Origin of the sequence: Acinetobacter genomosp. 33YU, assembly GCF_001990725.1 — a bacterium.
GTDB lineage: Bacteria > Pseudomonadota > Gammaproteobacteria > Pseudomonadales > Moraxellaceae > Acinetobacter > Acinetobacter seifertii.
Map to the genome: position 1 here is coordinate 288,358 of NZ_LFZQ01000005.1, position 55,406 is coordinate 343,763.

Consider the following 55,406-nt stretch of genomic DNA (forward strand, 5'->3'; position numbering starts at 1 on the left):
CTTTGCATGCTGACTGTATTTTATTAATCGTTGCTTGTTTATCTGACCAGCAACTCGAAGAAATGTCAAAAACTGCGTTTGAACATCAACTAGATGTATTGGTTGAAGTTCATGACGAAGAAGAAATGGAACGCGCGTTAAAGCTTTCTGAACAATGTTTATTAGGTGTGAATAACCGTAATTTAAAAACGTTTGATGTAGATTTAAATACGTCTATCCGATTGAAAAAATTACTTCCAGCCTCACGTTTATTAATTACTGAAAGCGGTATTGCGACGCCAGACGATGTGCATATGATGCAAGAGCATGATATTCACAGCTTCTTGGTCGGCGAAAGTTTTATGAAACAACCACGTCCAGATCAAGCTTTTACTGCTCTTTTTGGACAACCTCAAACGGTTTAATGAAGATATATGAGTAATAAAGATTCATCGCTTTCTAAAGAGCAACAAAAATTATTGAAGCAATTTAAAAAGCAAATCTCCAATCCTCATTCAAGCAAAATCGCAAATCAGCCTGAGACTAAAAAATCTCAGGCTGAGCCTGAAGAATTGGGAGATACACATTTGTTTCAACAAGCTGTTGCAGGTGTTAAACGCATCAACAATAGTAATGTGGCTAATGTCAAACCACCTCGTGCCAAAAAAGTCGATGCACAAACACTAGCTAAACGTGCAGCTGCCGAAGGTGGCCGTGATACCGAACATGCTGAATTGTCAGACACTCAAGCTGCTTTAAATCCAGTCGCAAGCCAAGCTTCATTAAGCTATCGCATTGCAACACTTCAACATAAGGTGTTTGAAGACTTAAAAGCAGGCAAGATGCGTTGGTTTGAAGCTGTAGATCTACACGGCTGTACCATTGAACAAGCGCGTGACGCAGTTTTACAAATTATCCAGATGGCAAAAGATGAAAATCAAAATGTCATTAAAATTGTACATGGTAAAGGCCCCGAAGCGGTCTTAAAAACCTATGTCAACGGATGGTTACGCCAACATCGTGATGTTTTAGCCTTTGTAAGTGCTCCAGAAAATCAAGGTGGCACAGGTGCCGTTCTCGTGCTGCTTAAACGCGCAGAAAAAAATCCAAAGTTCGAACAAAAAAAATGATCCTTTGGGATCATTTTTTTACATCAAACACCTGCAATAATTGAGCAACTACTGCAATGGCAATCATTGCAGGTTGTTTCGATGAAATTCCTTCTACCCCGATCGGGCAAACCAAACGTTGTAATGTTTCTGGGGTGTAACCACGTACTTGCATACGCTTTTCAAAAATAGCTCTTTTACTTTTTGAACCAATCATTCCGACATAAGCAAATGGTTTCGCCGTAGGTTTTAAGGCTGTAAAACACAATTGCAAATCTAGTTGATGATCGTGCGTTAAAATTAAAATTGCCCCCGAACGATCAAATTGCTCGATCTCCGCGTCTAAAGTATCAGTCGTTATACATTGCACCTGTTGCAGTAAATCGGATGGAAAAATATCATCACGCTGATCAATCCATTTCACCCGAACTCCAATAGGCAATAAACAACGAACAATTGCTTCACCCACATGCCCTGCTCCACAAATCAGCACTTGCATAGCATAAGGTTTTATCTGCTGGCTAAATTGCCATACTTCACTGCTGCCAGAATGAAACTCGAAACTTGGTTGTTGTTCTATATCCATAGTCTGCCAAGTGGACACATATTGATGTGAGACTTTACGCCCTATACGCTGACCAGCTCGCCATGCTTGTAAAATCGCAGATAAATCCGATGTGATCGCACTGGGTAATATTTTTTCAAACAATAACCACATCACCCCGCCACAACACTGTCCCAACCGAGCACTGAGGTTAAAGCGTTCAATACGCATCACTGAAGTTTCCATTTCACTTAACATTGCTTTAGCAATATCAATAGCCTGAAACTCTAGATGCCCGCCACCGATCGTATCTGACTGCTGCCATTGCTGTTGCAAATTAAACCGCAATAACATGGTTGCACCAACTTCTCGTGGTGTTGAACCATCAGCGCGAACTACTGTGACCAATACCATAGGCAGAGCATCGACTTGCCACGCCACAAAATCAGTCCACCATTGTAAATGTTGCATAATCTTCTACATTTTAGCTTGTGGTCGGTCAGCCAAAGCTTGTCCGCGTCCAATCGCAATCGCGCGTAAAATTTCTTCGGCAGTTGCTGGAGCATTGAGTACGAGCGGTGCATTTTCTGGAATAGCCGCCTGTACTGCCTGACGAATTGCAGAGAACACTGATAATGCCAACATGAATGGAGGTTCGCCTACCGCTTTAGAGCGATAGATGGTGTCTGCCTGATTTTGGTTATCAAACAGTTTGACATTAAAAATATGAGGAATGTCTACACTGGTCGGGATTTTATAAGTTGAAGGCGCATGGGTAAACAAACGGCCTATGTGTGGCCCCTGCGGCTGCCAATACAACTCTTCTGTCGTGAGCCATCCCATCCCTTGTACAAAACCACCTTCAATTTGCCCAATATCAATTGCTGGGTTAATTGACTGCCCGACATCATGCAAAATATCGGCACGTAACACTTTCATTTCCCCAGTTAGCGTATCTATTGCGACCTCACTGACCGCTGCCCCATAAGCATAATAGAAAAATGGACGCCCTAAATGGTTGACCTGATCGTAGTGAATTTCTGGTGTTTTATAAAAACCGCTGTCCCATAGTTGTACACGTGCCATGTATGCCCGTTGAACTAAATCTGGAAATGTCCATGAGTGACTATTCGCTGTTGTGACTATACTATCTTCAAACTGGACTTGATGAGCAGCACTTTGACTTATTTCGGCTGCAAGTTTTGCCAGACGCTCACGAATTTTAATACAGGCATTTTGAACAGCTTTACCGTTTAGATCTGCGCCACTCGATGCAGCAGTTGCCGAAGTATTTGGCACCCGAGAAGTATCAGTTGCAATTAAGCGAATGCTATCGATTGGTAAACCCAACTCATGCGCAGCAACCTGCCGTACTTTGGTATATAGCCCCTGTCCCATTTCTGTACCGCCATGGGTGATAGAAACAGTACCATCCATATACACGTAGACCAGTGCACCCGCCTGATTGTAATGCACGGCGTTAAACGAAATACCAAACATTAAGGGTGTTAACGCAATACCACGCTTAATGATGTCATTGTTCTCGTTAAAGGTATGAATGCTCTGTTTGCGTTTCGCATAATCGCTACTTTGCAATAATTCGGCTACCAATTTTGGCGCAACATTATCACGGACTTCTGCCCCATAGTGCATACGGTCACGTCCAGCACCGGGCTGTTCGGCAAAGAAATTGCGCTGACGAATTTCAACTGGGTCACAACCTAAATAACGAGCAATATCATCAATAATATTTTCAATGACAAACATACCTTGTGGCCCACCAAAACCACGATATGCCGTATTAGAAACAGTATTGGTTTTACAACGCAAGTTACGTAGCTCAACTGCATTTAAGTAATAGGCATTACCAATATGGCAAATTGCTCGTTCATTTACTGGTCCAGAAAGATCAGCCGAAAAACCGCAGTTTGAAGCCAGTTGCACCTTTAGGCCTTGCAGAACACCACTGTCATCAAAGGCTACAGACCACTCATAAGCAAAACCGTGACGTTTACCTGTAGCGCTCATATCATCATCACGATCTAAGCGTAATTTACACGGACGGCCTGTTTTTTGTGCTGCCAAAGATGCAATGCATGCCCACTGCGCCGACTGCGACTCTTTACCACCAAAACCACCACCCATACGACGGCTTTCCACACTCACCTGATGCATATTCATGCCTAATGCATGACAAATCAGTAGCTGCATTTCGGTTGGATGTTGTGTCGAACAATAGACTTTTAAGCTCTGATTTTCTTGGGGAATCGCATAGGAAATTTGACCTTCTAAATAAAAATGCTCTTGCCCACCCAGCTCAATAGCACCTGAAAGATGATGTGCTGCATTTTGAAATGCCTGTTCAACTTCACCATGGCTAAAGTCAACAGGCGGCAACACCCACGATTCTTTTTGAATCGCATCTTGAATCGTTAAAATCGGAGTTTCGGGCAGATATTCAATTTTTGCTAAGCGAACTGCCTGACGGGCTTGCTGATAACTGTCAGCAACAACCACAAACAAGGCTTGTCCATAAAATTCGACCTGATCTTCGGCAAAAATTGGGTCATCTTTTACAATGGGTCCCCAATTATTTTCAACATCAATATCCTTTGCCGAAAAAACTGCATGCACACCATCGGCCTGACGTACTGCATCTAAATCAAGCTTACTAATTTTGCCTTTTGCACAACTTGAAAATCCGACAGCTAGGTGCATGGTATTTTCAAGCTCAGGTAAATCATCAATATATGTTGCCTGCCCCGTTACATGTAAATGGGCACTCTCGTGTGGAATCGAATCGCCAGCTTTAGCTGATTTTTTAGAAATGCTTAAGTTAATGGTTTGATTCATGTCAGATCTCCACCATAGCAATCAAGTCATTCACACGAGTTAGTGTTTGAGACAGGACTTTTTCTACATAAAAACGCTGTAAACAGTTTTTCGCGACGTGTAAACGATATGCTGCGCTAGCACGTCCATCATCTAAAGGCTGATAGTCTTGCGACAATACTTCTTGTGCCTGAACGATCAATTCTGATGTAAGTTGTTGGCCTTCCAATATGGCTTCTGCATACTTTGCACGTTTGGGAATAGCAGCCATGCCACCAAAAGCAATTTTCACATTGTGAGCGACACAATGATTATCTAGCTCACATGAAATAGCCGCACATACCGCAGAAATATCTTGCTCAAAACGTTTAGCAATTTTATAGCTGGCAAATTTAAAACGTGGCTGCCCTTCACAAAGTGGAATAACAATCGACTCTACAAACTCACCAAGTTGTAATGCTGTTTTTTGATAATCTAAATAAAAGTCTTCCAAGGCAATTTCACGAGCCTGTTCACCTAAGCGCAAAATTAAGCGTGTACCTAGCGTAATTAATGCTGGCATTGAGTCGCCAATAGGCGAACCATTGGCAATATTTCCACCTAAAGTTCCAGCATTTTTAATAGGCATGGAAGCAAAACGGCGCTGTAATTCTTGAAAGTCAGGATAAAACTCTGAAATTTTGATGAGTGCATCACTCAAACTGACATTTGCCCCAATCGTTAAAGTATGGTCTGTGATTACTATCTTTTTAAGTTCTTCAACCTGACCGATATAAAGCATATCTCCTAAATTACGGCCTTGTTTTGTGACCCACAAACCAACATCTGTACTACCTGCAACAATACGGGCTTGCGGCAACTGTGAACGTATAGCAGCAAAATCCCGCAAAGTTTTGGGTGCAAAAAATTGCTGAACATGATGATTTAAATGCAATGCTGGTAATGCTTGAATGTCTTTTAATACATGAATTACTTTTTGACGTTCTAATTGAACACGCGGATAGTCATATGCTTTTTTTGCTGCATCTAAAATAGGTCGATAACCCGTACAGCGGCACAAATTTCCAGAAAGATAATCACTGATTTTATCTTTGCTTGGTGGCTGTTGTTCATTTTCGTACATTGACCATAGCGACATGATAAAACCGGGCGTGCAAAAACCACATTGTGAGCCATGCATATCCACCATTGCCTGTTGTACAGGATGCAATGTCCCAGCTTGTGTAGGTAATAAATTATGAAGATCTTCTACTGTAAATAAAGCTTTACCATCTAAAGTCGCTAAAAACTGAATACAGGCATTTACGCTCCGTAATTGCAGGTTGTCATTGACTAACTCACCAATCACTACTGTACATGCACCACAATCGCCCTCAGCACAGCCCTCTTTTGTACCAGTCTGCCGAGTCTTACCAGTTTGGGTATATTCTCGGAGAAATTGTAAGACCGTCATGGTGGGTAATACATTTTCTACTTGTTGCTGACTGCCACGAAAAAAAAAGGTAATTGGACGTTCTGACATTTTTTATCCTTATGCTCTATAGTACGGCATATTTGCAAATATGATGCCATGAGGCGATCATTTATAACTTAACTGTATTAGTCGCACATTTCATGTTCAAATACTTGACTATTAACGATAAAAAACATGAAATTTATTCACCATTTATCCAACGCGTACCGAACAGGATAAATATAGTGCGACGAGTTATGAACATCAGGTCATGTTTCTGATACAATGCCGAGCTTGTCTAATAGAGTAAATTTATACGCCTTATGTCAATGCAGCAATCGTACGCAAACATTCTGACTGCCGTCGGTGAAGACCTTAATCGTCCCGGCCTTAAAGATACGCCTGTGCGTGCGGCTAAAGCTTTTTCATATTTAACTTCTGGCTATAGTAAAACTTTAGAAGAAGTCACCAATAATGCTGTTTTCCCATCAGATAACCATGAAATGGTATTGGTGAAAAATATTGAATTTTATTCGCTTTGCGAACATCACCTCCTTCCATTCTATGGCCGTGTTCATGTTGCCTATTTACCAGAAGGCAAAGTTCTTGGCTTATCTAAATTTGCACGTATTACCGAGATGTTTGCTCGTCGTTTGCAAATTCAGGAAAATCTAACTCAGCAAATTGCTGAAGCTGTGGCTGAAGTGACTGGTGCTCGCGGTGTTGCTGTCGTAATTGACTCTGCACATATGTGTATGATGATGCGCGGTGTAGGTAAACAGGAATCTACAACTCGTACAGTTTCTTTTGTCGGAGATTTTAAAACTGACAAAGAAGCACGCCGTGAATTCTTAAGTGCAGTACCAGAAAGCTACTAATCTGGTAGCTACTGCAAAAAAGCCCGACTCAGTTGGGCTTTTTTATATTTAGATAAAGCACTTACTCTATAAAACATAACAGTTAAATTAGGTGATTTTTGTTATAAAAGTACACATCTTTAATTTTAAATAATTTATGAGTTAATCATGCGATTTAACAAAATTTCTTGCTTACTTTTATCCCCTCTTTTTATTTTTAATACCTCAATTTATGCAGGGAATACACCAAAAGAGCAAGAAATTAAGAAACTGGTTGATCAAAATTTTAAACCGTTATTAGAAAAATATAATGTGCCGGGTATGGCGGTAGGTATTATTCAAAATAATAAAAAATATGAAATGTATTATGGCCTTCAATCTGTTCAAGATAAAAAAGCTGTAAATAGCAGTACCATTTTTGAGCTAGGTTCTGTCAGTAAACTATTTACCGCTACAGCAGGTGCTTATGCTAAAAATAAGGGAAAAATCTCTTTTGAAGATAAGCCAAGTAAATACTGGAAAGAGCTAAAAAACACTCCGATTGATCAGGTCAATTTACTTCAACTTGCTACTTATACCAGTGGTAATCTTGCCCTACAGTTTCCAGATGAAGTACAAACAGACCAACAAGTTTTAACTTTTTTCAAAGGCTGGAAGCCTAAAAATCCAATTGGTGAATATAGACAATATTCCAACCCAAGTATTGGCCTATTTGGAAAAGTTGTAAGCTTGTCAATGAATCAGCCTTTTAGTCAGGTTTTAGAAAAAACCATTTTTCCAGACCTTGGCTTAAAACATAGTTATGTCAATGTACCTAAAACTCAAATGCAACATTATGCATTTGGCTATAACCAACAAAATCAGCCGATTCGAGTCAACCCTGGTCCCTTAGATGGTCCAGCTTACGGCGTTAAATCGACCTTACCGGATATGCTGAGTTTCGTTAAGGCCAACCTAAATCCACAAAAATATCCGGCAGATATTCAACGTGCAATTAATGATACACATCAAGGTTTCTATCAAGTAGGTACCATGTATCAGGCGCTTGGTTGGGAAGAGTTTTCTTACCCTGCAACCTTACAAACTTTATTAGACAGTAATTCTGACCAGATTGTGATGAAGCCTAATAAAGTCACTGCTATTTCTAAAGAACCTTCAGTTAAAATGTTTCACAAAACTGGTTCAACCAATGGCTTCGGAACATACGTCGTATTTATTCCTAAAGAAAATATTGGTTTAGTCATGTTAACCAATAAACGTATTCCAAACGAAGAACGTATTAAGGCGGCTTATGCTGTGCTAAATGCGATAAAAAAATAATCATCTTTAGCTAAAACAAAAAAAGAGAAATAGATGAAATCTATTTCTCTTTTTTTATGAATATACGATTTAAAAGAACCAGACATATCCTAAGCTTGATTTCATCCAGTCCAAATGATTTTGCTTTTCATAATCCCAATTCAGGCGAATAGCATTATTGCTATTAATGGCATATTGCCACTGGGTATTTAAGCGTAAGTTCCATTGGTTTTGGTCTTCCCAATAGGGTAATTCAACTTGTATCACTGAGTTAAAGTTTTCAAACCACTGGTTAATACAGCCTATAGTTGGCCCCATTCCTACACGCCAACCTTTATCTAAATTTGAACCTGCTTGAACATAAGCTTGGACTTGTCCATAGCACACATGTTTACGGTCATAGTCCGCAACACTATAGCCAACTTGGGTATTAAAACTCGCTACACCATGCTGTTTTTCATCACTATAAACGCCGTCATGAACCGCTTCTTGACGCCAGCCTAAGTTAAATCCCCAAGTGAGAGGTGTTTTGAATGGTTGAATCGGGTTATAGGAGTTCACTTCAAGTAGATCAAGACGTTCTAGCTTTAAATGATCATCTCTCCACTGGGCATTACCATTTAAAAATAATAATTGAGTACCGGCACGATACCCTCCTTGAGGGTCAATCAAGTCATGGTAAGCCTGTCTATGCCCAATCTCAATAAACTTATCACCTTGTACTTCGCCCAATTTTAGCGAAACATTACGTGCATTATGGCCTTGTGTAGGTTCAGTAGAGGGCCGTTTAGGTTCTTGACGTTGTTTATCTAAATCAATCTGACTTCTTAAAGCCAAAAGCTGCCTTAGCTGTGGTTGAGCAAAACTTTCTTCAACTTTTCGACTAATGAATTGTAGATATAAATCATCGTAAGCCATCTCAAGAATTTTGGCCTGATCTGTCTGACTATACGACTTAAGTATTTCGGAGGACTCTTTAGTTGGAATCATGGCTACCTGATGAGCAACTTTTGCCAAAGACGCGCCATGCTGATGAGCTTGAGCTAATAATTGAGTCTCTAAAGCTGGTCGATACACAGGAGGATTCGTAAGCCCTTGCTGCTGCATCGCTTTAATCGTTTCCATTGGAATAGAAGCGTAATTAAACTTTTCTTGTAAGTTAGACTCAGGTTTGACCAAATCAACCAATCCCAATAAACGATAGGCGCAGTTGTCACTCACAAAATAATAAGGGAAGCTCACATGTTGCATTTCCCAAATATGAGACACTAAAAAACGTGTTTCTTCAGGAGATAGATTTAACTCATATTCCCATAAATCACGGCTTTCAAAATCACCATACTCTTTTACCTTACGATAATAAGGCATTAGTGAATATTCACCCGGATACTGCCCTGTTAAGCCTTTCCAAGCATATGACCAGTTGTCATTGCCTGCGACAGTGGCTGCATAATTTACAGCGTAAGAAACGAGGTTTAACTGTTTTTGATCTTTAGGGTCTAAGCGTAATAAGGTATGTCCAAACATTGAGCTTGGATTGCCCATAAAATCTGTAGCGTAAATTAGCGTCGCTTTATAAGGTTTAATCTGGCCTATCCAGTTTTCAAACTCTGAGCATTTTACTTGCGGTAATTCATTTTCTTGAATGCCTAATTGCTTTATAAGCCATTGACTACGTGCAGGAAACTTACAACGAATTGATTGATTGTCTGGAGCTGGCGCAAATAATGCTGTGATATCTGCTTTCTGTTCTTCTTTTAAATTATTTTTCCCATTTGGTGCCATAAAATAACCAGAGTAACTCACTTCACTCTTCTGGTTTTTATTGGCATACATCAGACGTTGCCATGTGATGTCTTGATCTAAATTTTTTTGTTCTGCAATAGACCAGTAGTTTTGAATAGATGGATTTATTTCTGCTGAATACGCAATATTAACTGCCAATGAGGCAAAAATTAAAACAACCGATTTCATTAAGCTCATCAATTTTTATCATTAAATATAAGAAAAACCCTGCCAAATGACAGGGTTTTCAATTTCAAACTTATACGTAAGCTTTTAAAACGTCGTCTTTAGCCATTACGTTTTGTAATGATGCTAATACTTGAAGTGTGTTTTGGTTGTCTGCTGAATAGATTTCACCAAAGTTTGCTTTTGAAACTTTGAAGAAACGATCTTTGTCTTGTGGTTTAATTTGCATTAACTCAGCAAGTACGTTCAGGCTTTCACCTTGGCCTACAGCCATATCACGCGCTAAAGTTTCTGCATTTTCATTTGTGAAAGTAACAACTTGAGCTGTTACTGTTCCGCCTTGACGGCAGCCTAAAGTACCAAAAGTAATACCTAATAATTGGTTAGTAAAAATACCGTTTGTTGTTGCAGCAAGAATTTTAGGCGCTACTCCTTTTTTGCCTGCCCATACTTGCGTACCCACACCACAACCTACATCGTTATCAGCCATAGCAACACTTGAACCAGCTGCTAACAAAGCAGCTAAAGCTAATTTTTTTAACATAGATGTATATCTCCAAAAATCATTATTGATTGTTTCTTATGTATTGTTATGTGTAATTATTATTACACCCTATCAAAGATAGCGATAAGCCAGTCATTTAGCAATTAAAAATTAAATAATATGATAAAAAGTGAAAATGAAATTTTTACTTTAAATTCCAATTACCTTGATTATCTCGATGACCTAATATTTTAAGAACTAATACTAAACTTAGCAGTAATAATAAATACCACGAACCAAGTTTACCCCATCCCACCATATGCCAAGCATTAATCTGACTTGGGTAAACCCAAATTTTATAAAATGTACTAATATTTTCAGCAACCCAAATTATGAATGCGAGTGTCACCAACACAGGGAGCATTGGCGTTTTAAACTTACGTTCATTTATTTGAAAATAAAGAGTAGTTTTCCAGAAAATATAAACACTAAATGCAAATAAAATATAGCGAATATCAGGAATAAAGAATTTACTCATAAAGTTAATATATGAGAAAAATGCGAGAAAAAGCATGCTTCCAAAGCTTGGCAGTTTCTCCAAGGAAACTTGAAATAGTCGTATTGAGCGAGCAAAGAAACTACCTACAGCCGAGTACATAAAGCCTGCAAATAAAGGCACAGTAATAATTTTAAATACCGCAGGCTGCGGGTATTGCCATGAAGCAATGCCGGGATGTGTCAAAAAGATTTCCATGACCATTGCCATGATATGAAATAAAGCAATGACTTTGGCTTCTTGCCATGACTCCAGCTTTAAATATAACAAGCAAATTTGGATAATGAGTGCATAGATGAGTAAATAATCATAACGATAAAAACCCATATATTCATGGCTACCCATCGGTGCTGTCAGGGCAAAAGCTATTAAAAGCAAAATACCAAACAAGGCTGCCGAAACAGCCTTGCCGATAAAATGAATTGGTAAAGTTAGGTGGCGCACAAAGAACTATCCTAGATATTTAGCACTATACTCATGCACTGTATCTACAAAGATTTTTGGTTGCGCAGGATCTACCCACTGGGTAATGCCATGACCCAAGTTTGCAACATAACCAGTCTTCTCACCATTTGCGTAAGCGTCATCTAACATCGCTTTTACGGCTTTTTCAATCGTAGCTGCTGAACCATATAAAACAGCCGGATCAAGGTTCCCTTGTAGAGCAACACGACCTGCTACAGTTGTACGGGCTGTATTTAATGGTGTAGTCCAATCTAAACCTAATGCATCTGCACCTGTTGTGATCATTGGTTCTAACCACTGACCGCCACCTTTGGTGAATACAATGACAGGAATACGGCGCCCATCTTTTTCACGTTGCAAGCCCGCGATAATCTTTTTCATATAGTTCAAAGAGAACTCTACATATTCACGGTGTGCTAAAGCACCGCCCCAACTGTCAAAGATTTGAATTGCTTGAGCGCCCGCATCAATCTGAGCATTTAGATAGTCAATCACTGAATCTGCTAAATGGTCGAGTAGCGCATGCAAAACTTCTGGCTGTGCATACATCATTTGTTTGGTAAAACGGAACTCTTTACTTGAACCACCTTCAACCATGTAAGTTGCTAGTGTCCAAGGACTACCTGAAAAACCAATGAGTGGGACTTGACCACCTAAAGCAGAACGAATTGTACTTACTGCGTTCATGACATAATCAAGATCAGATTTAGCATTTAACTTTGGTAAATTTGCTACATCTTGTTCAGTACGAACCGTTTTATGAAACTTAGGGCCTTCGCCTGTTTCAAAGTAAAGACCTAAACCGAGTGCATCTGGAATAGTTAAAATATCTGAAAATAAAATTGCTGCGTCTAAATCATAACGACGTAAAGGCTGTAAAGTTACTTCACAAGCAAACTCTGTATTTTTGCATAAAGATAGAAAGTCACCCGCTTTTGAGCGTGTTTCGCGATATTCAGGCAAATAACGTCCTGCTTGGCGCATCATCCATATCGGTGTGGTGTCTACAGGCTCACGTAATAAAGCACGTAAGAAACGATCATTTTTAAGTGTCGTCATTGCCGATCTCTATCTTTTTCATGTGGCAGCATCATATCAAAACGTAGATGTTTTTATAATTTCAATTTCATACAAAAAACTTGTCAATCCACTAAAAAATGCATATTTACACAAAAGTCTACTGCAAGAAGCTCGGTTTTCTGCAATACTTGCAACATGTTACATCGGGTTTATTGATATTCCTTTAATGATTAAATTCACCAATATTGAATGCACAAAAATTGCGTTGTTGGTGATTTTATAAACGTTAGGATCAGTCTCCTTGCCCTATTGCTTATATGAAAATTCTTAAGGTTGAATTACATGTTTGTTCGCTCATTACTCGCTATGAGTTTAAGTTGTATTATTGCTAATGTTGCTTTGGCTGCGTCAACAACTGAGCAACCACTGAACCCTAAAAAAGTATCTGCTCCTGTAGAAGATCCAATTGATCCGCTTGCTGTAGATGCTGCTTCAACTGCAAAAGCCCAAGCGCAGACACAGATTACTGCTCAAGAACAAAATGATTTAAATCGAGCGTCTACAACATTACAAAATTTGCAAAAAGCTGAAGACCCAAATGCTGATTCAGGCATTGCTGCTTCAGAACCAACTGCACCAGCTAAAACAGCGACAGCCACTAAGACTTCTGCTCCTGCTCCAGCTGTTTCATGGACATTAGATAGCTTAAACAATGCTGACTGGTACGAAAACATTGGCAAAGGCCAACTTCCAGTTTATGCACGTGCTCACGTTATGTTGAACAATGCCCATGCTTCGCCGGGTGCGATTGATGGCATGAGCGGTAAAAATACCCTAAAAGCAATTGCATCTTTCCAGCAAATGAATGGTTTATCTCCTACTGGCGAGTTAACTAAAGAAACTTGGGATGCACTTGTTGCAAAACAAACAAAACCAGCATTTATTGAATACACGATTACTGATGCAGACTTAAAAGGTCCATATGCTGAGTCAATTCCTTCTGACTACGCATTACAAGCCAAAATGAAAGGTTTGTACTACACGCGTGTGACTGAAATGTTGGGTGAGAAGTTCCATATTGATGAAGGTTTCTTAAAGAAATTAAATCCGAAAGCAACCTTCAAAAAAGTTGGTGAGAAAGTTATTGTTCCAAACGTACGCAATGACTTACCAGAAGATATTCATTTGATTATTGCGCATAAAGGTGCAAAACAGTTGTATCTGTTTAACAGCCGCAATCAAATGGTAGGTTCCTTTCCTGCAACAATTGGCAGTACTGATACGCCTTCTCCGACCGGTACTTATAAGGTAGTTGGTGTTGCGCGTAACCCTTGGTATAGCTATTCACCTTCGAACTTCGTACAAGGTAAAAACTTAAAACCACTTTCTTTACCACCAGGCCCTAACGCTCCTGTAGGTAATATCTGGATTGGTTTAAGTAAAAAATCATTCGGTATTCACGGTACACCAAACCCATCTTTAATTTCTAAAACTGCATCACACGGTTGTATCCGTTTAACCAACTGGGATGCTAACGATTTAGGTAATAAAGTACGTGCAGGTGTCACTGTTAAATTCTTAGAATAATCCTTTAAAGAAGAAAGCCTGCTTTATGCAGGCTTTTTTTATACTTAAAATTTAAAACGAATATTTATTGATATATCGATCATATTAAAAACGCAACAATATGTTGCATCTACTCTATTTTTAGCTTCATTCTACAGGTTTAACATAGTCCTCAAGAGATCAATAATAATTTGAGGAGATCGAGTCATGAATGCTTTTTTGCATCGTAGTGAAGATCGTGGTCATGTTAAAGCGGGTTGGTTAGAGTCTTATCATAGCTTTTCATTTGGTAACTGGTATAACCCGAAATATATGGGTGTAAGCGCATTACGCGTGATTAATGACGACAGAATTGATGCCCATAATGGTTTCGGCACACACTCTCATGACAACATGGAAATTTTAACCTGTGTGCTTGATGGTGCAATTTCACACCGTGATACGATGGGAAATGAAGGCCAAATTAAGGCTGGTGAATGGCAACTCATGAGTGCTGGCACAGGCGTGGCGCACAGTGAAATCAATAACACTGATACACCTGTCCATCTATTACAAATCTGGATTATTCCAGACGTAAAAGAAGCTGAGCCAAACTACCAACAAATTAATTTGGATCCACGTAAAGATCCAAATAAATGGCATTTAATTGCAGGCCCAGATGCAAATGCACCTATGCAAATTCGCCAAAACGCAGAAGTAAAATCTGCAGTATTGGAAAAAGGAAATGAACTTCCTGTTGAAACATCAAAACGGGTAAATTACGTTCATGTGATTTCAGGTGTAATTCGTATTGGTGATCAAGAAGTTAAAGCTGGTGATGCTTTAGTGTTTGAAGATAACGCCGTGATTCATGCACTTGAAAACAGTCAATTTATTTGGTTTGATTTACCTTAAACAGCTAAAAGCCCTTTTATATAAAAGGGCTTTTTAGTCACTACTACCGCCACTATCGCAGCTGCTTGAGTCCGAAGATGACGAACAATCATTTGAGTGGCTTGAGCTATGATGATGGCTATTATCATGAACATGATGGTTTGCTGACGATGAATAATCATGCTCACCCGATGATGAATAATTCTTTCGATAGCGTAGAGCTGCAATTAACAGAAATAATCCCACACTGGAAAAAATGGTAATAAATACAATAAAAAATACCTTCAAATAACGACCTCCTAAATAAATCTATATAGATGATTACTGTATCACCTACTTCTTTATTTAAATGAGGTATGTTGATTAAACAAGTTATTTTTTGATAAATACCACAACACTTTCAATGTAAAAACTGGATGAGTAACCTTTCAAAATAACTCAAAAGTTACACACTACCACTATCAGCATAGCTTAAATAAAACCACTCTCATTTTATAAATGATTAAAAATCGTTTTGAGTTTCCTTTACATATAAATAGGCACTTGCTCTAGATATACCTAAATGCTGAGCAACCGTCTCTACAGCCTTTTTAATGTCTAATAAGCCATTATTCTTGAGTTCATGTATTAATTGTTTTCGCTCATTGAGTTTTAGCATACGCGGTGTCGTAGCCTGTTTTGAAGCAAATTGATCGATATATCTTCGAATTGCTTCTGTACCATTCGGTTCCAGATTTTCAATAATGTTGTCAGTTTCAATTTTAGTGAACTGGTCTAAAGCACTTTGCATTCCCCTAAATAGGGTTAAATCTATATTCATACATAAAGCGGCCACATATTGCCCTTCTTCATCTTTAATTCCTATAGACGTACTTTTGGCAGGCCGACCATCTGCAAACTGGTTTGCGTAGTTTGAAATGAGGTTTGGAAATTCTGGAGACATGATTCTAGCCAGCCCTAACTCGGTTGCTGGATCACCAATTTTTCGACCAGATAAATTGTTATGTATAGAGAGTATGGCATGCTCAGGATTTGTTAAGTCATGGACAACAACTTCGCAAAAAGGAAATAGCGTTTCACTTAGCCCCTTCGCGATAGTATCTAGTTGAGTGAGTAAATGTTTATCACGATTGCCCAATGTATTTCCTCCTAATGACTTAGTTACTATTTCAAACCCTAACGTAAAGCATGCAATAGTAATTTAGACTTTTTATCTAATTTTAAACTTAATGTAAATCAAAATCTTATATCTCATTGTTATCACATTAGAAAATAAAATTAGACATTTTATCTAAAAATATATATTTTATCTAAACAAGGTCAGTATATTGTGCGTTGCTTGAGCAATAGTAAATCTTGCATCCGAAAACATTGAATAGAATTAGGTTTAATTATGAAAAATTTAACCCTTCCCACTTATGACGATGTGGCAGCCGCTGCTGAACGTATAAAAGGTTTTGCAAATAAGACTCCTGTTTTAACTTCACGTACTGTGAACAATGAGTTTGAAGCAGAAGTATTTTTTAAATGTGAAAATTTTCAGCGTGTTGGTGCTTTCAAATTTCGTGGTGCAATGAATGCACTTTTGCAATTTAGTGAAGCTCAGAAAAAAGCGGGTGTGGTTGCTTTCTCTTCAGGAAACCATGCGCAAGCAATTGCACTATCAGCAAAAACGCTTGGTATTCCAGCCATAATCGTTATGCCGCAAGATGCACCTGCCGCAAAAATGGCAGCAACACGAGAATACGGCGCCGATATTGTTGAATTTGACCGCTATAGAGAAGATCGGGAAAAAATTGGAAAAGAAATAGCTGAAAAAAATGGCCTGACACTCATTCCATCTTATGACCATCCTCATGTAATTGCAGGTCAAGGAACGGTTGCCAAAGAGCTATTTGAAGAAGTAGGTGAATTAGATTACCTGTTTGTATGTTTAGGGGGCGGTGGTTTATTGGCTGGTTCTGCCCTGTCTGCTCGCCATCTCTCGCCTAACTGTAAAATATATGGCGTTGAACCTGCTCTAGGAAATGATGGACAAATGTCTTTTAGAAAAGGAGAAATTGTTCATATTGATACACCACAAACCATTGCCGATGGCGCTCAAACTCAATATTTAGGCAAACTAACATTCCCTATTATTCAAAAGAATGTAGATGACATTTTGACAGTAGAAGATGAAGACCTCATTAGCTGTATGAAGTTCTTTGCTGAAAGAATGAAAATGGTCGTTGAACCGACAGGCTGTCTCGGATTTGCTGCTGCACATAATTTAAAGCATGAGTTAAAAGGCAAACGTATAGGCATCATTATTAGTGGCGGGAATGTCGATATTTCTAAATATGTAGAGTTTTTATCTGCTTAATAAAAGTTAGTGCCTATCTATGGTGTTATTTAAAGCGTCATAGATAGGCATTACATGCTACTCATCTCTCGGCTTGCTCGTGTCTTAATTTAAATAAACTTTTGGAGATATGATGAGATTTATTTCTGAGTCTGAATCTGCTGCTCTCATCAATCATGAACTGGCTTATGAGGCCATTTATCAAGCTTTAATTGCTGCAACTCAACCAGAAACCAAAAGTTTTGCTGTGGTTCACGGTCAAGGGTCCGATAGCAAAAATACCTTTAGCGTTAAGTCATCGGCAACCCAGCATTTGGCTGGCCTTAAAGTTGGTTCTTTTTGGGAAGATAACCCGAAAAATGGTTTGCCTCGCCATAACGCGCTCATTTTATTATTTAATCAAGCCAATGGAAAAATGGCAGCTGCCATCGAAGCAGGCAAAGTCAACGCATTCCGTACAGCAGCGTCTAATGCTGTTGCAACCCATGTACTTGCAAGAAAAGATTCAAAAGTATTGGCTATATTTGGTACAGGAAATCAGGCCAAATATGAATGCGAGGCTTTAGCAAGAATTAGAAATTTCGAACAGATTTTGATAGTCGGACGCGACCAAAGTAAAGCTGAACAAATGGCAGAAGACCTCAAACCATTAGGTATTCAGCTTCACATCACGAGTGCAAAAGAAGCCTGTGAACAAGCCGATATTATTGTGACCGCAACTTCTTCGCACACTCCTCTTTTTAAAGCTGAATGGGTTAAAGCTGGTACTCATATTTCATCTATGGGTTCAGATAAACAAGGCAAACAAGAACTTCCGCCAGAGCTATTTTCACATTGTGGTTTATTTTGCGATCTTAATGTCCAGTCTAAACTCATTGGTGAATTTCAACATGCGCCTGAGTCTACAACTTTAACAAATATAGGTGATGTACTTTTAGCAAACGCTCAAGGTAGGCAGTCTCAGGAACAAATCACAATTTATGACAGTTCAGGGCTATCGATCCAAGATTTATATATCGCCCAGAAAATTTTAGAAATTTCTTAATCTTTACATTTAACTGCATCATTCAGGCTGATGCAGTTAAATTAAAACATCTTTCTTTTTATAACGCTTTGCGAATTCTTTTTTAAAATCAGAATTCATCTTGAGTAAAAACTTTGGCAAAAGACGCGATATATTGCTCAGCCTTCGCCTCATAATTTTGAAAACCGGCATCAAATACCCATTTTTCAATTTCAGATTCTTTGACTAATTTTTGCAAATAAAGCTGATGATGTCGGTCTAATTCTTCTTTTAAACTTCTTAGCATGAGTTCGTTTAAACCAGTGGGAGGATTCAGACCTGTATCTAAAAGACTCGGCGCAAATGCCACACTTTTGAGTTCCAATTGATGCGCTGTTCTTACAACAGTTTTTATCGCAGTCTCGATTCGCTCTACCGTGAAGTCTTCTGGCGCTCCCATGCCTATAAGCAAAACTTTAGTTGCCTGTATGGTTGAAGGCGTTTGATTTATTAAAAGAACATCATTCAGTTTTGCACTAAACCAGTTATTTTTCCGTATTTCATATAGTCTGCCATTTAGAGCTTCATCTAAATGTACCAAACCACCAGAAAAAGAACGGTTATCCATTTCATGTTCAAAAATACAAGCGCAGGAAAGCTCAACCTCGGCCGTGGTACAGTCCCAAGTCACGAGTTCAATGTTTAAATTTTGGTAACGCCCAATTTTAGTTTGCTTTATATCTGTGCTCATATTTTTACTCTTCTCGATTTACCAGCCATATTTAAGCTCAAGACCTAAATAGTTTGCGTCTTTACCACCCGCTTTCTTAATGGTATCTCCAACCTCAAAGTGAACGCCTTCAGCAGCCACAGACAGATTGGAATTAATTTTTCGATCTGCTCTGAGTTGAATATATGCCCCAGTCCAGCTCGAACCTTGCCCCGCGGTATTTGCCATGCTGTTATTGCCTTGGAAATAAATCGCATCTTGGGTAGTTTCACGCCACTGAAAACCTAGGGCACTTAACAGAGTGAGCTTGTCTGAAGGCTTGAGCGTCAGAGACGGTTTTAGGTGAATAATATTGCTATAACCACTATAACCCGCCAAAGTAAAATATGAGCCATTTGCAAAAAGCTTGTTAAAGGTATTAAGTTGATTATCGTTGGTACTTTTGTCGCCTGTGGCAATATCAAATTGAACCCCTAAACGCGGTGACCACGCTTGGTCAGCAAAAGTGTATCCCGTAATACTACTCAGTGCCCAAGCTTGAATTGTTTGCCCACAGATTTTTCCATGCTGAAGCATGCCTTCAACATCCCAATCGACATTATTCTTTTTACCCATATGACGAAGGTCATATAAGTCTCGAACCTCATTGCCCTTGATACTTGGAAAAGAGGCATTATCTCGTTCATAACGCGAGTAATAACCCGATAATTCACCATCCCCTACATTTTGTTTATCTACGCGAAAGCCGCTAAAACTTAAATTGCTTTTTGAGTGGTCATTAAACGTAGAATCTTTTTCTATCTGAACAGGTCTGGTGAGATAACCTAAAATTCTCCAGTCGCCATATTCATACCCCGACCATACGCCATCAAAGGCTTGCCGAACGTTTGGGCCTTCTCTATTTGAAATAAAGCGCTGTAAGTCAAAAGCCATTTCTTGACGGCCGACTCTAAATTTAAAAGTTCCATTATTTAAAGGACTCACCCATGCAATAAAGGCTTGCTCTATATCGAGTCTATTTTGATCGGTACTGGTAATATTTTTTTTATCAAACGCTCGGGCATCGCTTAGCTGAGTAAATAATTGTAAATGATCGCCTATTCTTACATCTGCATGCGCTTGTAATCTTTGAATTAAATAGCCGTCAGCCTGATTATTTCCAGTACCAAACTTGGCATTATTATTGACTTCAAAACGTTCACGAATATTTGCCCCAAGTGATAAATAATTATTATCGCCAAAAGGTATATATTTGAAGTCATCTCCTATTTTCTTTGGCACACACGGATTTTTTAAAACGTCCCAATTTTCTTGCCAACGATTCGTTGAGATTTTTGGACGGGTTGGACATGCATTTGTGTTTGAGGCTTCATTTTCTGCATAAGCAGATTCATAGAAAAATAAACTGCTGGTTAATAACAGACTCATTTTTATTATTTTCAGGTAAGTCTCTGAGTGCTTAGTTCGATATGTTCTATCTTTAAAAACATGCGAGGCCATCAAGTGTTATCCATAGTAATAAATAGGTCATTGCAGAGACTTGGTGTTTTGCACTCACATTGTTCTTAGGCAATATGAGTGCAAATTTCAATCAATCATTTAGGCTATAAATTATTTGATAGACGCATGAATTTCAGCGATATAACCGCCTGGGAACTGCACCATTGCTGACTCACGACCATCCGACTTATAAGCATTCACCAAAACAGATGCACCTGCTTTTGTGGCTTTATCTAAAGTTTCAGATAAGTTTTTAACTTCATAACCCGTCATATCGCGCCCATACGGATAAGGAAGATGACCATTGGTCACGAACACTGTCATTTTGCCGAAGTCAGACTCAACGCGAATACGTCTATACGTTTCATTTGGGCGACCAATTTCTATCCCTGCGGCTTTAGGGTTGTCGGAAACGACTTTACCGTGCGAGAAACTCACGAACTTCTTAACAAACGAGTCGGCACTTTGTTTTGAAACATAAATACGGTTTTCTGGAACAGTCTCTAACTGGTTATAGTTAGGCTTAGTCTTGTGCCAATAGAGCTGCATATTTACACCGCCCGGCCATTGGACAATCGCATCACGCCCAATTGGGTCTGGGAAAGCGTCTACAATGACATCTGCCCCATTTGCTTTGGCAGCCTGCACTGCTGCATCCATGTCTTTGACTAAATAGCCTGTTCTTTCCAAACCAAACGGATATGGAATTGGGGTTTTAAAACCAAATACAGACAATGTACCTACTGGGGTCAGTACAAGCTGAGACATCGTCTGGCTCGGGGTTGGTGTGACTTGGAAAACACCTTGTTTCGACTTGGTGCCACCGAATGTTGCGACTAAGCTATCGGTAAATTTGTCAAAGTCTTCAGGGTTTACATAAACATGCGTTGTATCGTATTGGGGGGCTACACCGGGCGCCTCACTTTTTATACTTGTTGTTGTTTTGGCAAAAACTTGAGGAACTAGGGCAACATTTGTGCCCACTAACATGGTGCTTAAAAGCAATGCTGATAATGATTTACGCATAAAATGCTCCTGTTTAAATGAGATGCTTAAACTTATTGTGATTTTGAAGATTGATTAGAAAGAATGGTGACCATCACCAACGCAGCGATGAGCCCAAGATGTTCGAAGAAACTATTAAACGTACTAAAAAATGCTGAGCCTGTATGATTCCAAAAATCGTTTGCAACCAGCATCGCGACTGCGGTTAGACAGCCTAAAGCCCCTGCTCCTAACCAGACAAAATGATTAAAAATCACCAGCAGTGAACCAACAATTTCAATAAAAATAGCGGTAGCTGCCCAAAGCCAAGCAGGCTGTAAACCAAAACTCGCCTGCTCTTCAATAGCCGCATGAAATCCGATGAATTTATTAATTCCCCCCACTAAATAAGCTGAAACGAGTGCAAGTCGAAGTAGCGGAAGCAATCCATGAATTGATAAGATCTTTTTTACCCATACTGGGTTATTATTAATCAAGTCACTCATCTATTTACCTTTTTGAAATCTCATAGTTTTAATATTTAAAAAATATAAGTTTCATGCATTAATAAAAGTTTATAAAATACACAATATTCATGATCTAATTTATAAAATTATCTTTATAAAAATAAGATAATTTAAATAGTTTTAAATATTTTATTAACCTTTAAAAAACCAAATAACTTACGATATATAAAATCAAAAATCCGTGTAAACTACTAGATATTTATTTAAATACAAACTGTATTCTAAAAAGATACAATGATTGATATACAGATATTCCTCATATAATTTAGCGGCAAGATCATTTAGCCTTTAAAATTTGATGGATAAAATAGACTGTATTAATACTTTTATAAGTGTGGTAGAGAATGGAAATTTTAGTCATGCTTCTAGAAATCTAGGCATTACGAGAGATCAAGTTTCAAAAAGAATTTTTTATTTAGAAAGTCTATTTAATACATCATTATTTATACGCAACACCCGAAAGATGGACCTGACTCGCTCTGGAGAAAAGTTCTATGAGCGATGCAAAGTGATTGTAAAAGAGTTAGATTTAGCCGCTCATGACTTTGTATACGACCAGAAGTACCCTGAAGGCTTACTCAAAATTAGTGCTCCACATGCCTTTATCCAAACGTGCTTTTCAGATGTCATTTCTAATTTTCTAATCAAATATCCTCATATTGAAATTGATCTTATGTTTTCAGAACAATCCACTCATATCAATCCTCATAAGTTTGATGTGATTTTAAAAGTTGAGGAAAATATTGAAGAGCAAAATACTTTTATTTTAAACACATATAAAAGAAGCTTTTATGCAACAGACGCATATTTAAATAAATATGGAAAACCGAAAAATATAGAAGAGCTTAGAGAGCATAGCATTTTACTATATTCTAAAGATGACTTAAAAAATAATATTATTAACTCAATACCAAAATTGACATGTAATAATATAGAAATTCTTTTAGAACTTTGTAAGAGAAATCAGGGTATTTTATTTGCACCTGACTTTTTAGCAAAAAAATATGAAGATAAGGGTGTTATTATTAATTATTCAAAAACTCTTTTAAACTCTGATCTTTATTTTTATGCAACCACACCTTATGGATCAAGAGTTCCAAAGAAGGTTGAACTTTTTTTAAATTCTTTAAAGCAGCATTTTTCAAATTATCATTAAATTAATAAAACTTTAGCCGCTAAATTACTCTTTTTCTTTATCTACATTTACCAAGGACTCTATTTAGCTCTGCCCTAAAAAGCCTTAAATTACTTTAATTTAGGGCTTTTTCAGTCATACAAAGCTATAAAGTTTATTTGTTATAAGTTAGAGCCCGCAGAAAATATTCAAGCATCTGCTCTTTGTCGTCTGCTCCATCAGAACCTAAAAGTTGAATAATTCCACCTTCAATCATATATAAAAAGAGTTTGGCATCGGTAAATGAAACATCGGTTTTAACTAATCTAAGCTGACTATAAATTTCATTGGTGAGCCATGTTCTGTACCTCACGGCGGTTAGGTACGCGTTTGGATAGCTATTTTTAGTTTCAAAAATGGCTTTAAATAATAGGTAATATGGCCCTTCTATATCACTATGTAGATAATATAGTTTCTTAAGTTTATCTAACGCGCTTGTGGCATGGTCATATTCGACCATTTCAATGACTTGGTCTTGGAGCCGTTCTTTTTGTACAACGAGGCAAATATCAATAAACCGCTCTTTAGAGTGAAAGTAGTTATAAAACGTCATTCTTGTTATTTCAGTTTCTTTCACGATTTTGTCGACACCGACTGTGTGAAACCCACCGTGATGAAATACCTGAATCCCGTTATTTATAACTTTTACAGCACGTGCTGGGAGAGTTAAATTTGGCATAGTTTTACCGTTATAAATTAAATTTTTGTTGTATATAAATGAGATATAAAAGCCTTTCACTTTTTTAAAGCTGTAAAAAAGGCATAGCAAAGCCATAAAGACTGTGCTTGGCACATCTCAAGTTTTATTGTTGATGCAAGTTTTTTGAGCCGTAATGACTGAAAGCCTAAAAACCCTAAAGGTGATCAAGCTGCTTTAAATTTTTAAGTGGTGTCGTTATAGCTTTTGGCAACGGCGGCCAAGAAATAATGGATGTGCAAAGCCAACTCCTTTTTATGGGGAGTTCTGCCAGACATTTATAGAATTATGGTGGCAGAACGGAAGAAGGTTGACAGACTAGTATTATCTCAAACTAGCACACCCGAGGGTGTCCCTCTCCCGTCCTACCGCTACGGGAAAGAGACGAGTGGCACACCACACACAAAACTATTCCTCAGAAGGAAAAGCTCTGATGCGGGAGATAATATTCAGCCTGTCAAAGCCGGCTGGCAATGTGGCCAGCAGGCAAAGAATAGTGCCCAACCCTGTTGCAGTCAAGCACACAAAATGACATTTGTTTTAAATTAGATCATTAAAAAGGAAGGATAAATAATGGTTAAACGTCGTACCCACTTTGATTTGGTTGGGAAACAATTGACTACTCATGTATTTTCGAACCAAAATGCGCTTTTCCTTAGTTTTATCATCATTTTTTAAGGAGTTTTTTCATTATTCACAATTGTAAAAAACCCCGCATATAGCGAGGTTAGATAAAAACTTATCTCATTAATCATTTTTTTTATCTTTAAAGAAAGTTCTAATTTTATTCATTAAGTGCACAATTAAACTTTCTTTAGGAGAAGCTATATACTTATTTTGCAAGAACGTAATTAAAATAACCACTGCACTATAGCTAAAAAAATATTTAAAAAAATCAATTAAAGAAGGTTTGAAATAGAATATAGATGGAACACCGCATAACACTTGTATAATTAAAGAAGAATATAAATATATAACTGGTATTGCTACTATTAGAAACAATCTATGAAAAAGATGCTCACTTTCATTGTAAGCAGCTTTAACAAGTCCGCTAGTACTGAAAAAGAATACTAAAAATATTAGAATTAAAGCAGTCTTTTGCCAAATTAACAATTTCCCATGTAGTATATAAAGCCAATTTTTTTGTGGAATATTTTCAACAAAAAAACCTTGAAAAATAAGATTTAATAAAATTAAACTCAACAATAAAACAACAATTTGAGCCAATATAGCTTTCAAATATTCATTTCGCATATAATTCATATTATATTCTAAACTAAAAATCTACATTATATACATTACTTTCTATTACCAAAAACCTTTTTCTTTTAATCACAGTATTTTTTTAGGCGCTGAAGCAACTATCAATACAGAGTTTTCTTAATTGGTTTACGCGTCAACACTATTTTAACTTCTGTAATATTTTGATGAACCTCTTTTCAACCTAAAACTCATCAATTTCAATAGATACACGCTCGGAAACACGCTTCAAATAATGAATATTTATACTAAATTGGGACTAGATCAGAGTTATGACTAAATTTAGCCTTCATCGTTTTTAAATTTAAATGAGCGAGTTATTAACAGTAGGAAAATATTTCATTCCGTAAAAATCCCCCAAAAGTTCCCCAAAAACAAAAAGCTCACTTTTGAAATGGGCTTTTTGTTGCTGAATTAACAGCTATATATTTACACTCTCATTTATTACCGTAGACAATGAGCTGTTCTTGGATCAGTACTATCATTGCCAAACAACGCTTAAAAAGGTAATTAATTTGCCTATGATTATTCAAAGTAAATTGATAAGTTTCTGAATGACGTATTCGTAAATTGTTACCTAATACTGTGAGTTTTTTCATCTCCTCGTTTATTTCGTTTTGAAAAAAAGTATTTTCTGCAAAGAGTTCAATAATTTTATCTATGGCTAAGCTTTTTTGTTTTTGATTTTGTGGCTCAAAATAGCATTTTAATCGTTCGTAGGCATCCCATAATTTTTCAAGTGCCCCATAAGCTACATCTAATCTAGCATTTGTAATTCTAGAACAAGCTGTTTGTAACATTTCGCAATATTCAGTATCCATTATTAATGCTTGGCTTAAAGCGTCCCTTATAAGGTTTCGGGTATCTTCGCCAATAATATTTTCTATTTGACCATTGGATGGATTAAGCTCATAGATTGATCCTGTTGCTGAGAAGAGATTATTTAACTCATCACTAAATATTGTCTTAGCATTGTTATTTGCTGGAAAATGTAAGTGATAATGACGACCATAAGGGTGGTATTGTCCGTTTTCGGGTGTAGAAGTTCTATAATAAAGAAGCTCTAAAAGATTAAAGATTTCGTACTTTGTCGGAATGTAGGGTTCTTGATCTTGCCAATAGTGTTCATTATCTTTTGTAATTTTTAACGGCCAACTTAGGTTAGTGTGAAGTTCAATCTCTGTATTTAGCTTATGAATATCTGTTCCGCAAACAATAGACGAATCATCGCAACAACCCTCTGGATAGGCTTCTGAAAAGAAGTTTTTTTGTTCTAATTTTTCAAGTAGTGCAACGATTGCCTTCCAAAGTTTGTAGCTAATGTCTTCTTCTGTACGTGGCTTTGAACCTAAATGCCTTGTTGAATATAATTTCATTTCTGTATATGTCCATAAAAATGAAGAAGTCTTACCCTAAAACAAAGTAAGACCGATGTATTCTTAAATATACGCACCATATTAGACAAAAATGCAACAAAACTAAAACTTTAATTTATAGTTCATAGTTTCACTTGATTGCTCGTACTTAAAGCTTTATTGACTGGCATCACTTTAACTCAAACTTCATCGTATAAGATGATTGAAGCGAATGGGAATAAATGAGAATGATAAAACTAATACTTACATCAACATAAATGGTAAAATAAAAAAACAATTCTAGACTTAAATTTACTAGTTCATATTGAACTAAAAGCTTAAAAAACAGTATCTAAATATAAATCTTCCTTTAATAGAAGCAAAATTAAATAGTGTTAAGCTTATGAAATTATTAAAACTCTTTAATAGTTCTCGAATGATAAAAAAAGGCTTAAATCTTCTAAAATTAAGCCCTTTATAGCCTCTTATTTCCACATATATAAAATCAATCAAGGCATCCCTAAATCTCTACTTGGCTTCCCATTTCCACCACTCGGTTAGCTGGTATCTGGAAGAAATCACTAGCAGGACTTGTATTTAGTTGCATAGAAATGAACAGTTTTTCACGCCATGAAACAATACCTTCACCTACGTTATGAATTACACGTTCACGTGATACAAAAAAGCTTGTGTCCATAATGTTATATGGTTGATTCAACTTAGTTAAAGCTTGTTCTAATGCTTGAGGTACATTTGGCTGCTCTTTAAATCCATAATAAGCACTAACACGTAAAAAATGCTTATCTAACACTTCGACATCAATGCGTTCTGATTCATCTACATATGGAATGTCGCGAGTATTTATAGTGATCAAAATATTACGTTCATGAAGTATTTTGTTATGTTTTAAATTATGTAATAAAGCATGAGGAACAACTTTTGGACTACTTGTCATAAATACAGCCGTTCCACTCACCATATAAGCACTAGACTCCAAGCTCTTAATAAATAAATCTAATGGCATAGTGTCATTTTGCAACTTGCTCAGTAGTAATTCACGTCCACGGCGCCATGTTGTCATAATTATAAAAGTGATTGCACCCATCAATAATGGGAACCAGCCGCCATCTACAATTTTTAGTGAAGTTGAAGCAATAAAGAGGAGATCTGGTATTAGCAAAGGTATCGCAATTAACAACATGACCCACGAAGGCCATTTCCATAAGTGATACATGATGAAAGCAACTAAAATCGTATCGCAAAACATAGTCAAAGTTACTGCAATACCATAAGCCGAACCTAGATTAGCGCTAGATTGAAACATAAGCACTAAACTAATAATCATACCAAGTAACATCCAGTTGAATGCTGGTATATAAATCTGACCAATTTCAGATTCAGAGGTATGGTCAATCGCAAAACGTGGTAAATAACCTAATTGCATAGCTTGACGTGCCATAGAAAACACACCTGAAATAACTGCCTGAGAGGCAATTACTGTCGCAGCCGTTGCTAAAGCAATCATAGGATATAACGCTATTTTAGGTACCATCATGAAAAAAGTATTCTCAATGGCCTGCGGGTTTTGCAGAATCAACGCACCTTGTCCTGCGTAGTTTAATACCAAGCATGGTAGCGCAACCAAAAACCAAGCCAATTGAATTGGCTTACGACCAAAATGGCCCATATCCGCATATAGCGCCTCTCCACCTGTGATCGTCAATACAACTGCTCCCATAACTACAAATGCAGTCACGGGATTGTTTTCAATGAAAGGAAGAGCCCAATATGGATTAAGCATATTCAAGATATAAGGGTTCTTGATAATGTGAGATAGGCCAATAAAACCTATTGAGAAAAACCACAGTAGCATGATAGGTCCAAAAAAACGGCCTACTGATCCAGTTCCCTTTTTCTGGATCATAAATAATCCAATTAGAATCACAATCGTAATTGGTATTACATACGGTGTAAAAATTGGGGTTGCTACGGACAATCCCTCTACTGCTGACAATACTGAAATAGCGGGAGTAATAATGCCATCACCGAAAAATAATGAAGCACCAAACAAACCAATTGTAATTAACCCAAAGCGCACTTTAGGCCCAATTTGCTTATTGTGCATGTTAAGAGCCAATAAAGCTAAAATGCCCCCCTCTCCCTGATTGTCAGCACGCATAATTAACATACTAAATTTCAAAGACACCACGATCATCAGTGCCCAAAAAATCAATGATAAAATGCCTAGAACATTCGCTTCATTTATAGGAACATTATGTGATGTATGAAAACATTGGGTAAAAGCGTAAAGTGGGCTAGTACCGATATCACCAAAAACTACCCCTAAAGCACCCAATGTCATTGCAGACATTTTTTGACGTCCAATCTCATGTGAACTCATCCATATCTCCTTGATATGAAATTATTATTCTTATTTAAAAAGCACTAACACCTATAGCCACTATCATTGATCAAAATATAAAAATCAAGAGCATTAATAATCAATAAGATATTACTTCCTATAATAAGGAGGACTACAAACACAAAAATTAGTCTACTCTCATAGTATTTGAATTCTGAACTTGATTAATTTTCGTACTTATACACATTAGGGTGTGAATTAATACCCCGAAAAGAAAAAACCGCCATTTAAGGCGGTTTTTTAAATTGCTGATTTAACAGCGAATCTTGGTAGGTATATCCAGACTCGAACTGGAGACCTCTACGATGTCAACGCACTATATTATATATAAAATACAATAACTTAAAATAGTTTGGCGAAACTTTGGCGTAAACAATAACTTATCCACAGGTTTTGACCTAATTTTGCTTCCAACTAAACTGCCACTAGATTTTGTTAAAGTATACTTCATTACGTAAAAAGTTAATCTTCAATTCGTTGCCATTCGGGCTATATATTTTTGTGACTTCATTATTTTTATTTAGTTCAGCGAGAAGGTTGCACGTATGCTCAGCCTTCCCCGCTTCATAAACCATGATCATAACTTGTGACATCACAAAGCCTTCACACAAATCGAGACATTCACATTACTATTAATTGTGTGAGCTGTGCAACCTGAGAATAAGAGGCACAGCAGTGTGATGATCGATGCAACTTTAGTACGTTTGCACATAAACTTAAGCGATCCGGTTATTGATCCAACCGTAAAAGAATTGCTCTTGCGTGGGATTACGCTCACAAATTTCAATGTATCGCTGGCCTTGCATAATATTAAGCACACGAACTAATACTTTTTCGCCTTCTTTGCCGCGCTTCGCCAAATAGGTTTTAAGACCATTCAAAGTAGCTGGTCCATAAATACCATCTACAGTTAAATCAGGCCACCCTGCTTTACCTTGGTTATTCAAAAGATTCAAGGCTCGTTGTAAAAGTGGTTTTGCAAATCCTGTACCGCAGTTTACGCCAGTGTCTAATAACTCTTCGGCCACTGCTGAACTAATGGAGTTGACTTGATCAAAACGTGGAGTTATCCAATACTGTTTTTTATAAATAGCTTTTGCAGTTTCTAAAGGTAAATCTTTCATATTACCCTTATAGCCATTAACACGAGCCACTGATTCAGTAATACCGTACTTTGTTGCGCCGCCACGATCAGAAGGATTATTTACATACCCACCTTCACGCTTAATAAGATCATCTAAGTATTGTTCAATGTTCATGAATTACCACCCTTACCGCCAATAATAGAAACAAATGCCGCTTTAACTTCGGCAATAACTTCTGACATGCTTTTACCCTTTAATAAAGCAATTGACTGATAAACAATGCCAATAACAAGCAGCCCAAACACTGCAAAAATCAGCATGATAAAGCCTTGAAACATTGTTGAATGATCAAGATATTCAAAATGTTCAATAAACGCAGATCCGCCATATAAACTAACCGTCACACTACAGACAAACTTAGTAATAACACTCATTGAAATTTTAATTTTTCCTTCCTTGTCAATATCGCCACTTAAGACAAGTGCAAGAATTGCCCCAATAACTGCTGGGAGAATTTTTAGGAACCACGGGATTGCATTTTCTTGCATAACATTCTCAATTTAATACTAATAAAAAAGCCCTAAGCTATTTAAAGCTAGGGCTTGCAATGGTTTGTTGGGTATTAAAGATCAACCCAGTTCGTCCATGTGCCATTCACATATGATCGGCTACTATTCGAACCCGGTGCTGTACTATATGCGATCTGCTTACCCTCAGTTTCATTTGTCTGTATCCATTGAATAGCTCCATAGAAATAACTGCCGTTAGGACAAGACCGACCAGAAACTTCATCTTCACCCGTTATTGTCACTTGAGCAAAACGAACACCGCCGCTGACAAACTTAAAAGTATCTAAAGATTTATTTATGATAGAGATATCGTTATTACCAATACCGTACTTGTAAGATAAATCACCCCATGGTGACCATGCGCCATTTCTGTACTGTGATACGAACTGTCTAAATCCACCATCTGAATAGAAAAAATCAGTCAGTATAAGTAAACCGGAATCCTCAAAATCGTTTGCCATCGGCAACCATTGCACATTCCCGTAGAAGTCCTTATTTTTGTAAAAATCTGGTAATGACGCGTTTGCTTGTGAATTTGATGTAATTGACACAACTGCAGTTCTAAATCCGCCATTTTTAAAGTGAAAATCTTTAACAGATTTGTTTTCAATGAAGGCACCATTTGAGCCGATACCCATTTTTGACAATGAAAGTTCTGCTACGCCTTGTTTCGCCACATCATTTGAAGTTTCAGTAAACCAACTCTGAACATCCCACGTGAAAAACGGGGATTCGTTAATATACTCTCGATATGATTGTTCAATGAAACCGCTGATATAGTTATAAGAGTTTTGATAAGTGTCAATTGGATTTGATTTTTCAGGTGAATACCATCCAACTGCTTTACCATTGGGTAAACGAGCATCGTCACGTTTCAAGTGTTCGCCACTATAGCCGTAACACTTGAATGACTCACAAGCTAGCATATAGAAAGAACATGAGCCGTCAATGTGACCGAAACCAAACACACGTGTACGAGTTAGTTTGTTGGTAACAGGATCGTCAGCAAATCCTTTATCTGCGTACCAGCCGATATTCACATGACGAGCATCGAAATTAAATACCTTATGATTGTACATGCCGTATGCAGAACCATTAATTGAGCGCGGTATATTCGATTTGATACCGATATCGATATTTGCCGGGAAATATCCATTTAAAACCATGAAACACGCAGATCGACGCAAAGAAGTATCCATCGGATCATCGGTTTTTTCATAACCTAATGCTATGCCGATCTGACTAGTTGATCCTTTGCCGTCTATCGCTAAAGTATCTTTGAATTCAACACGATCACGTAAAATGCGAATGTATGTTAAATTATTTACTGTCGATACAAAACTAGCACCGTTCATCGTCACTTCGGTGCGATCAGCGGGCATCCCCCAATCTAGAGGATTTGGAACAGCATTAAAAACTAGCGTATTATCAATACGACATTTGAATGCTTTCTCAAAACCGTAACAAGTAATAGAGTTTGCTAATGCATAATCTATGCATTTTTGCACTTTTGTTGACTGATCAATGTCATCATCAGTTACACCAAAATGCTCAAACTTCAAATTGTCTTGTAGTACCCATGTACCAGCTGTGGCAGTTGAGGCAATGTATGTACCATTATTGTCAGCTTTGCTTGAAAGTAATTCAAAACGATAGATACCACCGCCGAAACCTTCTTTTGTATGAAAGTTTGTACGAACAAGTTGCCCATCTTTGCGTACGATTAACTGACGTAATGCGGATACATCTTGAACTTCTTGAATATTTTTATCGTTAATCTGTTTTTGATTTTCAATCCCATCCGCAACAAATTCAGCAAACCAACCTCTATCCACTGCTACATTTGCTAAATTTTGATAAAGTTGATCAACATAAGAATCTAACTGTTCTAAAGATGTACCTTGCTCTTGGATCATTTGAAGGAAAATAGCTTTAGTTTCATCATTCAAGCTATCTACATATTCATTCAAATCTTTAATATTATTGTCGATCATCCAGTTGAGAACACCCATCTCTTGGAGTTTTCGCCAAATATTATCAAAGTCAAAATTAACTGGTTCAGGTCTTAGTGAATTATTATAAGTTTTATAGTCTGAAGAACGAGACATTGGTGTGTCTCGGCGAATTTTAATTTTAGCACCCGATACAGGTGCCTTATTAAAAACTACAGAATCATTTGCGGAATCAAGATGCCAAGACCCAAGAATAGGCTCTAGATCATTTACAAGTACAATTAAATGATCTTGCTCAAGAACGTCAAAGTCCAATGGAAAAACTGTAGTTATTCCATTTGCCGTAAATTCTTTATATGGCGTTTGTTCTGGTACTGCCATAGCGCCTACCCCTAATCGTTAAAATCTAAGGTGGCTTCTACGACTCCACCATTTGTTCTCCAATTAGGCCGCTCATTAGCTTCTAGTGTTCTGTGTAATTTTCCGACTCGCTCAGGTGAGTCAGTGACAGCACGTGCAAGTGAATCAAGATGATCATCTTCTTGATCGGAAAGTGCCGGGTTGAATTGCTGCATTTGCTTATATTGTTTAGATGTATTTTCACCATCTTCTGTATCAATTACCGATACATGAACCCATAACATTCCTGACACTAAAGGTCCTTCTAAGCCCTCAAGAATGCGTTTATTTTTAGACTGTGTTGAATGCTGTTCTGTTATACCGCAACGAATACGGCGTTTCTTTAGGGCGCCTTTTAATGAAGCAGGTGCAAAGTTTCCGATTCCGTTTGTCTCAATAGTGATTTTTGGAATGTTGAATTCTTCGATAAGGTCACATAGCTGCCAAACTTGACCACCAATGATATTACCCTGCTCATCCGTCTTAACGACTTCACCAGTTAGTTCAATTGATCGGTGCCAATATTTATTACCTAGATCGTCATGCAACACTAACTCAACGGCAGAAACATCAGACTTAGTTTTGCCTGAGCTTGGGTCCCATGAACAAGTAATACCAACGATTTGACGTTCGCCTAAGGTCATTCGCCATACGCCATTAGCACGTGTAAGAACTGGTTCACAGTTATAAGGGATCATTTTGTCTGGGCTCAATCGTACATCCCCCACAGGCTTAGCATGTAATTGATACTGAGAATCCCATTCATTGAGCGTTCTGCACTTACGGCGACGCTTTTGCATTTCTTTAGGCGTGAATCGCTCAGGCCACAATGCTTCGCTATAAATATCAATTAGAGAATGTGATTCATCAAAGGTGATGAAGTACCCAGAACCTTGTTTAGCAACTTGGTAGTCTTGGCCTTCAATTAAGAGTTTTGATTTGCGGCCAATGCCACTAAAAATATAGACTGGTTTAAAATCAACAACCGCCTGAATGATTTGCTCAAATCTTTTTTCTTTATCAAACATGCGGAAAATAAGACATTTGGCATCTGGGTTAAGCATGATCTCTGAATAAAGAGAATCATGTGTGTGTGGAGTTCCTACATACAGCTCTTGCCCACCAGGTATTAAAATAAATGTTTGTTCGCCTAATCGATAACGCAGCTTTTCACGAGCTTCAGGTGTGCCAATGTTGCCCGGCACTTCTACATCATCATTTTGGATTTCATTAGCACGTGAACCAGTAACGTTAGACATAATTCCACGAGCATGAATTGAGCCATGACGCACATCATTAGAACCAGTGACCCACCACTTTTGAGTCTCGCCACGTTCTTTTTTAATATTGAAAAGCTGACATAAAGGGTGACGCTCTAAGACTTGCTCCGTACCGCGACTAACTTTGTAGGCATCTGGATCTGTTGCACCTTGATGCAGAATTAAATGATTAGGTTCAATATATAAACGCCAAGCGTTATAAATATCGAGAATGGTAGATTTGCCATGTCCACGCGGCATCATCAATAAGCCGAGCGAGCCGTAATCCTCTAGAAAATCACAGACGTCTAAATGAAAATCGGGCACAACCCAGTTTAGTGTCTCTGCATAAACCAGATAGAAAGCGGCAAAACTAACCTTAATCATGAATTAGCTCGGACGCTGTTTTCGTGCCTCTAGCTTTTCAGCTACAGATTTCAGCAGTTCAGCCGCCTGCATTTCAGGGGTAATCTTTCTATCATTTGGATCACCAACGGAAAGCTCATCATCATTAAGAATACGCTTAAGTTTTTCCATGCATGTGAGGGCTTCTTTAGCTCCTTTATAAAGCCAAACAAGATCACCACGACCTTGCTTATCAAAAATGTCTTGACCGTAAGCCTCTGTAATTAAATCAACAGAACTTGATGCTGCCATCTCTAAACAAAGTTCTAATTTCTCTTTAGTTTCAGGTTTTAAATGACCTACTTTCTTTTCTTTAGACATAAAAAATCCCCCTATATAAACAACTTATAAGGGGGATTAGATTTAGGTTTGTTGTGTGGTTTATGTCTTACTTAATAACATTTTAAAGCTGTGCCTTGCATAACAACTCTGCCGGCTAGTAGGTCACTTCTATAAGTGACAACTGCAGAATCAGCGCCGTATCTTTCTTTTGCTATATGCTTAAATTCCGCCTCAGCTTTTGAGGAAAAGTTAAATGGATTGCCACGGGTATCAGTATTAATTGGACCTAGCTTTTTACATCCATTAACTAAAGTACTATCGCTTTGAAGTAACTGAACACTTGAATCACTAGGAAGTGAAGTACATGATGCCAGTAAGAGACAGGCTATAAATGAACTTGTTACTTTAATCATTTTACAATCCTTTCAAAATTTGGTGCTCTAATATCATTGATGTCATCTCCCCAGAACCGTTCACGGTCTTGCTTTTGTTCTGCTTTACGTAAAGCCTTTTCACGATAGCCGGGTGCAACAGCGTCTTGCATTTCGTCAAATACCATACGGTTAATTGCTGCTTTTGTATACCACAGGTTTTGAGCTGGTATTTTACTCTTCACAAATTTAAAAGCTTCATTGCCTAAGTTGGTATCTCTTCCTTCGTTGTACTGAGTCAAGTTGCCGACGGTTAAGCCAAGCGCCGCAGAAAAATCACTACCAAGTGGGCCAGAAACAAAAGAGTTTGCATCACGGCCAGATGTGTCGGTACCAGCAACTAGAATGTCACCAAGTACAGGCAAACCTCCGCCCGCAACAAGTGAGCGCATAAAGAAGCTTCCAGCCTTTTTTGGATCATTACTATCATAAATCGTTTGCGGATCATTGCCGTTTAGTAATTCACGCAACTGTACAACTAAACCACCTAATAGCGTCATAGTGACGAATAAAGGCACACCATATGCAGCTTTACCTTTTAAACCTTCCTGAGCAACCATGCGGCTACCTTGGCGCATAAGGAATGAAGCTGAGAACGATTTAAACTGAGTTAAGCCCTTAAACACTTCACCAGTAATTGTACCTTTAGCCCCTACTGTCATCCATGTACGCTCACGAAGTCCTGCTTCAATTACTGCCATGCCCTGCTCATCAAGTAAGTGCGCTTGAAGCTGTGATGCAACTTGATCTTTAACTTGTTTAGGGTCGCCAAATGCTGCTAACTTTTCATCTGGAATTTCATAGATTGAACGCGCTGACATGAGTTGATTACCTTTGCGATCTACAACAGGTTCAGCCAATTGGAAAACTTGCCAAGCTCTTTCATCTAGGCCTGTGTTTGAGAGCAATTCACGGTCTTGTACGTCTAAATCACCCCAAGCTTTTGAGCGGCTTAAACGTCCGTACTTCTCCATAAGCAACTTAGTGAAGCCAACTTTTGATGCCGCAGTAAGTGCATTTAGAAGTGATACCCTCATAACTTGCGATGCAACACCACTAGAAATTTTTGCTAACTTTTCAGATTTCCCATATGTTGATGTAAGTCCATCATCTGACCAGCGTGCAATAGAGCCTAACATTTCTTCTGTTGCCAGACCTAAGCTATGTGCTAGTTCTCGGTCTGCCTTATTCACTGGATTAAGCTGCTCTAATAGTCCCCCAAATGCCTTTCTGTAAGCTACGTTATGTACGCTTGCAGTTTTTGCAATAGTTGCTTGGTCGGCTAATGATGCAATAGTAGTACCACCAAGCATTGATGCTACATTCATCGATCGATATGCAAGACCAAGATTTGCCAATACTTGAGATTGTGGGGAGTTGCCACCGCTAAACTCATCAAACATTGTTTGTGCGCGTTTGCGGCTGCTATTGGTTTTATTCGTTTCAATACCTTGTTCCCAATCTTTCTTTGCAGCTGCATCCATTAAGATTTTTAAGGCTGTTTTTGGGTTGCTACCTAAGTTCTCAACCATGGCAATATCTTTCGATAAGCCATTAATATGACCTTCGACTAGATCTACAAATTGCATTCCGCCAAAATCAGACTGATATTCAAGCCATGATTCTGCATCTTTGAAATGCAACACACGACTTTCTGAGTGTCGGTTAGTTACTTTTGAAGTACCGCTACCTGTAGCTTGTCGGCCTATTTCAATTTTGTTTGCGCCATCACTGGATAGGGTGTCATAGGTATATTCAAGCAATGAGCGTATTTCTTGCTGAGAGTAGTAGTCACCGTTCTCATGCACATATTGCCGTGTATCGATGAGTGACTCCGCTTTGTTTACCCACGCTTCTTTCCCAGCCTGAGCAATTTTTTCTAGGTTATGAGTTTGTGGCAATCCCCAATTATCTAATTTTCCAATGTCACCACCATTCCGGTTAAATCGGTCACGCATGGTTTCAAAGACATCGCCCATCTTGTCACTGATCTTTTTAGCTAATGCATCGCCAGTGTTTTCACCAAAGCGCTCACGAACAATTTTTTGTACTAGTTCCTGATCGGTAAAAATGCCCAAGCCGCCTTTAATGTTGGTGTAAAAATCAACCAGATCACCGCGATAAATAGCCGCAATACCACGAGCTTTTGAGTTAATTGACTGAATGCCTGACATATCACCATGAGCTGCAACCATGCGGTCTATGACTTCCATTGACGATAGTTTGCTATGGTCCAAAGCTGCAATGTTTTGGGATTGTTTAAGGATGTCTTGCGCAGCAATTTTATGTTTTCGTTTTAATTGTTCTTGTATGTCGATCGCAACTTGCTTAGATGCTTCAGTTAGCTTTTCAGATTCGGAAAGATTGCGCCATTTATCAATATCCTTGCGCGCCATGTTGCGCATAGTTTCATTAATACGTGCTTCAATATCTGTTGCTTCTTGTGCTGACAGTGATTGCTTACCAAGTGCTTTAGCTACCGCTTGTTTGCATTGTTCTTTCATAAAAAATGCCCAAATAGTTTTAGCTATCTGAGCATTTAATTTGTGGGGTTTTGTTGTGTATCTACATTCTAAACCTTCTACCTATTTTTGGCTCTCTTATTCTTTGGCCTATTTCTGGCTTTGGTTGGAATTGTTTTCTATAACTTTCTAATAGATAAAAAGGCATTGTTATATATTCAGGATGAAGTGGTACTGAGTCAGGTTTGGAATAATCCATCTTAGTTTCCCAGCTATTTGGCAACTTCATTAGTTGAATATCGTCTGTAGTTCCTACATGTCGCTCTGAAATTAGTTTCATTTGATCATGTGAAGATGCAAGTAATTCAAAATCATCTCTATGAATCACAACTAATTCACAACCAACTAAAGTCCTATCATGATGAATAAAAATATGAAGGTAACCTTTTTGGGTATCCAAAATTTCAACATAAAGTTTATGACTTATAAACAAAATGTCTGCTTCACCAGAGAAATTGTTACTATAATTTTCTTTTGCTAAGAATACTTTTTCCATTATTTTATTCATATGCACCTCTGCATTACCTGATTGGGGTGTGGCAACTGTTCAGGTTAAACAGCTTTTCGGTGATCAGCCTAGCCACAAATTGATTATACATTAGCCAAATTGTAAAGCACAGTTAAGAGCGGTTTGTGCTGCTAAAATATCTTGTTCTGATTGTTTAATTTCTGCTTCAAGCTCAGCGTGATAATCACGTAATGTCATGGTGAATTCTTCTGGCTCACCAAGTGAATTAATGCGGTTCACTGCAATCGGCTGATCTGGATTTGAGAAAATCACATCAAGCGCGGCTTTCTCTTCTGGTGTTTCTCCAAACAACGAGCCTTGTCTTGGGTCTCCCATGTTTTCAACGGCCTGAACCTCAGAGTTAATGACCTCACTAATCGCCTTTGCGCTCTTGCGGTTATTATCAAATACCTCAAGAAATCTTCTTGCTCCATCACTTAATCCATCGTCTATAAGCTGGCCTTGATTTAGATAGTCATGAACGGTTTGCCCATTGGCTTTAATGTCTGAAAGCTTCTGTGCTGCCTGAGCTAAGTCTTGAGAAATAGTGTTTTCAAAGCGCCCACCTTGTTTCACTAAATCATTAAGCTGTGACAATTGTGGGGCTGCACGGAGCATTGCATTTAGTACGTTTTTACTGTCATCGTCTAAGTTTTCAGATAGTCGAGTAACTAAATTTGAATCACCATAAGCACGTTGAACAATTGCTGATTCAATACGACGCTTGCCTTCTTGAGATAAACGGCCATCACTTGTGATTACCGATCCACGCTCAGCTTGTGGCAATTGATCTACAAAACTACGGATATAATCCATTGAGTTATCGATATTAATAGCGCCATCACTATTAATTTTTAGCAATGATGAGTCTGGCAAGCGATCTGCATCACTCATAGCGCGCTCAGTTGCGCTGAATTGCGCCACATCGCTTTCATTTGCTAAACGTGAGAAATCTACACGGTTTACATCGCTAAGGCGTGTGCGTACTAGAACAGGCTGATTTAAGCCTGATATATCCATGTTTCTTTGATTAGCCCAGTTTTGTACAAACTCTCGGTATGCATCTGCCTTGCCATTGTCATAAGCTTTACCGATTGCGAGAGTACGACCGTTACCAGATTCAACAACATTATCGGGGCCAATAATTGGTGCACCATCAGAAAGTTTATAAGAGTCGCCTAGCAACTCAGGCTTTAAGTCATTAGCCATATTTTCAATTTGTTGACGTGAAGCCTCTCGAGTACGGTCACGTGGCTGTAATTCACTTGGGTAAAGAGGATTTACGCCGTATAACTGATCATTAGACGAGACTAAATCAGCCCAATCTTTTACTTCATAAGCAAAGTCGTAGCTTGAACCATCCATCCCATAAGCTGTGCTAGATTCACCACCGTAGCGTGAGCTTAATTGGTTCCACTTATTACGCCATTTATTAATAGCTTCGCCGACTGTCATGCCGGACATACCATTATTTTTAACGATAGCATCGGCATTCTTTGAATCGTAAGAACGCACTACATCAATTAATGGCCGCTTTGGATCTGCTTCAAGAACTTTTACGGCGCCCCCTGGTCCAAGCAAATGACCTAAATATTGTTCATGTGCAACAGGTTCACGGCCTAAGCTTTTACGGATATAGCTATTGGCTTGTTTAATATGCTTTAAGCCAATACGTATTTGTTCATCAACACTGTTTTTATCTTTACCGCCTAAGTTTTTCCATGTGTCATCTAAGACCTGGAAAAGACCATACGCTGAAGACAAACGCTTACCATCCTTTCCGATTGGCGGTTGAGCTGTGTGACTGAATTTCCCACCAGTTTCGATATGACTAATAGTCAGAGCAACACTAGGATCTACTCCGTCCTGTTTTGCGCGTATTGCGATTTGTTTTGCATTAGTAGGTAATGAACTATTTGCAAAATCAACCGTGTTTTTACGTGGTTCGCCCTGCACTTTGGACGGGACACTAACGGGCTGACCTTTTAAAATTTGTTCGGTCGCTGCATCAAGGTTTTGATAGTGTCTATTTTGCTGTACTGGATCAGTCGTTTTTACTGGTAAAGTTGTGTCTTCAAACTCAAAACTGTTTCTAACTAGAGCATCGTTTAACTGGTCATTTCGTGTCTCTAAATCGTCTGCATTAAGTTGGTTTATTTCTGTGTCAATTTCACTATCTAACTTGTTTTGACGAGAACCTAGATAGCGCGCACCACCAAACATTAAGGCATTGATTAGCAAGTCAGTTGCTACAGTTTCACCTGTAACTTCGTATTGTTTGGCTTGTTTATCATAGCCCTCAGATTTGAGTATCTGCTCACTAGTATATTGCATACCAGTGTTTAAGCCTGTAGCTCCACCAATTGATAGAGCAGCATCACCAACCAAGCCACCAGAACCTTTAAATCCATAGCTAATAGGCAAAGCTGTACCTACAGCATCACCAACCGCATTTACACCAGCAACTTTTAAAGCTGTACTTTCGTCAACACCTTTACGGGTTAAATTGGTATATACGTAATTACCAGTTGAACCGCCTGTTAAAGTGGCAGCGCCCACAGTACCACCTGTTGCAACCCCTAACGCCCCACGCCATAAGTAGTCACCTAAACCAACGCCGATATTCCCAACTAAACCTGTATTTTCTTTATCTTCCAGATCAGCAATGGTTCCATATACTAAGTCATCACGGGCCTTTTCTCGCTTAGCTTTGTATTCAGCATATGGTTCAATAAACTCATTTGTAGAGACATCTTTAAGGCTGTAACTTACACGGTCAACAACAGCGTCAATTGGTGCTGAAATTGCATCACCAACTTTGTTTAGACCAACAGCCATACCACGAAACGGCGATGAGATAGCGCCATCAAATACACTCGGTTCATTAGGCCGTGTGTCTGGATGCTGCAATCCCTGACTATTGAGCTTCTCAAAGTCTTGTTGATCTTCACTTGATAAATCAGATAACCAGTTACTCATTACTTATCTACCCCATTCAAGCGAATACGCCATATATGACCTTTAACAACCAATGGACGACCACGCTCATTGATTAGGTCATACATCAAATCCCCATTAGCAGCTTTTGTAGGAGAACATGCTAAACGGAAGTTATCTAGATCATTTACAGACATACCTGTTGCCTTTGAAATATCTGCATAACCCTTTTGGATTTTTGCTTCAAATGTTTCATCTTTCATTCCGTAAGGCTTAGACACTTTCCAGTCAGAGATACCACGATCTGTATAATCCTTAAAACCACCTTTTTGAGTATAGACACCCCCCGTTGCCAAACCTAAAGCTGTGCGACCTATCTCGTCTTTATAATCGTTATCGTCTTTATGTGTTTGACCGCGCGCTTCAGTTAAGTACGCATAGATAGATTGGAATGCAGCATAGTTAAGATTTGCTGTTTCACCTGATACTGACTGCCCCACATATTGATTAAACTTTTGCTTAAGCAATGCCTCCTTAGGCTGAATCATTTGCTTATTTTTAAGCGCCTGTTTGCCTGCAACAATCGCCGTTGCCACATCTAAACCAGCATCAGAACGAAAATTATTAGCACGTGCATAGCCTGCCATTTGATAAGCTGCATCACCATTGCCCAACTGACCTAGCGCCTCACCCCAAATTTTTGCACCGTTTTTAATGCCTTTGGTTTGGCTAATCATGGAGCTGATTAAATCTAGTTTTTGATTAACGTTTGCTTCTTCCCATGCTTGTTTAGCTGCTGGTAGTGCTTCTTCTGGAATCGGCTTGATAGTTGCGTTAGGATCCTTGTCACGCTGAGCAGCTTGATAAGAACCAATAGTAATAATGTTTTGAGCAAATTGATTTGGATTCACTTTAACCATCAATGGGTTTACTTCTGGTAATTGAATCCCTTTTTCGCGTAATGCTTGTGTCGGGTTCTCTTTGGCAGTTTTGAGCTTGTTAGCATAAATATTTTGATACGTTGCTAAGATTTTATTTTCCGCAACAGGATCAGCCGACGAGCTATTTTTCATCTTAGCTTTACGGTTGTTAATTTCAGTTAATTGTTTATCAGTCGGCAAAGCTTGGAATCTAATAAAATCGGCAGATTGTTTTTTATAAAACTGATATTCAGCTTCTGAAGGTGTACCTTTAACGGCTTGCTCAACATCATTTTGATATTTCAAATCTAATGGGCGACCAGTTAAAGTACTTTGAATAAACTCATTAACTACCTTTTCAGCTTCGTTAATACGTTTATTCTCATTAACTTGCTGACGTTGTTGTAATGTGGTGATCTTGCTTTGAATCTCAGTCTGAAACTTTTGAACTGTTGCGCCGTCAATAAACTTATAGTCCTTTAAACTACTAGCAGTTGTTTTCAGTGCTTCAATGTCATTCCCAGCAATAGCATTAGTGATCTGTGAATTAATATCATTCACATCACGTGCAGTTTCATACTTTATGAACATTTCACTTTTTTGCGCCTCAGATAAAGGCAAGCCAGTTAAGCTTTCAGCAAGATACTTTTTACCATCTTCACGACTCATGCGTGTGGCCACATCGAAATATCGGTCAGCAAGCACACCGCCTTTTTGCTCATCTGCTTTTAGTTGGAGAGGCATGAAAGATGTACGTTGCTGCAAGACATTACTGTCCCAATATTTTTTTAAATCCTCTTGAGCATGGCCCGGTAAGTTAGGCTGTAATTCTGTGAACTTTTCCGTAGAGAATGTATTAAGTTCCTCATCTGCCTGCTTAGCATTGATCTCGCCTTTGACAAGACGGTTTTTAATATCAACCACCTTGTCATTAAGATCAGTAGTTAATGACTCGTCGAGCTTTAACTTGCCTTCCTTCTCAGACATTTGGTTGTTATAAAGCTCAATATTTTTATCGGTAATTTCTTGCTGGCGTTGCTCATGATCACGCTTTTGAAAAATAAGCTCTGCTGAATTACTAACATTCTGTAATGCGCCTGCGATCATCTGTCCGCTTTGGTTCTGTGGCATTTGGATGCGCTCAACCTGAGGCATAGCATTACCAAAATTTCCCATAGGAATACGTGCCATTACTTCCAGCCTCCTTTAGAATCACTACCAGCACCACGTTTATACAAAGCACTTGCACCAGATGAGACAGTGTTTAATACACCTGTAGCTGCCGCTGTATTTGCATTACTTTTATAAATACTAGCTTCAGCCTTTAAGCGCTGAGACGTGTTATAGCCAGAGATTTCAGACAGTGCTGCGTCATATTGTGCATCCTGCTCGATCTTGTCATTAATCGTTACCGCTGTACCCTCGTTAACACTTAAACCGTTTTCTGCAGCTTGGGCACGTGCAGCAGATTGAATTTTATTTTTTTGCTTTCTGATACGTTCAGCTTCTAAACGTCCACTTGCTTTTGCAGCATCTGCATCGGCTTGTGCCTGCTCTTGTTGGGTTTTGTTATTTGAATATGCTGAATATCCTGAAATTGCCGCACTTAATACGGCTGCACCAACTGCAACATATGCCATACTCATGCGATAAACTCCTTATCTTGAAAACCAATGCTTTTCAGAAAGTTGTCTATTTCACTTTCAGGAATCGTTAAATCCTCCTCAAGCTTTGCAACATCAGTTTCTTGTGTTGGATGGATAGTCAGCCAAGAACTATCTTCATGAAAATATCCGATACGCTTTGTACCGGGTAATGACTTCATAATTAACGGCGCATGTAGCGTTTTAATTCCATCTTCTGTGATTAATGAGACAGCGCCTTTCAATAAAATATTGAAGTGCTCTGTGCTATGCATTCGACTAATAACTAAAGTGCCTTCGGATGCATCCATCTGGCGCATATAAATATCAGGTGCAAAATGATGAATTACTGGTGGCTCACACTCTTCAAGTTCATCAGTGGCAATTCCATCTAGTATTTGCTCTTGAATACGCTTCACTACTTCAAGATAGGTGCGGCGATCAGGATTACTTAAAATACGTTTTAAGGTTTCCACTTTTTCAATTTGTAAAGCTTCGTTATCCATGATCACACCTTCATTTCTAAAACTGCGCCTGAAAGCTGAAAGCCCAATGACGTATAGAGTTCAATGCAATTTTGAGTGTTCACCATGGTTGAAGTGCCACAACAGATATTGTTAGCACCCATACCAACAGCCCAACCTATGAAGGCTTGGACTAACGCTTTAGCAATGCCATCACTTCGCTTGTCTGGCTTCACATACATAACGTGGTCATAAGCAAGCTTATGATCTGAATACCAATCTGTTGAGATACCACCAGCAAAGCCGCCGACGATCTGACCTTTATCAATGGCCAGAAAAATTACGCCATTGCCATCAAGCAACCATTTAAAGTGCTTAGCTGCTTTATCAGGTAAATACCCACGGTTTTTAAATACAGGTGATTCACTAACGAAAGCACCACCTATATGCACCAGCATTGGTATATCGTGAAGTGTTGCAAGGCGTATTCTCATGGTTATCTCTCATTGATCGATAGTTGCATGGCTATAGCTTGCAAGTGAAAAGGCAAAGGTTTGTTGTGTGTTATTACAATTGGCACCGCATGAAGATCAGACCAGTTACCACCCTCAATTAAGTGGTAACCAGTGCGAGGAGCTTGTGAGTCCATTGGTGTCTCATCAAATTCAAACAGCTCTAAAAGCTCTCCATTAATTTCAGGGGCTAGAGTTTTATTAAAGAAGAAAGCTATGCGATCAACTTTTGCTTTAAACAATAAAGTTGATGAAGGGTTTTGGCTTAGTTCGGGCGGGAATAAAACAGCTTCGCTATGAATTGTCTGTCCATAATTAATTGTTTCGCCTGACATGCCTTGGAAGTTAAGTTCTGTATTTGTTTCAGTAAAACCAACATAGAAAATTGATTCACCATCTATTTGATTTACAGCTAGATCATGTAGATATGAGAAAGAAGACTTGTTTAGAGTATCATCTACAATGGTTGCTGTGCGTTGGGAATCCAAATAAGCATCAAATGAAACTTGTTCTAAACAGTTGGTACCATTCCGATTGATCAACATAAAGCAGAGATCAGATCCAAGACCTGTTGGCACTGAACACATGCTTTTTACAACACCGCCAAAGTCTTGATTTGACCAAGCAATAACCTCTTGATCACGGTTAAAAGTAATTGAAGCTACCTTGCCATCACCTAAGACACACCAAACAATACTTTCAGGTTCTTGTTGATAGCAGACTTCACTGATACCACTATGCGACTCTCCAATATGTGAAGACAGTGCACTAATTTCAGGGGCTACAAGTCCATCAACTTCATATCGATATGAAAGCGCGCGTAAACGTCTGCCACCACGCTGAATGAATAGGATTTCATTACCCACACGACAAGGTCGAGTTAATGGATATGAACCAATGGCAGAGTTTTCATTGATGTTTACTGTAGTTGGCGTTAGTGCACCATCACTACTAACTAAGTATTCACCACCAGAAGTTAAGCAAACTACACCACGCTGTGCCTCAAGGAATAAAATACTATTTGCAAGACCTGAAGCAGATACAACGCTAAACGCATCACCATCATCGGTCGTTTCAAGAAAGTTTGCATTCCCACCAACGGCGCTAAACCAAATTTTATTAGGCGCTTTTTTGGTATTAGCTAGGACTAAACGTTGTTTGAAGTACATGCAGCAACGTGGGTAACCATCTGTACTATTAAATGCTGGTGGCAGAATGGTCCAAGCGCGCTCAATGGCTTTGATATCGGATTCTAATTTAACAAGTACTTCGCCATTTACCTGAACAGCGCTAATAAACTGCGTAATTTTAATAATACCGCCGTTTACATCAATAAAACTTCCTACATCACTGGACTTAAATCCACTTGAATCAACAGGAATCAGTACCCAATATGTAGGGGAAATATCAGGTTGATGCCCTTCACCATCCTTAAGTGACTGATAGAGTTTTCCACCATAACTAATAACATCTCCAACAAGATAAGTTGTTGTTGATACCCATGCATTGATTCCATCCAAAGTAAATGACACAAAAGAACCGACATCCTTACCTGAAGATGCACCTTTTCGAAATGGACTTCTTGCACTTTCTGAGTCAGTAGGTGCATTGGTATAAACAAACTCACTAAATTCCCAGTTGCTAAAATCAGTTGAACAGCGAAATCTTTGCACTGGCACATCATTGTGGGTAAAAAACATCTCATAACGGTATTGTACAAACTGCAATTCGGGTATTTGTTCAGCCGTATAAGGTGTTGTTACCGTAGCTACGATTGTTTTAGTTCTAGGGTTAAATATCTGGATAGATTGTGGCTTCAAAATAAGCATAAATGCTTTATCTGAATTAACAACAAAAGGGATTAAGCGTACTGCATTAGCACTTGTATCAATAAAAAACGTGCCTGGTCTTTTCCTAATACCGCCTTCAACTAATGGGATTACATTTAGTAATTTTTTAGCGCCGTTTGCATACTGCTGAATATCTGTGCGGGTATACAAAGTTGGTGCAAGTTCACCGGCACTAAAATTATTTTTGATGACATATTGCTTCATTAGTAGCGCACTCCCATCAATTGAGGGGAATAGTCTGCTGCAAAGTCTTGTGCTGGGCGCTCTTGACCATTGATAGCACGCGCTTGTTTAAGCATGTTTTGTAGTTTTTGCCATGCACTATCACCTTCAGCGCTGCTACCAGTGATTGGCTTAGTAAGCTTGGTAACCAAATAAAGCGCCATGCACTCACAAAATAGTGAATCCCACATGTCTTCATTTTGCTCATCGGCAATGTAGACAAGATTGATCACATTGGTGTTAGCTAGAATGTGTCTCCCTTCAATCTCATATTCAAACTGAGCGGCGTCATATACGCGCAAAAAGTCTTTAGGCAATGGGAATGCATTTTGATAGCCAAATGACGGATACGTTGCGACAGGTGCAAGCTGAATACGGCGTTTTGCAAATGACCAAGGATGCATGCGTAGCAATGCTTTACGAGTTGCGTCATACAAAGAGGCACAGCGCCGTGCATTCTCTGTATTCTCATCAAATGAAATGATTGATTTTGCCCCAATCATGCTCAATGCTTGATTGCAGACGGATACATCTGTAGAAGCCATAATAAAAAACCCGCTCATTTTTTATTATCTTGAGCGGGTTTTAGGTAGGCTTTATTGTGTGTTAGAACTGTTTCAAAAGCTCTTGCAATTTAGTTTCAGCCAAAGTGGCTGTTTCTTTTGATGTAGCACTTCCAACAACTTTCAATAGAAATTCACCTTTCATAATTCGTGGATAATATTCATCATACGAATTAGCACTTGGACCTTTTTCAGTTTGAGTTTCTTCACAACCTGATGGCATAGGCTTATCTAAGCATTCGCCTTGAGTTCTTGAGTACTGATCTGCAAAGCAGTTAATACATGGGCGCTCATCAGAACAATATTTTTCATAATGTTTTTCATTTGGCTGAACTTGAGCAGCAAATAAGCGATAACCTTCAAGCTCCCAAAGTTTATTTTCAGCATGCTTTTCAGCATTGCCACGGGCCATTCGCTCACCAATATCAGCATTAAAATTTTCAGCATTTACGCAAGCACTAAAACCTGTTGCCAAAAAGAATTTACCATCTAAGAAAGCATGAACAAAAGTTGAAGTTGTTCCACCCGGACGTTGTTCAACAGTATAGGTTACACGTGCCATTAAAGCGTCAATATCTGCTTTCGTTACGCGTGGCGCTACAGCTTTTTCAGCTAATTCTTGTTCTGTTACTGGCTTGGTCATTTTAATGTTCCTATTTTATTTGGAATAAAAAACCCACCACCCGAAGGTGATGGGAATAAGGATTAAGAAGATCGAGTAAAGTCGATTGCTACGACTTTCTTTTCATTTGCTCGGCCAGCACCGAACGAATGAACACCACCAACTTGTTTAATATTTTTCAAATCTGGACGAGTTGAAATATCAAAGCCAGTAATATCAGCATCACCGAAATGTAGCGCTGTACCTGCGTACATTGCTGCACGGCCTTCAGTAGCACCACCAGCACCATCATTTACTTTTTCGTATGGAATCCACTCAACACCAAGCCATTTAGTGCCAATTTCACCATCTTGCAGCATTTGGATTTTCATGTAATCCGCATTTGTCAGAGTGGTGTCATTCAGGAACTCTTCCATCATGTCGGCTGTGTAGATCATGTATAGCATTTCGCCATTTTTCTCATCACATTCGTTTTTGCGGAAAAGGGTTTTTGCTTTAATGATTTTTTTCTTCAATGTGCCGAAGCCATTGAGGATGATTTGTGTATTTGGTAGTGCAATAGTAGATACAGATTTTGCACCAGCATCATTGACAGTTGTGCGAGTTACGCCGCCTACCAAAGCTTGGTAAATCACATCATCGGTTTTACGGTTGCGAGCACTAAGCAAGTTCTTCATGTATTTATCAGAAGGATTTGCTTTTAACTTCGGTAAGTCACGTGGCTCAATCGGAATGAACAAATCAAAATCCGACATTAAGGCAGTACGAACACCTGAATCAGGAATCGTCAGATTAGTTGCTCCAAAACGAGCACCTGACGCCTGCATTTCAACTTGCCCCATATCATTGATAGTGAATGACTCACCAGTGATTTTCCCACGATTCACGACTGTTTTAAGAAGTCGTGATTCATTTTGCATTGCTGCAACTTCGTACGAGTCATGATATTGCTGTACGAATGCCGCCGTAATTCTATTTTCATTAACCATTGGCATAGCTAACTGCTCCAATTATTTGTATTGCTTCTCGTACCAACGTTGAACTTCGGCAGACACACGTGCATGGTCTGGATGCTTGTCATTCAAGTAGGCTTCCGACTTCATCAATGATTGAATGTTTTCACCACCGCTTTGCTGTGTGTTTGAAGGCGGTGTATCTTCTTGAAGTTGCTGACCAAAGTAAGCGGCCATTTTTAAAACGAGCGGGTTATTGCCAAATTCAGGGCTATTTACTTCTTCGGCTGTCAAAATTCCGTTTTGAATAGCGTTTTGTGCTGCAGCTTGAGCAAAGCCAAAGTTTTTATCGGTATCGCCCTTCCAGACCTCTGTCATAGCCTGTACGCATCCCTCAGCATCAAGCGCCGCAGTTTGCTGCATAAGTTTTGGTAATAACTGGTTGTATTCGCCAAGCAAGAAATTCAGCTTTTCACCATCAAAACCCGCAGCACGTGCACGCTCTAGGAACTCTTTGTTTTCCGGAATAGCTTTGAACTCTTCATAATCAAAGCCTTCGATATCGACTTTGTAATCATCGATAGATTCAGGAACTACAGATGGTTGTTGCTGCTCTTGACCACCTTGACCGCCCTGATCGCCACCGTCTTGAGTAATAGGCTCTTGACCACCACCTAAAGCAGAAGTTTGAGTCTGTGTTTGCTCTTGGTTGTTATCTTGCTGAATGTTTTGATCAGTCATTGTCTTGTTCCTTATAGTTCGGATCGTTTGCTTGATTAATGTTGTTTACGATGAAGTTGATAACGCCTTGCTCACCTAGCCTGCGACATGTTTCACGCTCCCCACCTTTATCGTTAGACACAAAGGCGTCTTTGCAAAAAACTGTGGTTAAGTGCTCAAGTACGCGCTGCCCGTTAATGTCTAAATCAAATACATTTCGGTACGTTCCAGGGGTTGCTCGCTTCAGACGTTTGGTGCGTACAAAATTGCCTTGTTCTTTACTTTCATCTACGTCTTGAACAGGTAATTGACGCTCGGAAAGTTCATGCTTAAGTTCAATATTTTTTTGCTCTAAAACTTCTGCACGTTCCCACTGCTCAAACCTTTTGGCTTCCAGTTCAGAAATTTCATCTAATGCGCCGTGGTACTTACTTTCAAGCTTGGTTTTAGTCTCCAAATGAAGTCGGTTTTCATCCCAATACTTTTCTTCAAGAATGACTAATCCACGGCGCTGCACAAACAACGCAACACATGCTACAAACAGCAAAATAGATAAAATCGCTATAACAATGATCATTGCACCACCTCAGTTCCTAATGTCCCGCCCATGTTCTTAGCCAGAGCATCGGCACCTTTTTCCATAATTGCGGCTTGCTGCTGTTGCGCTGCCTGTTCTTCTTTAGCCTTTTGACGTGCTTCACGTAGACTTTTCACTTCATCTGCAGTACGCATGATTGTTTGTGGAACGCCTCGTCCTGTGCCTGTAACCACTGCTACGGCATCAAAATCAATGTTGTCTAAGATTGTTGGTTCTACAGATGCCATTTGACCTACGCTTGCCACAAACTGTTCAGTTGCGATGACCTCCGCCATACGTTGAGCTAATGCAAATGGAGATACGAATTTGAAAGACAAATTGCGACCTAAAAGCTCTTGTGGCGGCTGACCTAATGCACCAGAACGCAAGGCAAGCCCAAAGCATCGATCTAAAATTGAAAGGAGATATTCAGTCTGTAGACGGCCGTACATTGGCCCAAGCATTTGACGGATTAATTCAACGCGAGTGTGGATCTCTGTGGCTGTCATCTGCTGTGTACCAACTGGCGGCAACTGGTCTGCCATAAGCTTTTTGCGAATGCCGCCTTGCAAGTTGGTTAGCAGATATTCAGAGATTTGAAAGTTAGTGCCATCATCTAGACGTTTCATAGAATCAACACTATTCGCAATAATGACTTTACGCGGCCCAATGCGAACTGTATGCGGGTTTAATACGCCGTCATCCTCAGCAATCCACATACCGCCGATTTGAAGATCTGCTGCACGAACTGTATTTTTCATAAGCTCGTTAGCCATCTTCGCGTCAGGCAATGCAATCGTCATTTGACCATTGCCATAGTTTGAGTTTGGCAAACGGCGTAAGCGCGGGATAGCACAAGGAAACTCGTGATAGCCCGACTCTTTCATGATTTGGCTATTTGCGATATCGATATGATAAGACGCGAAAGGCATTGCTTTATTGAGCTGTCCTGAACCCTTCTGTTTACGTGGCTCAATGACATGCAAAAGCTTATAACGTGTATCTGGCGCTGTTCTTGCCATCTGTACGACTTGAAGATGACAATTCTCTTCACCATAGGTATTGATCATTGTCTCGGCTGTCATCTCATGTTCGCGGTAAATCGTATCGATCTGACCATCTGCACGAGTTGAAGCTATGAAACAGTTACCAATGTGCCAAGATTCAAAAACATAGCCGCCGCCTGCCTCTCGATCGATGTCAGTGTAGAGAACACCCCATCCAGCCGTAACGATATCGGTGACCGTTTCAAAGCTTTCACTATCGAAATTAGCAGCATGAATATTGCGCCAAATAAATTGGCACACATCCTCAAGCCAGCGCTCACCTTCTGTTAGCTCAGAAAGGTTATCAATGCCATCCGGTTGTGCTTTAAACCAAATAGAGTTAGCAGGCGTTACACCTGACATGATCATTGACGTTAAAACTTGAACTGAATCTGCCGCTGTAGAGTCGTAGAGATCAGCACGTTCATTTTCTCGCTGACCCTTGTTATCTGTTGTAGAGCTAAAGTTTTGCTGACGTTCAGGCGCTCCGAATTTGTAGCATTCAGACCAATGTGATTCATGAATAGCGCGCTCAAGTCTTAATTGACCTAAGCGGCGACAAAACTTTTGAGCGCCGTTATCCATTAGCCACCGCCTAACTTAGTTTTTGTTGCCGCGCCACTGTCAGGTGTCAAAGTTGAACCTAACGCGCTAGTTTGGTTTAGAGTGCGACGCTGTGCTTTTTTGGCATTGGTTTCAGTCACAGCCTTTTGCGCTGCTGCTGCCGCGTCTGCTTCTGGATCTTGTCGAACAACTTTCCCACCGCACATAATTAACCCCGCGTCCAGCCTTTAGGGCTTAAGTAAGGTGTTCCGTCAGTAGGAGCTTCTGCGGATGCATTAGCCATGTCGGTTGTTTTTGCAGGAGTTGTACGGCGCAACTGGCCTTGAAGTGCTTTCTTATCTGCTTCGGCTGCTTCAAGTTGCTTGCGTAGCTCTTCAATCAAAGCAGCTTGATCAACCGTTGATTCTGTAGAACCTTCTGTTGATTGGTTTACGTCTGCCTTTGTGCCATCAGGCTGTTGCTCAGCTGCGTTTACTTCATCAGTTGGTTTGGATTCATCAACCGTTGATTCTGGTGTTGCACCTGGTGTCTTAACTTGTCGAGTACTAGCCATAAAAAAGCCCCATTCGTTGTGAATAGGGCTAGTGTTGAGTGATGTATGTTTGGGTTTGCTGTGTGATTATCTTGTTGTTATGGTGTCTATATCTTTATATTCCAGAACTTTAAAAACATTTTCTTTGGTATTGATCTCTTTCAATAACACCTTATCTCCACTCATATCAATTAAATGCCATTTTCTTGAGTCATTCTTTATGACTACCACACTATTTACCTTGTTATCTTTGACCAATCTTCCAGCATCACTCCCACTAACATATGGCAAACAAAATATTAATAAGATAATTACAATTTTAAATACATTATCAAATATTACATCCTCTCGTTTGATTGGAATTAATGGACCAACAAACAAAGGATCATTGTATTGTCTATTTTTAAAAACTAATGAAGCCAAGAACATGGATGTTAATAAATAAAATAGAAATAAAACAACACCAAAATAATCAGAAATTTCGAAGCTGATACTAAATAAGTGCTGAAAAATTCCGTTAAAACTTAGGTACAAAGCAAAAAGGGAGAAAAAAATTAAAGACGCTGTTCTTTCAGATAATTTTAATCCAAAGGTACAACCGATAAAGATCCCGCCTAAAAATATTAAAATGATTTTAAAAGATGATATAAAAAGAATTTGAGGTGTTAAATTTTGTATATACCAACCAACCCCCAAAGCATTATAAAACCCAATTTTAAAAGTTAAAGAGACACCAACACTTAAAAAAAATAATATTGTTAGTATCTCAATAAAAGAAGCCCTTTTTAAATATTCGATGATTAAATTCATTTTCGCTAAACAATTAATAAATTCAGCAATAATTTAAATTAAATTCAACGTTTCTTCACGTTTTAATTGCTTCCCCCTTGAGCGCTTGCTCTACTGCATACATCATCAAACGAACGTCGTCTTGATCGTCGAATTCGTCATGAATTTTTAGAGCCCTGTCTATTCGCTTTTGCAGTTCCCCCACTTTCGCTTGCTGGTGCTGCCATACCTGATCAGCAATCGTCATACTTATATTTGGATAGAAGCCGAACTCATCATTAAATCGGTTCCAGTTTGGCCCGAGATGATTTTCCATCATCTCTTCACCAGTTGTTTCAATTAGCCACGCTTCTAATTCTAGGTTTCTGCTCATTTCCCTATTTCCTCATCTAACTGATCAATCACGCTGTCTAACTCATCTAAAAAGTCTTGCTGACCGATCTTGTATGTGTATGTTTGCCACTCACCTTCACGTGGGTAGCGCTGTAATCCTGTTTCTGTCTTCCATAGCTCAATGAACGCGTCGCCGTTGTCATAATTTGGAATTCCACCGCGTGACCATTCCGAAACTGTAGAAGCGCCAGAGATCGGCAAAACATGTGCAATCGTTTCGTGCGTCCAACCCAATTTGCATAGGTCTAAAATCATTCTGTTGAAGTCTGGGCGTTTGTAAGCACGTTGTTTTAATAGAAATTCTTTGGTTTTCTTTTTCATCTCACGGTTAATAAAACGCGCGCGTGCGCGAGGAGAGTTCGTTTCTGCTATCAAATCACTCAGACTGCTCATATGATTTCCCTCAAATTTCCCAAACTTTTATTTTGATCAAGCCACCTTTGACCATCTCGCCACGTTTCACATGCAGTACATCGAATTGCTCATCATCGATACAAAATTGACACTTCACTAAACTGTCGATTGTTGCCTTCAAGTAGTTATCGATATCCCTTGTTTTACGGTCTGGAAAATAGAAAGTAACATCCATTTTCAAACGCATATCAGTCATGAGCATTGGGACAATGGTTCGTACGTAGTTATGAAAATCCTGTGCTTTTTGCGTTAATGTCCACTTCTTACCCTTGGTTACTTGCCAATAGTTATTTACTGACGGCGGTATCATCCAAATTTCAGCGTCTAAAATTTCATTTTCCTCACCAGTTTTATTTTGCTCTGATTTGAGTTTTAAACGTGTTTTTACTTGATGACGTACCTTTGCATCATTTTCCTTTTTCTGTTGAGCCTTGGAAGAAATAGCGCGGTTTCTGTGAGCTTTTAAGTGCGCTTCTAGCTGTTGCTCGCTCCATCTCATGCAATTACCCCTATTTCACGTTTGTTATTTAAAAAAGCTTCATTGGTTTTTCCTACGTATCGACACCAACCAAAACCGTCTTTCCAAAAGAACCAACCGCCTTGCCAATTGCTCCAGTAAGTTCCGTCTGTTTCGATGTGAGTACTTCCCATTGGGGCGTTCATGCAAAGTCCTCCAAGTTGCCAACAAAGCCCACATCACGAAGATATGAACCAAGTTCTTGTAGCGATTGAGGATCACGAAGTTTTGCAGCGATACGCGATTCAAAAGATTTCTGAGTTTCACCAACGTTTGCGTACATCGATGCAAATTGATCAAAGTTGCAAAGCTTTGAAGCAAAGGTTTTGATTTGGCTATCACTCAATCCTTTTTGTTTTGAAGGTGTGCTGGTGGATTTAGATTTGCCCTTAGGCGTTTTTAAATTTTGTAGACGATAGATCCAATTGTTCATCCAAGCCTGTGCAGTTCGCTTTTCCTGAGCTACTGACCACTGAGCAAAGTTTTTAAGCTCTTTCAAAATTTGTTCATTGGTTAAATCTGGATTTTCATTTTTCGCTTGTGCAGTGAAATCAGATTGAACTGAATATTTTTTTGAAAGCTCAATCAGTGTGAATAGATTTTTGTCTGCTCGGTGGTATTCAATCGAGTCAGAAAAAATATCTGTTCCAGAGTTATCAACAGGCAATTTCTTTTTTTTATTATCTAAAGAATTCTTATTATCTATTGTGAGTTCGCCTACCGAACCAGTATTAGTTCGATTACCGAACTGGTTC

Annotated in this window: 52 protein-coding genes and 2 pseudogenes (1 of these 54 running past the window's edge); 9 read left to right on the plus strand and 45 right to left on the minus strand. The window is 38.9% G+C overall.

All coding sequences use genetic code 11. The features are described from left to right. Together trpC and AC056_RS06070 are read left to right on the plus strand one after the other, a co-directional pair. Window positions 1–404: the 3' portion of an indole-3-glycerol phosphate synthase TrpC gene (gene trpC / locus AC056_RS06065; RefSeq protein WP_077163016.1), read on the plus strand. Its footprint begins 403 nt before the window's first position; 404 of the gene's 807 nt are visible here — the last part of the coding sequence; its start codon lies off the left edge, out of view; it ends in the stop codon at window positions 402–404. Between the two features lie 9 nt (window positions 405–413). Next, entirely contained in the window at window positions 414–1,109 is a 696-nt protein-coding gene (locus tag AC056_RS06070) for a Smr/MutS family protein (RefSeq protein WP_077163017.1), read from the plus strand. A gap of 10 nt (window positions 1,110–1,119) precedes the next feature. Here the strand turns inward: AC056_RS06070 and xdhC are convergent, their stop codons facing one another. The 3 genes from xdhC to xdhA are packed head-to-tail and all read right to left on the minus strand — an operon-like array spanning window position 1,120 to window position 5,986. Further along, on the minus strand, window positions 1,120–2,103 hold the full coding sequence (gene xdhC, locus AC056_RS06075; protein WP_077163018.1) for a xanthine dehydrogenase accessory protein XdhC: 984 nt from the start codon (window positions 2,101–2,103) through the stop codon (window positions 1,120–1,122). Window positions 2,104–2,109: 6 nt separating this feature from the next. Continuing rightward, window positions 2,110–4,485, minus strand: coding sequence for a xanthine dehydrogenase molybdopterin binding subunit (gene xdhB / locus AC056_RS06080; protein ID WP_077163019.1), 2,376 nt, complete (start codon window positions 4,483–4,485; stop codon window positions 2,110–2,112). Window position 4,486: 1 nt separating this feature from the next. Continuing rightward, on the minus strand, window positions 4,487–5,986 hold the full coding sequence (gene xdhA / locus AC056_RS06085; protein ID WP_077163020.1) for a xanthine dehydrogenase small subunit: 1,500 nt from the start codon (window positions 5,984–5,986) through the stop codon (window positions 4,487–4,489). 260 nt (window positions 5,987–6,246) lie between these two features. On the opposite strand from xdhA, the gene folE reads away from it, so the two are divergent. Together folE and blaADC are read left to right on the plus strand one after the other, a co-directional pair. Further along, window positions 6,247–6,795, plus strand: coding sequence for a GTP cyclohydrolase I FolE (gene folE, locus AC056_RS06090; protein WP_001187844.1), 549 nt, complete (start codon window positions 6,247–6,249; stop codon window positions 6,793–6,795). 147 nt (window positions 6,796–6,942) lie between these two features. Then, window positions 6,943–8,094, plus strand: coding sequence for an ADC family extended-spectrum class C beta-lactamase (gene blaADC / locus AC056_RS06095; protein WP_077163021.1), 1,152 nt, complete (start codon window positions 6,943–6,945; stop codon window positions 8,092–8,094). A 69-nt stretch (window positions 8,095–8,163) separates the two neighbouring features. Here blaADC and AC056_RS06100 read toward each other — a convergent pair whose 3' ends face one another. The 4 genes from AC056_RS06100 to hemE form a co-directional block, all read right to left on the minus strand. Then, complete coding sequence (locus AC056_RS06100; RefSeq protein WP_077163022.1) at window positions 8,164–10,056, minus strand: DUF4105 domain-containing protein; 1,893 nt, start codon at window positions 10,054–10,056, stop codon at window positions 8,164–8,166. A 61-nt stretch (window positions 10,057–10,117) separates the two neighbouring features. After that, window positions 10,118–10,588 carry a DUF3015 family protein gene (locus tag AC056_RS06105; protein WP_077163023.1) on the minus strand — a complete coding sequence of 157 codons (471 nt, stop codon included), beginning with the start codon at window positions 10,586–10,588 and terminating at the stop codon, window positions 10,118–10,120. Window positions 10,589–10,733: 145 nt separating this feature from the next. Further along, entirely contained in the window at window positions 10,734–11,528 is a 795-nt protein-coding gene (locus tag AC056_RS06110; protein WP_039250757.1) for a DUF817 family protein, read from the minus strand. Window positions 11,529–11,534: 6 nt separating this feature from the next. After that, the gene (gene hemE, locus AC056_RS06115; RefSeq protein ID WP_004700197.1) at window positions 11,535–12,608 is read right to left on the minus strand and encodes a uroporphyrinogen decarboxylase; all 1,074 of its coding nucleotides are present in this window, start codon (window positions 12,606–12,608) and stop codon (window positions 11,535–11,537) included. Window positions 12,609–12,911: 303 nt separating this feature from the next. Here hemE and AC056_RS06125 point away from each other — a divergent pair, with 303 nt between their 5' ends. Beyond that, window positions 12,912–14,156 (plus strand): L,D-transpeptidase family protein, encoded by a 1,245-nt coding sequence (locus tag AC056_RS06125; protein WP_039250756.1) that lies wholly within the window; start codon window positions 12,912–12,914, stop codon window positions 14,154–14,156. Window positions 14,157–14,342: 186 nt separating this feature from the next. After that, a complete protein-coding gene (locus tag AC056_RS06130) occupies window positions 14,343–15,029 on the plus strand; it encodes a pirin family protein (RefSeq protein ID WP_077163025.1) in 687 nt (228 codons plus the stop codon). Here the strand turns inward: AC056_RS06130 and AC056_RS19555 are convergent. Both AC056_RS19555 and AC056_RS06140 read right to left on the minus strand, forming a co-directional pair. After that, entirely contained in the window at window positions 15,026–15,190 is a 165-nt protein-coding gene (locus tag AC056_RS19555; protein WP_167370369.1) for a hypothetical protein, read from the minus strand. The genes AC056_RS06130 and AC056_RS19555 overlap by 4 nt on opposite strands. 320 nt (window positions 15,191–15,510) lie before the next feature. Continuing rightward, complete coding sequence (locus AC056_RS06140) at window positions 15,511–16,146, minus strand: helix-turn-helix transcriptional regulator (protein WP_039250755.1); 636 nt, start codon at window positions 16,144–16,146, stop codon at window positions 15,511–15,513. A gap of 255 nt (window positions 16,147–16,401) precedes the next feature. On the opposite strand from AC056_RS06140, the gene AC056_RS06145 reads away from it, so the two are divergent. After that, entirely contained in the window at window positions 16,402–17,370 is a 969-nt protein-coding gene (locus AC056_RS06145; RefSeq protein ID WP_077163027.1) for a threo-3-hydroxy-L-aspartate ammonia-lyase, read from the plus strand. A gap of 112 nt (window positions 17,371–17,482) precedes the next feature. Further along, window positions 17,483–18,394 carry an ornithine cyclodeaminase family protein gene (locus AC056_RS06150; RefSeq protein ID WP_077163028.1) on the plus strand — a complete coding sequence of 304 codons (912 nt, stop codon included), beginning with the start codon at window positions 17,483–17,485 and terminating at the stop codon, window positions 18,392–18,394. A gap of 88 nt (window positions 18,395–18,482) precedes the next feature. Here the strand turns inward: AC056_RS06150 and AC056_RS06155 are convergent, their stop codons facing one another. From AC056_RS06155 to AC056_RS06170, 4 genes are all read right to left on the minus strand, one after another. Then, complete coding sequence (locus AC056_RS06155) at window positions 18,483–19,103, minus strand: M17 family peptidase N-terminal domain-containing protein (protein ID WP_077163029.1); 621 nt, start codon at window positions 19,101–19,103, stop codon at window positions 18,483–18,485. Between the two features lie 18 nt (window positions 19,104–19,121). Then, entirely contained in the window at window positions 19,122–20,582 is a 1,461-nt protein-coding gene (locus AC056_RS06160; RefSeq protein ID WP_077163030.1) for an alginate export family protein, read from the minus strand. Window positions 20,583–20,693: 111 nt separating this feature from the next. After that, window positions 20,694–21,608 (minus strand): glyoxalase, encoded by a 915-nt coding sequence (locus tag AC056_RS06165; RefSeq protein ID WP_077163031.1) that lies wholly within the window; start codon window positions 21,606–21,608, stop codon window positions 20,694–20,696. Between the two features lie 32 nt (window positions 21,609–21,640). Then, on the minus strand, window positions 21,641–22,072 hold the full coding sequence (locus tag AC056_RS06170; protein WP_077163032.1) for a DoxX family protein: 432 nt from the start codon (window positions 22,070–22,072) through the stop codon (window positions 21,641–21,643). 319 nt (window positions 22,073–22,391) lie between these two features. Here AC056_RS06170 and AC056_RS06175 point away from each other — a divergent pair, with 319 nt between their 5' ends. Beyond that, the gene (locus tag AC056_RS06175; RefSeq protein ID WP_077163033.1) at window positions 22,392–23,249 is read left to right on the plus strand and encodes a LysR family transcriptional regulator; all 858 of its coding nucleotides are present in this window, start codon (window positions 22,392–22,394) and stop codon (window positions 23,247–23,249) included. A gap of 133 nt (window positions 23,250–23,382) precedes the next feature. On the opposite strand, the gene AC056_RS06180 is transcribed toward AC056_RS06175, so the two are convergent. From AC056_RS06180 to AC056_RS19830, 32 genes and pseudogenes are all read right to left on the minus strand, one after another. Next, window positions 23,383–23,946, minus strand: coding sequence for a TetR/AcrR family transcriptional regulator (locus AC056_RS06180; RefSeq protein WP_077163079.1), 564 nt, complete (start codon window positions 23,944–23,946; stop codon window positions 23,383–23,385). A 765-nt stretch (window positions 23,947–24,711) separates the two neighbouring features. Continuing rightward, a complete protein-coding gene (locus tag AC056_RS06190) occupies window positions 24,712–25,218 on the minus strand; it encodes a hypothetical protein (RefSeq protein ID WP_139344623.1) in 507 nt (168 codons plus the stop codon). A 443-nt stretch (window positions 25,219–25,661) separates the two neighbouring features. Next, a complete protein-coding gene (locus AC056_RS06195; RefSeq protein WP_077163035.1) occupies window positions 25,662–26,600 on the minus strand; it encodes an AbiJ-NTD4 domain-containing protein in 939 nt (312 codons plus the stop codon). A 499-nt stretch (window positions 26,601–27,099) separates the two neighbouring features. Then, window positions 27,100–28,980: a potassium transporter Kup gene (locus AC056_RS06200; protein WP_077163036.1), complete on the minus strand. Its 1,881-nt coding sequence runs from the start codon at window positions 28,978–28,980 to the stop codon at window positions 27,100–27,102. A gap of 737 nt (window positions 28,981–29,717) precedes the next feature. Then, a complete protein-coding gene (locus AC056_RS06205) occupies window positions 29,718–30,260 on the minus strand; it encodes a glycoside hydrolase family 108 protein (RefSeq protein WP_077163037.1) in 543 nt (180 codons plus the stop codon). After that, a complete protein-coding gene (locus tag AC056_RS06210) occupies window positions 30,257–30,634 on the minus strand; it encodes a hypothetical protein (protein WP_077163038.1) in 378 nt (125 codons plus the stop codon). The genes AC056_RS06205 and AC056_RS06210 overlap by 4 nt, the downstream gene beginning before the upstream one ends. Window positions 30,635–30,708: 74 nt before the next feature. Further along, the gene (locus tag AC056_RS06215) at window positions 30,709–32,922 is read right to left on the minus strand and encodes a hypothetical protein (RefSeq protein WP_139344624.1); all 2,214 of its coding nucleotides are present in this window, start codon (window positions 32,920–32,922) and stop codon (window positions 30,709–30,711) included. A gap of 77 nt (window positions 32,923–32,999) precedes the next feature. Continuing rightward, on the minus strand, window positions 33,000–34,652 hold the full coding sequence (terL, locus tag AC056_RS06220; protein ID WP_077163040.1) for a phage terminase large subunit: 1,653 nt from the start codon (window positions 34,650–34,652) through the stop codon (window positions 33,000–33,002). Window positions 34,653–34,655: 3 nt separating this feature from the next. Further along, window positions 34,656–34,991: a hypothetical protein gene (locus AC056_RS06225; RefSeq protein WP_077163041.1), complete on the minus strand. Its 336-nt coding sequence runs from the start codon at window positions 34,989–34,991 to the stop codon at window positions 34,656–34,658. Window positions 34,992–35,062: 71 nt separating this feature from the next. Then, complete coding sequence (locus tag AC056_RS06230) at window positions 35,063–35,365, minus strand: hypothetical protein (RefSeq protein WP_077163042.1); 303 nt, start codon at window positions 35,363–35,365, stop codon at window positions 35,063–35,065. Then, the gene (locus AC056_RS06235) at window positions 35,362–37,887 is read right to left on the minus strand and encodes a hypothetical protein (protein WP_077163043.1); all 2,526 of its coding nucleotides are present in this window, start codon (window positions 37,885–37,887) and stop codon (window positions 35,362–35,364) included. The genes AC056_RS06230 and AC056_RS06235 overlap by 4 nt, the downstream gene beginning before the upstream one ends. Before the next feature lie 61 nt (window positions 37,888–37,948). After that, complete coding sequence (locus AC056_RS06240; RefSeq protein WP_139344625.1) at window positions 37,949–38,413, minus strand: hypothetical protein; 465 nt, start codon at window positions 38,411–38,413, stop codon at window positions 37,949–37,951. A 90-nt stretch (window positions 38,414–38,503) separates the two neighbouring features. After that, the gene (locus AC056_RS06245) at window positions 38,504–41,392 is read right to left on the minus strand and encodes a transglycosylase (RefSeq protein ID WP_077163045.1); all 2,889 of its coding nucleotides are present in this window, start codon (window positions 41,390–41,392) and stop codon (window positions 38,504–38,506) included. Then, complete coding sequence (locus AC056_RS06250) at window positions 41,392–43,461, minus strand: methyl-coenzyme M reductase (protein WP_077163046.1); 2,070 nt, start codon at window positions 43,459–43,461, stop codon at window positions 41,392–41,394. Before AC056_RS06250 ends, AC056_RS06245 begins: the two co-directional genes overlap by 1 nt. Beyond that, complete coding sequence (locus tag AC056_RS06255; protein ID WP_077163080.1) at window positions 43,461–43,910, minus strand: hypothetical protein; 450 nt, start codon at window positions 43,908–43,910, stop codon at window positions 43,461–43,463. Before AC056_RS06255 ends, AC056_RS06250 begins: the two co-directional genes overlap by 1 nt. Before the next feature lie 2 nt (window positions 43,911–43,912). Continuing rightward, window positions 43,913–44,419 carry a hypothetical protein gene (locus tag AC056_RS06260; protein ID WP_077163047.1) on the minus strand — a complete coding sequence of 169 codons (507 nt, stop codon included), beginning with the start codon at window positions 44,417–44,419 and terminating at the stop codon, window positions 43,913–43,915. 2 nt (window positions 44,420–44,421) lie between these two features. Further along, the gene (locus AC056_RS06265) at window positions 44,422–44,871 is read right to left on the minus strand and encodes a GNAT family N-acetyltransferase (protein WP_077163048.1); all 450 of its coding nucleotides are present in this window, start codon (window positions 44,869–44,871) and stop codon (window positions 44,422–44,424) included. A 2-nt stretch (window positions 44,872–44,873) separates the two neighbouring features. Beyond that, entirely contained in the window at window positions 44,874–46,943 is a 2,070-nt protein-coding gene (locus AC056_RS06270; RefSeq protein ID WP_077163049.1) for a carbohydrate-binding protein, read from the minus strand. After that, complete coding sequence (locus AC056_RS06275) at window positions 46,943–47,506, minus strand: hypothetical protein (RefSeq protein WP_077163050.1); 564 nt, start codon at window positions 47,504–47,506, stop codon at window positions 46,943–46,945. Before AC056_RS06275 ends, AC056_RS06270 begins: the two co-directional genes overlap by 1 nt. A 358-nt stretch (window positions 47,507–47,864) precedes the next feature. After that, window positions 47,865–48,167: pseudogene (locus tag AC056_RS06280) on the minus strand (Gp49 family protein); the annotation flags it as partial. Window positions 48,168–48,229: 62 nt separating this feature from the next. Beyond that, window positions 48,230–49,135 (minus strand): phage capsid protein, encoded by a 906-nt coding sequence (locus AC056_RS06285; RefSeq protein WP_077163081.1) that lies wholly within the window; start codon window positions 49,133–49,135, stop codon window positions 48,230–48,232. Between the two features lie 21 nt (window positions 49,136–49,156). After that, window positions 49,157–49,840, minus strand: a complete 684-nt coding sequence (locus AC056_RS06290) for a hypothetical protein (protein ID WP_077163051.1) — start codon at window positions 49,838–49,840, stop codon at window positions 49,157–49,159. Continuing rightward, window positions 49,833–50,396, minus strand: a complete 564-nt coding sequence (locus AC056_RS06295; RefSeq protein ID WP_077163052.1) for a hypothetical protein — start codon at window positions 50,394–50,396, stop codon at window positions 49,833–49,835. Before AC056_RS06295 ends, AC056_RS06290 begins: the two co-directional genes overlap by 8 nt. Next, the gene (locus AC056_RS06300; protein ID WP_077163053.1) at window positions 50,393–52,027 is read right to left on the minus strand and encodes a portal protein; all 1,635 of its coding nucleotides are present in this window, start codon (window positions 52,025–52,027) and stop codon (window positions 50,393–50,395) included. The genes AC056_RS06295 and AC056_RS06300 overlap by 4 nt, the downstream gene beginning before the upstream one ends. Beyond that, complete coding sequence (locus tag AC056_RS06305; protein ID WP_077163054.1) at window positions 52,027–52,212, minus strand: hypothetical protein; 186 nt, start codon at window positions 52,210–52,212, stop codon at window positions 52,027–52,029. The genes AC056_RS06300 and AC056_RS06305 overlap by 1 nt, the downstream gene beginning before the upstream one ends. A 2-nt stretch (window positions 52,213–52,214) precedes the next feature. Beyond that, window positions 52,215–52,559 (minus strand): hypothetical protein, encoded by a 345-nt coding sequence (locus AC056_RS06310; RefSeq protein ID WP_077163055.1) that lies wholly within the window; start codon window positions 52,557–52,559, stop codon window positions 52,215–52,217. A gap of 66 nt (window positions 52,560–52,625) precedes the next feature. Next, a complete protein-coding gene (locus AC056_RS06315) occupies window positions 52,626–53,348 on the minus strand; it encodes a hypothetical protein (RefSeq protein ID WP_077163056.1) in 723 nt (240 codons plus the stop codon). Between the two features lie 55 nt (window positions 53,349–53,403). Further along, entirely contained in the window at window positions 53,404–53,700 is a 297-nt protein-coding gene (locus AC056_RS06320) for a hypothetical protein (protein WP_077163057.1), read from the minus strand. Then, the gene (locus tag AC056_RS06325; RefSeq protein WP_077163058.1) at window positions 53,697–54,113 is read right to left on the minus strand and encodes a hypothetical protein; all 417 of its coding nucleotides are present in this window, start codon (window positions 54,111–54,113) and stop codon (window positions 53,697–53,699) included. Before AC056_RS06325 ends, AC056_RS06320 begins: the two co-directional genes overlap by 4 nt. Window positions 54,114–54,123: 10 nt before the next feature. Then, complete coding sequence (locus AC056_RS06330) at window positions 54,124–54,633, minus strand: RusA family crossover junction endodeoxyribonuclease (RefSeq protein WP_077163059.1); 510 nt, start codon at window positions 54,631–54,633, stop codon at window positions 54,124–54,126. Beyond that, on the minus strand, window positions 54,630–54,797 hold the full coding sequence (locus tag AC056_RS19560) for a hypothetical protein (RefSeq protein ID WP_167370370.1): 168 nt from the start codon (window positions 54,795–54,797) through the stop codon (window positions 54,630–54,632). Before AC056_RS19560 ends, AC056_RS06330 begins: the two co-directional genes overlap by 4 nt. Then, window positions 54,794–55,406 (minus strand): annotated as a pseudogene (locus tag AC056_RS19830) (hypothetical protein); the annotation flags it as partial. The gene AC056_RS19560 and the pseudogene AC056_RS19830, both read right to left, overlap by 4 nt.

Bases quoted from the DNA above. Each gene is read 5' to 3' on its own strand.
- AC056_RS06070 (WP_077163017.1), top strand. From the start codon at position 414: ATGAGTAATAAAGATTCATCGCTTTCTAAAGAGCAACAAAAATTATTG.
- xdhC (WP_077163018.1), bottom strand. From the start codon at position 2,103: ATGCAACATTTACAATGGTGGACTGATTTTGTGGCGTGGCAAGTCGAT.
- xdhB (WP_077163019.1), bottom strand. From the start codon at position 4,485: ATGAATCAAACCATTAACTTAAGCATTTCTAAAAAATCAGCTAAAGCT.
- xdhA (WP_077163020.1), bottom strand. From the start codon at position 5,986: ATGTCAGAACGTCCAATTACCTTTTTTTTTCGTGGCAGTCAGCAACAA.
- folE (WP_001187844.1), top strand. From the start codon at position 6,247: ATGCAGCAATCGTACGCAAACATTCTGACTGCCGTCGGTGAAGACCTT.
- blaADC (WP_077163021.1), top strand. From the start codon at position 6,943: ATGCGATTTAACAAAATTTCTTGCTTACTTTTATCCCCTCTTTTTATT.
- AC056_RS06100 (WP_077163022.1), bottom strand. From the start codon at position 10,056: ATGAGCTTAATGAAATCGGTTGTTTTAATTTTTGCCTCATTGGCAGTT.
- AC056_RS06105 (WP_077163023.1), bottom strand. From the start codon at position 10,588: ATGTTAAAAAAATTAGCTTTAGCTGCTTTGTTAGCAGCTGGTTCAAGT.
- hemE (WP_004700197.1), bottom strand. From the start codon at position 12,608: ATGACGACACTTAAAAATGATCGTTTCTTACGTGCTTTATTACGTGAG.
- AC056_RS06125 (WP_039250756.1), top strand. From the start codon at position 12,912: ATGTTTGTTCGCTCATTACTCGCTATGAGTTTAAGTTGTATTATTGCT.
- AC056_RS06130 (WP_077163025.1), top strand. From the start codon at position 14,343: ATGAATGCTTTTTTGCATCGTAGTGAAGATCGTGGTCATGTTAAAGCG.
- AC056_RS19555 (WP_167370369.1), bottom strand. From the start codon at position 15,190: ATGATTATTCATCGTCAGCAAACCATCATGTTCATGATAATAGCCATC.
- AC056_RS06145 (WP_077163027.1), top strand. From the start codon at position 16,402: ATGAAAAATTTAACCCTTCCCACTTATGACGATGTGGCAGCCGCTGCT.
- AC056_RS06150 (WP_077163028.1), top strand. From the start codon at position 17,483: ATGAGATTTATTTCTGAGTCTGAATCTGCTGCTCTCATCAATCATGAA.
- AC056_RS06155 (WP_077163029.1), bottom strand. From the start codon at position 19,103: ATGAGCACAGATATAAAGCAAACTAAAATTGGGCGTTACCAAAATTTA.
- AC056_RS06160 (WP_077163030.1), bottom strand. From the start codon at position 20,582: ATGGCCTCGCATGTTTTTAAAGATAGAACATATCGAACTAAGCACTCA.
- AC056_RS06165 (WP_077163031.1), bottom strand. From the start codon at position 21,608: ATGCGTAAATCATTATCAGCATTGCTTTTAAGCACCATGTTAGTGGGC.
- AC056_RS06170 (WP_077163032.1), bottom strand. From the start codon at position 22,072: ATGAGTGACTTGATTAATAATAACCCAGTATGGGTAAAAAAGATCTTA.
- AC056_RS06175 (WP_077163033.1), top strand. From the start codon at position 22,392: ATGGATAAAATAGACTGTATTAATACTTTTATAAGTGTGGTAGAGAAT.
- AC056_RS06180 (WP_077163079.1), bottom strand. From the start codon at position 23,946: ATGCCAAATTTAACTCTCCCAGCACGTGCTGTAAAAGTTATAAATAAC.
- AC056_RS06190 (WP_139344623.1), bottom strand. From the start codon at position 25,218: ATGCGAAATGAATATTTGAAAGCTATATTGGCTCAAATTGTTGTTTTA.
- AC056_RS06195 (WP_077163035.1), bottom strand. From the start codon at position 26,600: ATGAAATTATATTCAACAAGGCATTTAGGTTCAAAGCCACGTACAGAA.
- AC056_RS06200 (WP_077163036.1), bottom strand. From the start codon at position 28,980: ATGAGTTCACATGAGATTGGACGTCAAAAAATGTCTGCAATGACATTG.
- AC056_RS06205 (WP_077163037.1), bottom strand. From the start codon at position 30,260: ATGAACATTGAACAATACTTAGATGATCTTATTAAGCGTGAAGGTGGG.
- AC056_RS06210 (WP_077163038.1), bottom strand. From the start codon at position 30,634: ATGCAAGAAAATGCAATCCCGTGGTTCCTAAAAATTCTCCCAGCAGTT.
- terL (WP_077163040.1), bottom strand. From the start codon at position 34,652: ATGATTAAGGTTAGTTTTGCCGCTTTCTATCTGGTTTATGCAGAGACA.
- AC056_RS06225 (WP_077163041.1), bottom strand. From the start codon at position 34,991: ATGTCTAAAGAAAAGAAAGTAGGTCATTTAAAACCTGAAACTAAAGAG.
- AC056_RS06230 (WP_077163042.1), bottom strand. From the start codon at position 35,365: ATGATTAAAGTAACAAGTTCATTTATAGCCTGTCTCTTACTGGCATCA.
- AC056_RS06235 (WP_077163043.1), bottom strand. From the start codon at position 37,887: ATGAAAGAACAATGCAAACAAGCGGTAGCTAAAGCACTTGGTAAGCAA.
- AC056_RS06240 (WP_139344625.1), bottom strand. From the start codon at position 38,413: ATGAATAAAATAATGGAAAAAGTATTCTTAGCAAAAGAAAATTATAGT.
- AC056_RS06245 (WP_077163045.1), bottom strand. From the start codon at position 41,392: ATGAGTAACTGGTTATCTGATTTATCAAGTGAAGATCAACAAGACTTT.
- AC056_RS06250 (WP_077163046.1), bottom strand. From the start codon at position 43,461: ATGGCACGTATTCCTATGGGAAATTTTGGTAATGCTATGCCTCAGGTT.
- AC056_RS06255 (WP_077163080.1), bottom strand. From the start codon at position 43,910: ATGGCATATGTTGCAGTTGGTGCAGCCGTATTAAGTGCGGCAATTTCA.
- AC056_RS06260 (WP_077163047.1), bottom strand. From the start codon at position 44,419: ATGGATAACGAAGCTTTACAAATTGAAAAAGTGGAAACCTTAAAACGT.
- AC056_RS06265 (WP_077163048.1), bottom strand. From the start codon at position 44,871: ATGAGAATACGCCTTGCAACACTTCACGATATACCAATGCTGGTGCAT.
- AC056_RS06270 (WP_077163049.1), bottom strand. From the start codon at position 46,943: ATGAAGCAATATGTCATCAAAAATAATTTTAGTGCCGGTGAACTTGCA.
- AC056_RS06275 (WP_077163050.1), bottom strand. From the start codon at position 47,506: ATGGCTTCTACAGATGTATCCGTCTGCAATCAAGCATTGAGCATGATT.
- AC056_RS06285 (WP_077163081.1), bottom strand. From the start codon at position 49,135: ATGGTTAATGAAAATAGAATTACGGCGGCATTCGTACAGCAATATCAT.
- AC056_RS06290 (WP_077163051.1), bottom strand. From the start codon at position 49,840: ATGACTGATCAAAACATTCAGCAAGATAACAACCAAGAGCAAACACAG.
- AC056_RS06295 (WP_077163052.1), bottom strand. From the start codon at position 50,396: ATGATCATTGTTATAGCGATTTTATCTATTTTGCTGTTTGTAGCATGT.
- AC056_RS06300 (WP_077163053.1), bottom strand. From the start codon at position 52,027: ATGGATAACGGCGCTCAAAAGTTTTGTCGCCGCTTAGGTCAATTAAGA.
- AC056_RS06305 (WP_077163054.1), bottom strand. From the start codon at position 52,212: ATGTGCGGTGGGAAAGTTGTTCGACAAGATCCAGAAGCAGACGCGGCA.
- AC056_RS06310 (WP_077163055.1), bottom strand. From the start codon at position 52,559: ATGGCTAGTACTCGACAAGTTAAGACACCAGGTGCAACACCAGAATCA.
- AC056_RS06315 (WP_077163056.1), bottom strand. From the start codon at position 53,348: ATGAATTTAATCATCGAATATTTAAAAAGGGCTTCTTTTATTGAGATA.
- AC056_RS06320 (WP_077163057.1), bottom strand. From the start codon at position 53,700: ATGAGCAGAAACCTAGAATTAGAAGCGTGGCTAATTGAAACAACTGGT.
- AC056_RS06325 (WP_077163058.1), bottom strand. From the start codon at position 54,113: ATGAGCAGTCTGAGTGATTTGATAGCAGAAACGAACTCTCCTCGCGCA.
- AC056_RS06330 (WP_077163059.1), bottom strand. From the start codon at position 54,633: ATGAGATGGAGCGAGCAACAGCTAGAAGCGCACTTAAAAGCTCACAGA.
- AC056_RS19560 (WP_167370370.1), bottom strand. From the start codon at position 54,797: ATGAACGCCCCAATGGGAAGTACTCACATCGAAACAGACGGAACTTAC.